Raw genomic sequence first — 57,671 nt, 5'->3', positions numbered from 1 at the left:
CGCCATCAACATGGTTGAAGCAGGCGCAAAGGAAGTTCCTGAAGAAATCATGCTCGAAGCCATTATGTTTGGCCATGAGGAAATTAAGCGGTTAATTGAATTCCAGGAAAAAATCGTGGCGGAAATTGGCAAAGAGAAAATGCAAGTAACTTTATACGAGATCGATCCGGAACTGGAAGCGGAAGTTCGGGCAAGTTGTGAAGCGGATATGATCAAGGCTATACAAGTTCAGGAAAAACATGCCCGCGAAAACGCAATTAATGAAGTGAAAAATCGCATTTTAGAGCAATACAGGGAACCAGAAGCATCTGAAGATGATTTAAAACAAGTAAAACAAATACTGGACAAGCTTGTCAAAGGTGAGGTCCGTCGGTTAATTACGGAAGAGAAAATCCGCCCGGATGGCCGAAAAGTCGATGAAATCCGTCCGTTGTCCTCACAGGTTGGCATCCTGCCAAGAACACACGGATCTGGCTTGTTTACCCGCGGCCAAACACAAGCATTGAGCATTTGTACCCTTGGGGCAATGGGGGACGTGCAAATCCTTGACGGTCTCGGGATCGAAGAAGAGAAACGGTTTATGCACCATTACAACTTCCCGCCTTTTAGCGTAGGTGAAACAGGGCCAATGCGCGGACCAGGACGCCGTGAAATCGGACATGGAGCTTTGGGCGAACGAGCACTTGAACCTGTCATTCCATCCGAAAAGGATTTCCCTTATACGATTCGCTTAGTTTCAGAAGTCCTTGAATCGAACGGATCGACTTCCCAGGCAAGTATTTGCGGAAGCACGCTTGCAATGATGGATGCCGGTGTACCGATCAAAGCCCCTGTAGCGGGCATTGCAATGGGATTGGTTAAATCCGGAGAATATTATACTGTTTTGACAGATATTCAAGGTATGGAGGATCACCTCGGAGACATGGACTTTAAAGTAGCCGGCACTGCAAAAGGGGTAACAGCACTGCAAATGGATATTAAAATTGCCGGCTTATCTCAAGAAATTTTGGAAGAAGCGTTGCAGCAAGCGAAAAAAGGCCGGATGCAAATCCTTGATTCCATGCTTGCAACCATAGCGGAGCCAAGGAAGCAGCTTTCTGTCTATGCTCCAAAAATACTGACGATGGCAATCAATCCGGATAAAATTCGTGATGTAATTGGACCAAGCGGCAAACAAATCAACAAAATTATTGAAGAAACTGGTGTTAAAATTGATATTGAGCAGGATGGCACGATCTTTATTGCCTCCACCAACCAGGAAATGAATGAAAAAGCCAAGAAAATCATCGAAGATCTTGTCCGTGAAGTCGTTGTCGGCCAACTTTACCTTGGAAAAGTAAAAAGAATTGAAAAGTTTGGCGCATTCGTTGAAATTTTCCCAGGAAAAGACGGATTAGTGCACATTTCCGAGCTTGCCGAGGAACGCGTAGGAAAAGTGGAAGATGTTGTTAAGATCGGTGACGAACTTCTTGTCAAAGTTACCGAAATTGATAAGCAGGGACGCGTCAACCTTTCACGAAAAGCTGTTTTAAAAGAACAGCGTGAAAAAGAAGAGGGTAGCCAAAAATAACGATTCAACTAGCCAGGGGAAACCCTGGTTTTTTGTTGCGATTACCTAAAAAAGCTTTCGGATTCTGCTTAGTCCTTAATCGCTTTGTTGTTCTACCTTGTCCCCTTTGAACATATTTTGTATACGAAGGGGGAAAGACAAAATGAGAAAGATCATGGTGTTGGCAATTTTCTTTGGAATGGCCTGGTTTTCCGCTACGTACACGCCTATCAGTTCCTATGTAGTCGCTTTAAAAAATGGATCATTGCCAGCAGCTAAACAGGCAAATCCTCTTTATCAGGAGATTGTAAAAAAAGCTCCTAAATACGAAATTCAGCCCTCCGATGCAAAAATCGATACCGTATGGAAAGCAACGCCAGGCTATAACGGCTTAAAAGTCAATATAGAGGCATCCTATAACAAAATGAAAAAAGACGGTAAGTTCAATGAGGAGAAACTTGTATTTGAACAAGTAGCGCCGAAAACGCATTTAAATGATTTACCTCCTTCACCGATTTACCGTGGACATCCTAATAAACCCATGGTCAGTTTTTTAATCAATGTCGCATGGGGAAATGAGTATCTTCCATCTATGTTAGCCACATTAAAAAAGGACAATGTTTCAGCTAGCTTTTTTTTAGAAGGCAATTGGGTGAAAAAAAATCCTGATTTAGCCAAAATGATTGTCGATGCAGGACATGAAGTCGGCAACCATTCCTATTCACATCCTGATATGAAGCTGCTTTCGGCAACGAGAATCCGTGATGAATTAAATAAGACAAATGAGGTAATCAAAGCAACCACTGGGGTAAAGAGTAAATGGTTTGCACCTCCAAGCGGCAGTTATCGGGATGAGACGGTAAAAATCGCAGCTGAATTTAACATGAAAACGGTTATGTGGACAGTTGATACAATCGATTGGCAAAAACCTTCCCCTGATGTACTTATTCAACGAGTAATGAGCAAAATCGGCAATGGATCCATTATCCTCATGCATCCGACTGAAGCAACCGCAAAATCGATGGATCGGCTGATCAAACTAATTCAGCAAAAAGGGCTTGAGATTGGGACAGTTTCCAGTCTAATGGATGAAGAGCGGATAAAGTGAAATAGCAACCGGTGAAATTCTTCAATTTAGTCGGGAGGATAATAAATTGGAGGACAATTTCGCACAATAAGAGGAAATACTAACGGTATCAGGTGAATCTAGTATAAAATGAATAATTGACGCAGCAGTTGTAGATGAACAGGAGGATTTCAATGATCAAGAAGTATACTTGCCAGAATGGGGTTCGAATTGTCCTTGAAAGAATTCCAACGGTTCGTTCCGTGGCAATCGGGGTGTGGATTGGGACAGGGTCAAGAGATGAAAATCAAGAGAACAATGGAATATCCCATTTTTTAGAACACATGTTCTTCAAAGGAACAACTACCCGTACTGCAAAGGAAATTGCTGAATCCTTTGACAGTATCGGCGGCCAGGTAAATGCTTTTACATCAAAAGAATACACATGCTATTATGCAAAGGTGCTTGATACACATGCGAAATATGCTCTGGATGTATTAGCGGATATGTTTTTTAATTCAACTTTTGTTGAAGAAGAACTGAACAAAGAAAGAAATGTGGTTCTTGAGGAAATTAAAATGTATGAAGACACCCCGGATGATATTGTCCATGATTTACTGAGCAAGGCTGTTTATGAAAATCATCCGCTCGGCTATCCAATTTTAGGGACAGAAGAAACATTAAACACGTTTACTGGAGAGAAGCTCAAAGAATATATTTACGAACGGTACACGCCGGAAAATGTCGTCATTTCAATCGCAGGAAATGTCCCAGACACCTTTATTCACGAAGTGGAAAATTATTTTGGATCCTATCAGGGCGGAAGCAGTACAAAATCGGAATTTCCCCCATCGTTTCATGCAAACCGGATTGCGAGGAAAAAAGAGACAGAACAAGCCCATTTATGCATAGGCTTTAACGGTTTAAATGTCGGTCATGAAGAGATCTACAGTTTGATCGTGTTGAACAATATTCTTGGTGGAAGCATGAGCAGCAGGCTGTTTCAGGAAGTACGCGAGCAAAGAGGGCTTGCATACTCTGTTTTCTCTTACCATTCAGCGTATCAGGACAGTGGAATTGTCACGATTTATGGCGGTACGGGTGCGAAACAGCTGGATGTTTTGTTTGAAACGATCGATGAGACGCTTCAAAGATTAAAGCAGGAAGGAATCACTGAAAAAGAGCTGACCAATAGCAAAGAACAGTTGAAAGGCAATCTCATGCTTAGTTTGGAAAGCACAAACAGCCGAATGAGCAGAAATGGAAAAAATGAACTTCTCCTTAAGCGGCACCGCTCGCTCGATGAAATCATTGAGCAAATTGATCATGTGACAAAAGTCGGAGTCGATCAAATGGCCAATCGCATTTTTACGGATCATTACTCGGTTTCTCTAATCAGTCCCGAAGGCGGAATGCCGAACTCGATTCGTTAGGTGATACTGCTTCCGTTCGTTCCAATGTCTTTTTTTCCGTAGTCTAATTTCGCCCCATTGTCGATAAACTAGTACAAAGGAAATTGAAGGGGGCTATATTTGTGAGACTAAGTGAGTTAAGCGGAAAAGAAATTGTTGATGTCAAAAGAGCCGAACGGCTAGGCGTTCTCGGTCAGACCGATCTCGAAATAAATGAAACAACTGGACAAATTCAAGCGCTGTTAATTCCGAGCGTAAAATGGTTTGGCCTAAGGAAACAAGGCCAGGAAATCCGAGTGCCATGGCAGCATATTAAGAAAATCGGTACAGATATGATCATCATTGATGTTGCCGATGAAATTGAATAAATTCCAAAATATGAAAAAAAGCCCAAGCAGCTTTCGGTTGCTTGGGCTTTTTTTCATGCAATGGAGTGGAAAACTCACCGATTTGGTCATTGTGACATAAGATGTTGAAGTGATGTTGGTAAGGATTTTTAAAAAAAGAAGGTGAATGTTTTCATGCTGACAGGAATGCAGATTGCCGTAATTGGCGGAGATGCTAGACAGCTGGAAATTATCCGCAAGCTGACAGAGTTGGATGCCAGGCTTTCGTTAATTGGTTTCGAACAGCTGGATCACGCTTTTACAGGGGCGGTAAAGGAAAAAATCAATGAGATCGATTTTTCAACAATAGATGCGTTTATTTTACCAGTTGCCGGAACGAATTTACAGGGCCAGGTGGAGACAATTTTTTCAAACGAAAAAGTGGTGTTAACTGAAGACATACTTGCCAGTACACCAAGTCACTGCACGATTTATTCCGGAATAACAAATCCATTCTTGACCGGTTTAACAACAAAAGCAAACAGAAGACTTGTCCAGCTGTTTGCCCGGGATGATGTCGCGATCTACAACTCCATTCCAACGGTTGAAGGAACGATCATGATGGCGATCCAACATACGGACTTTACGATCCATGGTTCAAACGTGGCTGTTCTTGGGCTTGGCAGATGTGGCATGAGTGTAGCTAGAGCGTTTCATGCCTTGGGAGCCAAAGTGAAGGTTGGCGCGCGAAAAAGTGAACATCTTGCAAGAATCACTGAAATGGGCGTAACTCCGTTTCATTTAAATGACCTTGAAACAGAAGTGAGAAACACGGATATCATTATCAACACAATTCCGCATTTAGTACTCAGCGCAGCAGTTTTATCCAAAATACCTGTGCACACACTCATTATTGATATTGCTTCAAAACCAGGCGGTACCGATTTTCGCTATGCCGAAAAACGCGGCATTAAGGCACTGCTCGCTCCAAGTCTGCCGGGTATTGTCGCTCCGAAAACGGCCGGACAGATTTTGGCAGATGTGCTTGCCCAATTGCTCGAAGAAGATTTGAAAAGGCGAAAGGAGAACAAAAAATGAGTTTAAAAGGCAAAAGAATCGGCTTTGGATTAACAGGTTCCCATTGCACCTACGATGCCGTCTTTCCGCAAATTGAAAAACTTGTTCAAGAAGGCGCGGAAGTTCTTCCAGTTGTCACCTTTACAGTGAAAAACACAGAAACAAGATTTGGAAAAGGTGAGGATTGGGTAGCACGAATCGAAGAATTAACCGGAAATAAAGCAATTGATTCGATCGTTAAGGCAGAGCCGCTTGGACCGAAAATTCCTCTTGATTGCATGGTCATTGCCCCATTGACCGGAAATTCAATGAGCAAATTCGCCAATGCGATGACAGACAGTCCGGTTTTAATGGCGGCCAAAGCGACATTGCGAAACGGTAAACCAGTTGTACTTGGCATTTCAACAAATGATGCCCTCGGTTTAAATGGTGTGAATTTAATGAGATTGATGGCAACAAAAAATATATATTTTATCCCCTTTGGCCAAGATGATCCGATAAAAAAACCGAATTCAATGGTGGCGCGGATGGAAATGCTAACAGAAACGATCGAGAGCGCCATCGGCGGCAAACAAATTCAACCTGTAATTATTGAAAAATACCGGGACGGTGTATAAAATTTCCGATCGAAAAAGGAAAAACGTTATTTCTTCACGGTAATATGGTAAAATGAATTATCGCATGATTCATCACTTAATTAATATGAGAAAAGCGATACACAAATCAATTAGGATAAGCCTGCGAGTTGCTGGGAAATACAGAGTAGCCTTTTCAAAAAAGGAAAAGCTAGCGGCCATTTCCCGGTGATGAACGGCTCAATATGGAAAAATACGCAGAATGCATGGAAGGGGTACTAGAGAATGAACCAGACAGATGGGTTGCATGTTGCTGTAGTTGGGGCAACAGGAGCTGTAGGGCAGCAAATGATCCAAACATTAGTAAATAGGAATTTTCCTTTTAAAAAATTAACTTTATTATCTTCTGCCCGGTCTGCAGGAAAAAAAGTTAACGTAAATGGGGAAGAATACACCGTCCAAGAAGCAACGCCTGAAGGTTTTGAAGGCGTGGATATTGCCCTGTTTAGTGCGGGGGGGGGCGTGTCGAAACAACTTGCTCCCGAAGCAGTAAAACGCGGAGCGATAGTTATCGATAACACGAGTGCCTTTCGGATGGATCCGGAAATTCCGTTGGTTGTTCCCGAAGTAAACGAGAGCGATCTTCATCATCATAATGGAATTATTGCGAATCCTAACTGCTCTACCATTCAAATGGTTGTTGCATTAGAGCCGATTCGCCAAAAATATGGTTTAAAGAAAGTGCTTGTTTCAACGTACCAGGCAGTTTCCGGCGCTGGAGCAGTTGCAATCGAAGAATTAAGAGAGCAGACAAATGCCATTATGAACAATGAAAGCTTCGAACCGAAAATATTGCCTGTTCGTTCAGATGAGAAGCATTATCAAATTGCCTTTAATGCGATTCCGCAAATTGATAAATTCCAAGAGAACGGTTTTACGTTTGAGGAAATGAAAATGATCAATGAAACGAAAAAAATCATGCATATGCCGGAGCTTCCTGTTGCTGCAACCTGCGTGCGGTTACCGGTTGAAGTCGGCCACTCCGAATCGGTTTACTTTGAGCTTGAAGCAGAAGGCGTTACAGCTGCTGAGATTAAAGCCTTATTAAACAGCTCACCAGGAATTGTTCTTCAAGACGAACCGGACCAGCAGATTTATCCAATGCCTGCAAATTGCGTCGGTAAAAATGATGTATTTGTCGGACGGATTCGAAAAGATTTGGACGAAGAACGCGGATTCCATATGTGGGTTGTCTCCGATAACCTTCTGAAAGGCGCGGCATGGAACTCGGTGCAAATTGCTGAAAGTTTGCTTTCATTAGGTCTTGTAAAAGGTAAATAATTGCAAATGAAAACTCGCCGACTGGCGAGTCCCTATGGACGAAGACAGAGGGATAGTTGAATTTATGCGCTTAGAAATTATGGATATAAATTCTGATTAGCTAAAAAAGGCAGGTTTTAAAGCCGATGAAAATCATTGTGCAAAAATTTGGCGGTACATCAGTGAAGGATGCGGAGAGCCGGAAATTTGCTCTTCGCCATATTCAAAGAGCGCTTTCGGATGGTTACAAAGTGGTGATCGTTGTATCAGCAATGGGGAGAAAAGGCGATCCATATGCGACGGATACCCTTCTATCTTTAGTTGGCGGAAATAGCAGTAAAATTTCCAATCGGGAGCAGGATTTACTGCTATCGTGCGGCGAAACGATTTCAAGTGTGGTTTTTACCGATATGCTCTTGGAAAATAATATCCGTGCTGTCGCCTTAACTGGTGCACAGGCAGGGTTTCGAACCAATCATGACCACACAAATGCCAAAATCATCGAAATGAAATGCGATCGTCTTCTTCGTGAATTCGAAAATGCGGATGCAGTTGTTGTCGCCGGTTTCCAAGGAGCCGCGAAAAACGGCGATGTTACAACAATCGGCCGCGGCGGCAGTGATACGTCCGCGGCTGCGCTCGGTGCAGCGCTAAATGCTGAATGGATTGATATTTTTACAGATGTGGAAGGGGTAATGACAGCCGATCCGCGCATTGCCGAAAACGCCAGACCGCTTTCGGTTGTGACCTATACGGAAGTGTGCAATATGGCGTATCAAGGTGCAAAGGTCATCCATCCGAGAGCAGTGGAGATTGCGATGCAGGCGAAAGTTCCAATCCGGATCCGTTCGACGTATTCCGATAATCCCGGCACACTTGTGACAGCCTTGAATAAGGAAAACCGGGGCAGTGACATCAAAGAGCGATTGGTGACTGGAATCGCGCATGTTTCCAATGTCACGCAAATTAAGGTTTACGCTAAAAAAGATCAATACAATTTGCAGGCAGAAGTATTTAAAGCGATGGCAAATGAGAATATAAGTGTGGATTTTATCAATATCTCGCCAAATGCTGTCATTTACACGGTAACGGAAGAAATGACAGATAGGGCACTAAACGTGCTTAAGCAACTTGGCCATGAGCCGGGTGTTGAACGAAATTGCGCAAAAGTATCTGTTGTGGGAGCAGGGATTGCAGGTGTTCCAGGAGTAACAGCAAATATTGTTACTGCCTTATCCGAACAAGGAATTCGAATCCTTCAATCTGCTGACAGCCACACAACGATTTGGGTGCTTGTCAAACAAGAAGAGCTAATAAAATCAGTGAACGCGCTGCACGATGCCTTTCAGCTCGAAGAAGAGACCGCCCAGTACAATCAGCCCGATTTTTACTAATTTTTCTACAACTTATAAAGCCATGGCTAGGATAAGGAAGGAGTAAACAGAATCATGGTTCTTTTTGGACGTGTATCAACGGCAATGGTGACCCCGTTTGATCATAAAGGGCATATCGATTTTGCCAGAACAACAAAACTTGTCAATCATTTAATTGAAAATGGAACCGACTCTCTCGTAGTTGCAGGAACAACAGGGGAATCACCAACGCTTTCAAAAGAAGAAAAACTGGCACTATTTGAGCATATTGTGAAAGTTGTGGATAAGAGGATCCCTGTTATTGCCGGAACCGGCAGCAATAACACGTATGCATCAATTGAATTAACGAAAAAAGCAGAACAACTTGGTGTCGACGCAATTATGGTTGTTGCACCCTATTATAATAAACCGAACCAGGAAGGGCTTTACCAGCATTTCAAAGCAGTTGCAGAAGCAACATCGCTGCCGGTTATGGTTTACAATATTCCGGGAAGATCGGTAGTCAATATTCTTCCTGAAACAATCATTCGCCTTTCGAAAATTCCAAATATCGCTGCCGTAAAAGAAGCAAGCGGTGATTTAAATGCGATGACGAAAATTATTGCAAACACAGATGAGGACTTCCTGTTGTACAGTGGTGATGATTCCTTAACACTTCCAGTTCTCTCGATTGGCGGTGCCGGAATTATTTCCGTAGCGTCCCATGTGATTGGCAATGAGTTACAAGAAATGGTTCAGGCGTTTTTGGGAGGCGAAACGGCAAAAGCGGCAAAACTTCATCAGCGTTTATTGCCATTGATGCAAGGATTGTTTGCAGCGCCTAGCCCAGCCCCAGTCAAAACCGCCCTTCAGTTAAAAGGGCTTGATGTCGGATCCGTCCGACTGCCGCTCGTACCCCTTTCCGAACAAGAAAGAGTGACCCTGAGCAAATTGCTAAATGAAATGTAAAAAACCAATCATCTGATTGGTTTTTTTATTATGGTAAGGTTTGATTGAAAGTGTTGTAATGATTTTCTGATTTCAAGTATAATAAGCGTAACTGATCTATGGTCGGCTTAACATCAACTTAGGAGGGTTACGTAAAATTGACAAAGAGAAAAAATAATTCCATCAAGCTTACGGCATTGGGCGGAGTCGGAGAAATCGGGAAAAACATGTATTTGGTCGAAGTGGACAAAGACCTTTTTATTATTGATGCCGGTTTAATGTTCCCCGAGGATGAAATGCTGGGCATTGATATAGTGATCCCGGATTTGACGTATTTAATTGAAAATAAGGAAAGAGTAAAGGCCATTTTTTTAACGCATGGGCATGAAGACCATATAGGCGCGCTGTCCTATGTACTTCGCCAAGTCAATGTACCGGTATATGGAACCCGATTAACCTTGGCGCTTGCCGGTGCAAAATTAAAAGAGCAGGAATTCACCAGCCCGGTTGATTTTATTGAAATTGATTCGGATACGGTTGTTGATTTGGGATCGGTAGAAGTCAATTTTTTCCGGACAAACCATAGCATTCCGGATTCTGTCGGTATATGTGTTCAAACTTCCGAAGGTGCAATCGTTTATACGGGTGATTTTAAATTTGATCAGGGAGCTACAGCTTTATACCAAGCGGAAATCGGAAAAATGGCGAGAATTGGTGAGCAGGGGGTATTATGTCTTCTTTCGGACAGCACGGAAGCGGAAAAACCGGGTTATACGACTTCTGAAGCAATCGTCGCAAGAGAAATGTCCAATGCCTTCTATAATGCTCCAGGGAGAATCATTGCCGCCTGCTTTGCTTCTGATATCAGCCGAATTCAGCATATTTTCGATTCCGCACAAGAAACACAGCGGAAAGTAGCTGTTGTCGGCAAAAGCCTTGAAACGATTTATCATATTGCGCTTGATCTTGGTTATTTAAATGTTGCTGATGACGTAATCATTCCGATTTCGGAAATCAGCCAATTCCCGGATGATGAAATTGTTGTTCTGATGACAGGGAATCAAGGAGAACCAATTGAAGCATTGCAAAAAATGGCGAAACAATCGCATAAACAAGTCAATATCCAGCGAGGGGATACGGTGATGATCGCAGCTTCTCCATTAAGGGGAAGTGAAATTTTCTTGTTTAAAACGATTGATATCCTGTTCCGTGCCGGAGCGAACGTGATCTCAGACAGACGTACCCTTCATGTTTCCAGTCATGGAAGCCAGGAAGAATTAAAATTTATGATCAATTTAATGAAACCAAAGTTTTTTATTCCTGTCCATGGGGAATACCGCATGCTGAAGGCTCATAAGAAATTAGCCGAGGAGTGCGGCCTTGGCAATGATCAAATTGTGATTATCGATCGAGGCGACGTAGTGGAATTTAAAGATGGCAAAGCAATTGATGGCGGGAAAGTTCCTTCCGGCAACACCCTGATCGATGGAATTGGTGTTGGTGACGTTGGCAACATTGTTTTGCGCGATCGAAAACTGCTGTCACAAGATGGAATCTTAATTGTTGTCGTAACATTAACAAAGCAGGAAAAGAAAATCATTTCCGGTCCGGAAATCATCTCGCGCGGTTTCGTGTATGTCCGCGAATCGGAAAAGCTGTTAGAGGAATCAACAAAGCTTGTACGCGATATAGTAGAAAGAAACACGGCGAAAAATTCCTTCGATTGGACAACGTTAAAACAAGATGTTCGCGATGAATTAAACCGTTATTTATATGAAAAAACAAAACGCAGACCGATGATTTTGCCAATCATCATGGAAGTATAGATTTAGTTCATAAGGTCAGCAAGTTAAACGAACGAAAAAAGCAAAAGCATCGATAATCGATGCTTTTTTGCGTTTCGGGAAATACCTTCAGTTAAACTATACAGCTGCAGCACATGACAAAGGGACTTTGCTTTTTTATTCTTTTGGGATGAAATTGTTCTGCTGACAAATACTAACCATATCATGCTTGAAGGGAGTAAATGTGATGGAAAATGAACCAAAACAAAATCAGGAAGAACAAGAGCCGCAAAATGAGGAAAAGCAGCCATCTTCGTTAATTGATAAAATTCAGCAGCTCGGTCAGACAAACGTACCGCAGCTTTCAGCAGATTCACGAATCCATTGTTTAACCATTGTTGGACAAATTGAGGGCCATCTCGCGCTGCCGCCGCAAAACAAAACAACGAAATACGAACACTTGATTCCGCAATTGGTTGCAATCGAGCAAAATCCGAAAATTGAAGGCGTGCTCGTCATTTTGAACACGGTCGGCGGGGATGTCGAAGCCGGTCTTGCGATTTCTGAAATGCTTGCGACCTTGTCGAAACCAACCGTTTCGATTGTGCTCGGTGGAGGCCACTCGATTGGTGTTCCGATTGCTGTCTCATGTGATTATTCGTTTATAGCTGAAACAGCGACAATGACCATTCATCCAATTCGCTTGACTGGGCTCGTTATTGGTGTTCCGCAAACTTTCGAATATTTGGATAAAATGCAGGAGCGGGTTGTAAGTTTCGTCACAAAGCATTCCCATATAAGTGAAGAAACGTTTAAGGACCTAATGTTTGCCAAAGGAAACTTAACGAGAGATATTGGAACAAATGTGATCGGTGCCGATGCTGTTCAATCCGGTTTAATTGATGAAGTTGGCGGGATTGGTCAGGCGATGGAAAAACTGAATGAACTCATTGAGCTACACCGCAAGAAAAGCGAGGCGATTGTTCAATGATCTTATATACAATGATGCCACAAGAATTAATTTTTCCAAGCGAATCGGATGCCCAACATCAATGTACCATTATTCAGGATGGTGTTGAGCTGTTAGTGGAAACAACTTCTGGCGATACTGGCCGAATTGTTCGCATTCTCAGTACAGATCCGCAGCATTATCTTGATGCACGTTTCACCCCCGGTACAAAAATTTCTTTGCTAGAACAGGGAGGTTTGTCCTCTTTTTGATATAGAGTATGGTATAATAAGGACAAATAGACAAGAGCAGCCATCATGGCTGCTTTATTCCTTTCGGTAGAATGCTGCTATGGGAGACTCCTTTTGGTTTTTAGAGAAGGAATAATGATAGAGTTAGGTGATAGCATTGGTAAAAAAAAAGCGAAGACAAAAAAGAAAAAGAGAGATGAAACTGAAGAGAACGATTCAATTTGAACTGGCAGCCCTCGTACTGTTATCGTTATCGGTTATTTCCATGGCGAAATTGGGAGCAGTTGGCCAAGCGGTTGTATTGTTTTTTCGCTTTTGGTTTGGCGAATGGTATATGATCGGGTTGATCGGTCTTTTTGCCCTTAGTATTTATATAATGTGGAAACGAACGGTGCCGTTTCTTTTCGATACTAAATTAATGGGCAGTTATTTTTTGATTGGATCGATCTTGCTTTATAATCATATTTTTTTATTCCAGGCATTATCCAAAAATGGTCAATTTGAATCAGCCAGTGTGATAAAAAAAACGTTTGGCTTGTTTCAAGATGAATTGTTTCATAGAACAAGTACAATAGATCTTGGCGGGGGCATGATTGGTGCTGTCCTATACGCTGCCTCCTATTTTTTATTCTCCGATTCCGGTGCAAAAATCATCGCCTTTCTCTTTATCATCATCGGCTTTATGTTAATTACGGGCAAATCGATTGGTGATTTTATCGGCAATATCATTTTGACGATATTTAGCTTTTCACAAGATCAATGGAATGCTTTTAAAAACGATATGGCGGATTGGAAACAAAAACAGCAGGAACGACGTGAGGAAAGACGGGCGAATCGACGGGGGCAGCCAGAAAACGGACAGCAGCAAAACTTGTCTGTTTACCCTCCTTCGCCGATTGAAGAACCTTCAGTGATTGAACCGATTATTTCGAGTTTCACTGACAGAGCATTAATTGATGAAAATGGACAAGAACATCAATCCGAACAACAGCCTGAGCAGGAAATTCAAGATTCAGCTGCTGAGGAGGATTTATCGACCCCGCTTTCATTTACAGAAATAGAGAATGCCGCCTATGAGCTCCCATCTTTAAAGCTTTTAAAGATGCCTAAAAAAGCCGATCAAAGCGGAGAATATGAAATGATCCATGCCAACGCAGCAAAACTGGAGCGAACGTTTCAAAGTTTTGGTGTCAAGGCAAGGGTAACACAAGTACATCTCGGGCCAGCTGTAACGAAATATGAAGTGCACCCGGATGTAGGTGTAAAGGTAAGCAAGATTGTCAGTTTAAGTGACGATTTAGCGTTGGCGCTAGCGGCCAAAGATATCCGCATGGAAGCACCAATTCCGGGAAAATCAGCAATCGGGATTGAAGTGCCAAATTCGGAAGTTGCCATGGTTTCGTTAAGGGAAGTATTGGAAGTAACTCAGAATGACAAACCGGAAGCTAAACTATTAATCGGTCTTGGTCGCGACATTACAGGCGAAGCCGTTCTTGCAGAGTTGAACAAAATGCCGCACTTACTTGTAGCCGGTGCGACAGGAAGCGGCAAAAGCGTCTGCATTAATGGTATTATTACAAGCTTGTTAATGCGGGCAAAGCCGCATGAAGTCAAGCTGATGATGATTGATCCGAAAATGGTTGAGCTCAATGTTTACAATGGCATTCCCCATTTGCTGGCACCGGTGGTAACCGATGCGAAAAAAGCTTCCCAGGCGCTAAAAAAAGTAGTCAATGAAATGGAACGGCGCTATGAGTTGTTTTCTTATACAGGGACGCGAAATATTGAAGGGTATAACGAATACATTCGCCGGCATAATGCTGAAGAGGATGACAAGCAGCCGCTACTGCCGTTTATCGTTGTGATCGTCGATGAGCTTGCAGACTTAATGATGGTTGCTTCATCTGACGTGGAAGATTCCATCACAAGACTTGCGCAAATGGCGCGGGCAGCCGGTATTCACCTGATCATCGCAACGCAGCGTCCGTCTGTTGATGTCATAACAGGTGTAATCAAAGCCAATATCCCATCCCGGATTGCTTTTGCCGTATCAAGCCAAACGGATTCCCGGACGATTCTCGATATGGGCGGGGCGGAAAAGTTGCTGGGGCGAGGCGATATGCTGTTTTTGCCAGTAGGAGCCTCTAAACCTGTACGCGTGCAAGGAGCATTTTTATCCGATGATGAAGTTGAAGAAGTCGTCAATTATGTAATTTCTCAGCAAAAGGCTCAATACCAGGAAGAAATGATTCCCGATGATATCCCTGAGGCAAAAGGAGCAGTTGATGACAATCTATATGAGGAAGCGGTTAGTCTAATCGTCGAGATGCAAACGGCCTCTGTTTCGATGCTTCAGCGCCGCTTTCGTATTGGCTATACGAGAGCAGCGAGGTTAATTGATGAAATGGAGGCACGCGGTATTGTAGGACCGTATGAAGGCAGTAAACCCCGTGCTGTGCTCATGACAAAACCGAAAGAAGAAGCCAGTTCTCAATAATTTCCAAACCGGCTGATTTCGCTGGTTTGGAAAATCATAAAAAAGGAAATAATAAAAGTGCTATACGATTGAAACCGTTTTCTGTTCTTTGGGAAACGGATTTTTTCTATTAAATTTACTTTCCTGCATTCTTTATCATAATAATGAAAAAACGCTTCTACTGCTTGTTTTTTGCAGTTCTTCAAATGAATGCTATGTTTATATTTGACAATTTTCTTACTTTGCTTTTTTTCAAACAATCAGCCAATTGACTATTTATTTATTCGACAAAAAGTGATATAGTATTTCCGATTAGTAGGAATGATAATACATCAGAGGTCTGATGTCCTAGGAAAAGGCTGGAGGAAGTTGCATGTCCATTAAGTCAGATAACCGGCATTTGTACTTGCAAGTGATCGACCGTCTCAAACAAGACATTGAAAAGGGAATTTATAAAGAAAAAGAGAAACTGCCGTCAGAATTTGATCTTGCCAAACATTTAGGAGTGAGCAGAGCGACGCTGAGGGAGGCACTGCGTGTTCTTGAAGAAGAAAACGTAATCGTTCGTCGTCATGGTGTTGGAACATTTGTAAATGCTAAACCGCTATTCACATCAGGGATCGAACAGCTAAGCAGTGTCACTGACATGATTAAAGAAGCAGGTTTAAAACCCGGAACTATTTTTCTTCGTTCTTCATCCCAACAGCCATGTGAAGAAGATATACGAAAATTTTATTGTGCACCTGATGAGAATCTATTTGTCATTGAAAGAGTCAGGACAGCCAATGGAGATCCTGTTGTCTATTGCATCGACAAAATTCCTGAAAGAATTTTTCCAGAAGAATTCTCCTATGTCGAAGGATCGATTTTTCATACTTTAGAAGAAAAGGCAAGCCGGAGAATTACATACGCAATTGCACATATTGAGCCTATTGGCTATCACGAAAAAATTTCGCCTATTCTAGAATGTGAACCGGAAACGGCCCTGCTTGTATTAAAACAAATGCATTATGACGAAAACGATGAGCCCATTCTTTACTCACTGAATTATTTTAAAGCAGACAAGTTTAGTTTTCGGGTATTGCGAAAAAGAGTTTAATGAATCATTTTAAGTGGGATTACAAAAAATAAATCCTGTCTTACCTTAGCATTTCTACTAAATCATGAACAGTTTAGGGGGTCTTTTATTTTGAAAAAGCGCAAACTTGGAATTGCCTTGTCGCTTGTGCTTGCTGCCGGGACGCTTTTGGGAGCTTGTGGAAAAAGTAATAACAATGCAGCGAACAGCGGTAAGGGAAAAGCATTTACAGTCGGTATGGTCACGGATATTGGCGGGATTGACGATAAATCTTTTAACCAATCTGCCTGGAAAGGTCTTCAAGATTACGGAAAAGAAAACAATCTGCAAAAAGGCAAAAATGGGTATGACTATCTTCAATCCAAGTCCGATGCTGATTATGCAACAAATTTGAATACACTGTCCCGCCAAGGTTTTGATCTTGTTTACGGGATTGGGTTTTTGATGCAGAAAGATGTTGAAAAAATTGCTTCACAGCGGCCTAAATCCAATTTCGCGATTGTCGATAGTGTCGTCAACAAACCGAATGTTGCCAGCATCCTGTTTAAAGAAAATGAATCGTCTTTTCTGGCGGGAGTTGTTGCCGGTATGACAACAAAAACAAATAAAATCGGCTTTATCGGCGGGATGAAGAGTGAAGTAATCGACCGTTTTGAAGCTGGCTTCTTAGCAGGAGTTAAAACAGCAAATCCAAATGCAACAGTTGACGTGCAATATGCAGCAAGCTTCCAGGATGCAGCAAAAGGACAAGCAATTGCTTCGAAAATGTATTCTTCAGACGAAGATGTGATTTTCCATGCTGCCGGTGCAACAGGAAACGGTTTGTTTAAAGAAGCACGCGACCGTTTAAGCAAAGATCCTTCAAAAGTCATTTGGGCTATCGGTGTTGACTCTGATCAATCGAAAGAAGGGGTTGTATCCGTTAACGGAAAACAGCAAAATGTTGTCCTTACTTCAGCATTGAAGCGTGTAGACATTGCGGTAAAAGACTTGACCACAAAGGCGAAAAACGGCAATTTCCCAGGCGGAAAAACGATTACGTACGGACTGTCTGAAGATGGGGTAGGACTTGCGCCAATTAACGATGCTGTTCCAAATAAAGCGGATATTGAAAAAGCAGTGGCGAACTGGACGGACAAAATAAAATCCGGATCTTTAAAGATTCCGACGAAACCGGAAGAAGTAAAAGATTTTACGGCAAAATAAATGGAACATAAGCAGGAGCAGGCTTTTATGCCTGCTTCTGCTAACATACATAAAATCTTAATTGAAGCGTAGAAAGCAATTCTACCTTTCACTTAAGACTTTAATAGGGGAGTAGTCCCTGTTTTTTGCTGAGTAATAAGGTCTGACATCTTACTACTTATCGTTTATAGTAATTCCTTACCTAAAGCAAGGAGTGAGACAATTGGATTATGTAATCGAGATGCTTAACATTCGGAAAGAATTTAATGGCTTTGTTGCGAACGATAATATTACCCTTCAGTTGAAAAAAGGAGAAATTCATGCATTACTTGGTGAAAATGGAGCAGGCAAATCTACGTTAATGAACGTGCTGTTTGGTTTGTATCAGCCGGAAGCAGGTGAAGTTCGCGTAAAGGGAAAACCTGTTAACATTACCAATCCGAATGTGGCAAACGATCTCGGAATTGGAATGGTGCACCAGCATTTTATGCTAGTTGACGTCTTCACGGTTACAGAAAATATTATTCTCGGAAAAGAGACAACAAAAGCCGGGCGGCTTGATTTGAAAAGAGCTGAAAAAGAAGTGCGGGAAATTTCTGAACGGTACGGCCTGGCTGTTGATCCAAGGGCAAAAATCGCTGACATTTCAGTCGGAATGCAGCAGCGTGTGGAAATTTTAAAAACCTTATACCGCGGTGCAGAAATCTTGATTTTTGACGAGCCAACAGCAGTGTTAACCCCGCAGGAAATCAAGGAATTGATTCAGATAATGAAAACGCTTATAAAAGAAGGAAAATCAATTCTGTTGATTACCCATAAATTAAAAGAAATTATGGAAGTCTGCGACCGGGTCACGGTTATTCGGAAAGGGAAAGGAATCGGTACGGTTCATGTCAATGAGACAAATGCCAACGAATTGGCGCATTTGATGGTTGGCCGTGAAGTAGTTTTCAAAACTGAAAAAGCACCGGCGCAGCCAAAACAAGAAGTCCTTCAAATCAATCATCTTGTTGTAAAGGATGCGCGGGGTGTATCCGCCGTAAATGGTTTAAATTTATCCGTTCGTGCTGGTGAAATCGTTGGGATTGCCGGGATTGATGGAAACGGACAAACCGAATTGATTGAGGCGATCACCGGACTGAGAAAGTCTGAAAGCGGCAATATTTTACTAAATGGCAAAGAATTAATCCATTCGACTCCAAGGAAAATCACGGAGACAGGTGTTGGACATATCCCGCAAGACAGACATAAACACGGACTAGTACTAAATTATCCAATTGGAGAAAATATGGTGCTGCAAACGTATTATCAGAAACCTTTTTCAAAAAATGGCATTTTAAATTTCAAAGAAATCTATAATAAAGCCCGGACGTTAATTAAAGAATTTGATGTGCGAACACCGAGCGAATACACCCTTGCTCGCGCTTTGTCAGGAGGAAACCAGCAAAAAGCGATTATCGGCCGCGAAATCGACCGCGACCCTGACTTGCTGATCGCAGCCCAACCGACACGGGGATTGGATGTCGGAGCAATTGAATTTATCCATAAACGATTGATCGAACAGCGGGATCATGGAAAAGCGGTATTGCTTGTTTCATTTGAATTGGATGAAATCCTTAATGTCAGCGATCGGATTGCCGTTATTTTTGAAGGGAAAATTGTCGCCATTGTGGATCCGAAAGATACAACAGAACAAGAATTGGGGCTGTTAATGGCAGGATCGAATCGAAAAGAAGCGGGGGAAGGAACACATGTCTAAACGCTTGCGGAATCTTTTAACGCCACTTATCGCTTTATTACTGGGGATACTTGTAGGGACGATTATTATGGTGGCAAGCGGCTATGATCCAGTAGCTGCCTTTACAGCGCTATGGAATGGCGCATTTGGCGGTACATACTATGTAGGGGAAGTGATCAGGCAAGTAACCCCCTATATTTTATCGGGACTGGCAGTTGCCTTTGCGTTTCGTGTCGGTTTGTTTAACATTGGCGTCGAAGGCCAGTTTATTGTCGGCTGGTTTGCCTCAGTATGGGTCGGTATTTCTTTTGATCTTCCAAAAGCAGTTTTACTGCCGCTAGCCATTTTAGCATCAATGGCCGCAGGCGCACTATGGGCATTTATCCCGGGATTGTTAAAAGCGCGCTTCCGGGTTCATGAAGTCATTGTCACCATTATGATGAACTATATCGCATTGCATGTAACGAACTATTTTATTCGTTCAGTCGTCACAAACAATAAAGATCGTACCCCGAATATTCCGGATGCGGCTTCGCTCAGATCGCCATGGCTCGAAAGTATTACCGATTATTCTCGTTTGCACTGGGGCATTGTGCTTGCTCTTATTTGTTTAGTGATTATGTGGTTTTTCCTTGAAAAAACGACCCGTGGTTTTGAACTGCGTGCGGTTGGTTTTAACCAGCATGCCGCTCATTATGCGGGAATGAGCGTCAACAAGAACATTATCCTTTCCATGGTGATCTCCGGTATTTTTGCCGGATTGGCCGGGGCAATGGAAGGTCTTGGAACGTTTGGCTATGTAGCTGTTAAAGGCGGGTTTACCGGCGTTGGCTTTGATGGCATTGCTGTTGCGCTGCTTGGCGGCAATACAGCGCTTGGTGTTTTCTTTGCTGCCCTTCTTTTTGGGGTATTAAAAGTGGGGGCGCTCAATATGCCGCTTGAAGCAGGTGTCCCGAATGAACTCGTTGATATTATCATTGCGCTTATTGTGTTTTTCGTTGCTTCAAGCTACATCATTCGTTGGGCACTTGACCGATTGAATAAAAAGGGGGTGAAGTAAGTGAGCTTCATGGAAATTTTAGCAATCATTATTCCATCAACCTTATTATGGGCGGCACCACTTGTCTTCACTGCATTAGGCGGAGTGTTTTCCGAGCGTTCCGGAGTTGTCAACATTGGACTGGAAGGATTGATGTGGATCGGTGCCTTTACAGCGATTGTCTTTAACCTAACTTTTGCCGGTACATTTGGTAACTGGACCCCGTGGATTTCGTTAATTGCAGCGATGATTGCTGGAGGCTTGTTCTCCATTCTACATGCTGTTGCATCGATCACCTTTCGTGCGGATCATACGGTATCCGGTGTGGCGATCAACCTGTTAGCATCCGGCCTAACCCTATTTTTGGTAAAACTGATTTATGGCAAGGGAGAAACGGACATTATTCAAAATGGCTTTAGCAAAATTGATGTTCCTGTATTGAAAGACATACCAATTATCGGGAAATTATTTTTCCAAGATACGTATTGGACATCCTTTGTAGCCATTATTGTTGCCGTGATCGCTTGGTACATTATTTACAAGACGCCGTTCGGTTTGCGGCTTCGCTCGGTTGGCGAACATCCAATGGCTGCCGATACAATGGGTATCAACGTATCGAAAATGCGCTACTTCGGCGTCATGATTTCGGGGGCGCTTGGTGGAATTGGAGGAGGTGTGTATGCCGAGTCGATTTCATCCAATTTTAGCCATGCAACCATTAGCGGACAGGGATTCATGGCGCTGGCAGCGATGATTTTTGGCAAGTGGCACCCGCTGGGAGCGATGGGGGCTGCTATCTTCTTTGGTTTTGCTCAAAGTCTAAGCATCATTGGCTCAAGTTTGCCGTTCTTAAAATCAATTCCAAGTGTGTACTTATTAATTGCTCCATATGTTTTGACGATTCTCGCTTTAACCGGGTTTATCGGCCGGGCAGAAGCACCGAAAGCAGATGGTGTTCATTATATTAAAGGCAGCCGGTAATTCTTTTTGCCCTCAGCAATCATTTGCTGAGGGTTTTAACTTGTAGGAAGAGAACCAAACAGCTTATAGTGAGAATACAGTTTATTTTAATTGGAAAAAATAAATCTGTTCATGTGCATACATATAGTTATGATAAGCCTTTTAAAAGGTAAAGGAGGACTGGTTTAATGACGACTGCATTGACGGAAAAAATAACGGATATGCAAGGATTCAAGCTTCATTTAGTAGAAACTGAACAGTATAAAACGACAACAATTGTTTGGAAAATGAAAGCCCCGCTGATGAAAGAAGATGTGACGAAACGCGCTCTCCTTCCGCAAGTGCTGCAGTCAAGTTCGGCCAAATATCCATCGACCACCCAATTGCGATCGTATTTGGACGAACTTTACGGAGCCACTTTTTATGTAGATCTGGCCAAAAAAGGCGAGTACCATGTGATGAGTTTTTCACTAGAAATCGCCAATGAAAAATTTTTAAGCGATCCTAGTCCGCTTTTGAAAAAAGGGTTTGAATTTTTAGCCGAAATTTTAACGCGCCCACATACTAACGGCAATGCGTTTGAAAATGATACGGTTGAAAAAGAAAAGCGGACATTAAAGCAGCGGATTCAGTCTGTGTATGATGATAAAATGCGGTATTCAAACGTGCGGTTGATTGAGGAAATGTGCAAAGGAGAACCGTATGCTCTACAAGTCAACGGCGAAAAAGACGATGTCGACGTGATAACGGCGGAAAGCTTATACGAATACTATCAAAAAGCATTCCAAGAAGATGAATTGGATCTGTTTGTAATTGGGGATGTAAAGGAAGCGGATGTAAACCAAATTGTATCAGGACTTTTGCAGTTTGAGAAACGCACCCCGAAAAAAATTGAAAATGTCAGGGCAGCGAAAAAAGAAACGGTTCAGGAGATCAAAGAACAACAAGATGTTAAACAAGGGAAACTAAATATGGGCTACCGGACAAATATCCGCTATGGCGACCCTGATTATTTTGCATTGCAGGTTTTTAACGGCATATTCGGCGGCTTTTCTCATTCGAAATTGTTTATCAATGTTCGCGAAAAAGCAAGTCTTGCCTATTATGCAGCAAGCCGGCTTGAAAGCCACAAAGGGCTTTTAATGGTCATGTCAGGGATTGATTTAAAAAACTATGACAAGGCTGTAGGGATTATCCATGAACAAATGGAGGCAATGAAAAAAGGCGATTTTACGGATACAGAACTTGAACAAACAAAAGCAGTTATCCAAAATCAAATGCTTGAAACGATCGATACAACTCGAGGATTGATTGAAGTGCTCTACCATAACGTTGTCGCCAAAACAACCATTGACCTTGAACAATGGCTAAGCGAAATGCAAAAGGTGTCAAAAGAAGAAATTGTGGCGGCCGCAACTAAAATTGAATTGGATACGATTTACTTTTTAACGGGAATGGAGGCGGGCAACTAATGGAGAAAATTGTGTTTGACCAGCTTCAAGAAGAATTATTTTATGAGAAACTTGCAAATGGTTTAAATGTGTATATATTGCCGAAAAAAGGCTTCAATAAAACGTATGCCACGTTTACAACAAAGTATGGTTCAGTTGATAATCACTTTGTTCCACTTGGAAAAGAGGAGTTTACAAAAGTTCCGGATGGGATCGCGCATTTTCTCGAGCATAAGCTGTTTGAAAAAGAAGACGGTGATGTGTTCCAACAATTTAGCCGTCAAGGTGCTTCTGCCAATGCATTTACGTCCTTTACGCGCACAGCCTATTTATTCTCGAGTACTTCAAATGTGGAGAAAAATTTGGAGACGTTGATTGACTTTGTCCAAGATCCTTATTTTTCTGAAAAAACTGTTGAAAAAGAAAAAGGAATTATTGGCCAAGAAATAACGATGTATGATGATAATCCCGATTGGCGCCTTTATTTCGGGCTTATCCAAAATTTATACAAAAACCACCCTGTGAAAATTGATATTGCCGGGACGGTCGAATCGATTTCGCATATTACAAAAGACTTGCTTTATGAGTGCTACAACACATTTTATCATCCCAGCAATATGCTGCTGTTTGTTGTCGGGCCGGTTGACCCGGAAGCGATTATGAATCAAGTTAGAGAAAACCAGTCGAAAAAGGATTACAAGGACATGCCGGAGATTAAACGGCAATTTGAAGAAGAACCATCAGAGGCTGCCGAAAAGAAGCAAGTTCTTGAAATGAATGTACAGACTGCCAAATGCCTTGTTGGTATTAAAGCGCTTCACGTTGACCAAAGCGGTGCGGAAATGCTGTCAAATGAGTTAACGATGAACGTGCTGCTCGATTTATTGTTTGGCAAAAGTTCGGAAAACTATAATCAGCTATATAATGAAGGCTTGATTGACGAGTCTTTCGCATTCGATTATACACTAGAGCAAGGCTTTGGCTTTGCGATGGTAGGCGGCGATACAAGCGACCCGGATCGCTTGGCTGAAGCACTGGAAAAAATGCTGAAATCCGTCAAAAATGGCAGCCTGTTTAGTAATGAACAGCTCGATCGGGCGAAAAAGAAGAAAATTGGTGCATTCCTTCGGGCGATTAATTCACCTGAATACATTGCCAACCAGTTTACTCGCTATGCTTTCAATGATATGAACTTGTTCGATGTAGTGCCAACCCTTGAAAAAATGACGTTAACAGATGTTGAAAAATTGGCAGCCGAAGTGATTGCAGAAGAGCGCTTTTCAGTATGCCAAGTTATACCAAAAAAAGCTTAACAGAAGAAAGCGCCTAGTTTGGCGCTTTTGTTCTGAGTGAAGAGAAACCGGAAAGAGTGGAACGATTGTGAAAAAATTTGTATTGATTACTGGCGCCAGCGGCGGAATCGGACAGGCGACGGCATTAAAGCTGGCAGCAAAAGGTTACAACCTATATTTGCATTACAATCAAAATGAAGAAGCCATAAAAACAGTAATGGAGAAGCTTCGCGAGTTTGGCGGTGAGTTTATTCCGCTAAAAGGCGATCTGGCTGAAGAAGACGGCTACAAAACAATCGCTACGCAAATTTTTTCGCTGCATGCAATTGTCCATTGCAGCGGCAACAGTCACTACGGCTTGTTCGTGGATTTGGATCAGAAAACGCTGGAACGTTTGATGCGCATTCATGTATCCGGACCTATGCTATTAATAAAGGAATTGCTCCCCAAACTGCTGTCCCGCCGCTCGGGAAGCATTGTGCTTATTTCCTCCATATGGGGGCAAACGGGAGCGGCATGTGAGGTAGCATATTCCGCAGCGAAGGGAGCACAACTCTCTTTTGTAAAGGCATTAAGCAAAGAAGTAGCATCGTCCGGAATCCGCGTGAATGCTATCGCGCCTGGAGCAGTTAACACAGCGATGCTTGATCAATTCACAAGTGGAGAAATAAATCAGCTTCACCAGGAAATTCCGCTCGGCAGGCTGGGCTTCCCGGAAGAAATCGCTGACAGTGTCTTTTTTTTAGTCTCAGAAGAATCCTCCTACATCACAGGCCAAGTACTTGCGGTAAACGGCGGTTGGTATATTTAAAAACGTGGGTCGCAAGAAGTGCAAGTGAAATTTTCAAAAAAAGAAGTGCATATTTTCAGCCGCTCTTCGCAAAATATCCTTGTACTACTTTTTAAAAGGACTGTTATAGAAAACTGGAAACAATGGGAAGATTTCCTTGCTGATCGCTTGCACCATGCTCAAAACGCCGGAATGAACAAAGAAGCAATTGGTGATCTTGCATTTCAAATCGGCGGCTACTTTCAAAACAATGTAGACCCTAAAAATGAGCAACAAAGAGTTTTGTCCGATCTTTGGTCTGTTGCAGACGAAAATGAGCGGCATGCGATTGCGAATATGATGGTTAAATTGATTCAAAATAACGGAAATCACTAACATAAACCAAAAGAGGAAAGAACTTCACTCGAAGTGTTCTTTCCTTTTTTTGTCTTCTTGGGTAAAAGTTTTCTATGTTACGTTCCAGTTCTCCTTGTTTTTCCTTTCATCTTTGCTCAAAATCATTTATTATAAGGGTTAGATAATGAAACGGAAGAAATTTGTCGTTTCTTGTTTTTAAAACCGGTGCTGGCGGAGGCTTTTTTATGAAAAAAAAAGAATGGTATTTAGAATATGAGATTCAGAAAAACCGCCCTGGGTTGTTAGGTGATATCTCTTCACTGCTCGGAATGCTGTCGATTAATATTGTGACGATTAATGGCGTTGATGAAGGAAGGCGTGGTTTGTTAATTCTTGTAAAAGACGACGATCAAATCATCCGGCTCGAGTCAATATTGCGTACAATGGATACAATAAAACTAATCAAGCTTCGTGAGCCAAAACTTCGCGACCGGCTTGCCGTCAGACATGGACGCTACATCCAACGGGATGCTGACGACAAAAAGACGTTTCGCTTTGTCCGCGATGACCTAGGCGTTCTGGTTGATTTTATGGCAGAATTGTTTAAAAAAGATGGCCATAAACTGATTGGTATTCGCGGCATGCCGCGGGTTGGCAAGACCGAATCTATTGTGGCTGCGAGCGTTTGTGCAAATAAACGCTGGCTGTTCGTTTCTTCGACTCTTTTAAAACAAACAATTCGCAATCAATTGATTGAAGACGAGTACGATGCCAACAATTTATTTATTTTTGACGGCATTGTTTCGACGAAAAGAGGCAATGAACGTCATCAGCAGCTAATGAGGGAGATTATGTGTTTGCCGGCAATTAAAGTGATCGAACATCCGGATATTTTTGTAAAAAACACGGAATATACCCTTGATGATTTTGACTATATTATTGAGTTGCGCAATGATGCCGAAGAGGAAATTACCTATGACCTTGTTGAAAATAACCATTTGTTCTCCGGATCGGATTTTGGCGATTTTGATTTTTGAAATGTTGGAAGGTGTTAGAAGTTGACTGAATTGGGAAACCGCCTAAAAGAAGCCCGATTAGCCAAAGGGATCAGTTTAGACGATTTGCAATTAATGACAAAAATACAGAAACGGTACTTGGTTGGGATTGAAGAAGGGGATTATTCTGCGATGCCGGGGAACTTTTACGTCCGGGCGTTTATTAAACAATATGCCGAGGCCGTAGAGCTTGATGCGGACGAAATTTTTGAAACGTATAAAGGAGAAATTCCGGCAACAAATCACGAGGATTTGCCCGAACAGCTCTCAAGGGTAAAGACACGAAGAACCATTTCAGAAAACCAATCGAAACTATTGAATGCACTTCCTAAAGTAGTGATCGCAGTTGTGGTAATTGGCGTGGCAATGTTGCTTTATTATATTCTGCAACAGCGTGCAGGGAGCAGCTCAAAAGAGTCCAGTAACAACCAAGCTGAACCGAAAATTGTTAAATCGGAAAATCTCAATAAATCCGCAAGTGCTGGCAATACGGCAAAAAAGAACGGCACAGACGCAACCAAACAAAAGGACAACAGCACAACCAGTACTCCCGTAACACCGGAAGCTCCAAAGCAAGAAATCAATGTTGTCCAAAGCGCCGGCTTTAAAACAACGTACGAACTAAAAAATGCGGATAAATTTGTTGTAAAAGTGCTCTCCAAAGGCCAATCTTGGGTAGAAATTAAGAATGGCAAAGGGAATTCAGTCTTTCGGGGAATGTTAAACTCCGGAGCTTCGAATGTTCAGGATTTAACGGGTGAACCCGAGGCTGTCATTGTGGTCGGCAGAACCCTTGACGCTGAAGTTTATGTAAATGATCAAAAAATTGATTATGCTATACCGCCCAATCAGGAAGTACGGCAAGACATTACGATTCGATTTGTTCCAAAGGGGAAATAGTCATCGAAGGATGGCTATTTTTCTCATGCGTGTTCTGAGGAACTTGAGCAAGAATTTTAATTAAACCCGCATACATAGAAAAACTTAATTTGTGCAGTTCTTTAGTTGGAGGAAAGATCGATGAATTTACCAAATAAAATAACCGTATCAAGAATTTTATTAATCCCCTTGTTTTTAATCATTATGCTTGTTCCATTCGATTGGGGAGAGGTGTATCTCCTCGGAACCGATCTCCCGGTAACCCACTTAGTTGGAGCGCTTATTTTTATTTTCGCTTCGGCAACGGATTGGATTGACGGCCATTACGCCCGAAAATACAATTTAGTTACGAATATGGGAAAGTTTTTAGACCCGCTGGCGGACAAACTTCTTGTTTCCGCTGCATTAATTGTTTTAGTTGAGCTGGGCTATGCACCTTCATGGATTGTCATTATCATCATTAGCCGCGAGTTTGCTGTCACCGGTTTACGATTGCTTTTGGCAGGTGAAGGGGAGGTGGTCGCCGCCAATATGCTTGGAAAAATCAAAACATGGACCCAAATAGTCGCCATCTCCGCACTGCTTTTGCATAATATTGTTTTCCAGGCCGTTGCATTTCCATTTGCTACAGTGGCGCTATGGGTAGCATTACTATTTACTATTTGGTCCGGCTGGGATTATTTCGCCAAAAATGCTCATGTGTTTAAAAATTCAAAATAAAGGGAGTTGGGTTTGTGGCTGCTGAAATTATTGCTGTTGGCTCAGAATTGCTTTTAGGGCAAATTGTGAATACAAATGCCCGGTTTTTATCGCAGCACTTGGCAAGCCTTGGAGTGGATGTATTTTATCATACGGTTGTTGGAGATAACTCCAGCCGCCTTCAATCCGCCATTGAAATGGCAGAAAAACGCTCGGATCTCATTCTTTTTACCGGCGGGCTTGGACCGACAAAAGACGATTTGACAAAAGAAACAATTGCCCGCCATCTTCACAAAGAGCTTGTGATGGATGAAGAGGCAATGCGTTCGATTGAAGCATATTTTAAAAAAACCAACCGTCCGATGACCGAAAATAACCGCAAACAGGCACTTGTCCTTGCAGACTCCCAAGTTTTGCCGAATGATCATGGGATGGCGCCTGGAATGATGCTTTCCGTCAAGGAGCATACGTACATGCTTCTTCCCGGCCCGCCAAAAGAAATGCAGCCGATGTTTTTACACTACGGAATGGCTGCACTTTCTCAAGAGCTAAATTTGCATGAAAAAATCGTTTCAAGGGTGCTGCGCTTTTTTGGCATTGGCGAATCGGCACTTGAAACGGAGATTGAAGATTTGATTGACAAGCAAACCAATCCAACTATTGCTCCGCTTGCGGCCGACGGTGAAGTAACCTTAAGACTGACGGCAAAGCATCAAGATGAAAATCTTGCCAAGCAGATGCTTGATGAAACGGAACAGGAGATTCGCTCCCGTGTGGGCCAATATCTTTACGGCTATGATCACACCTCGCTGATCCGCGAATTGGTTCGGATGTTAAAAGAGCAGAACTATACCATTGCCGCGGCGGAAAGTTTAACAGGCGGATTGTTTCAAGCGGAAATGACATCAATTCCTGGAACAAGCGTGTTTTTAAAAGGCGGGGTCGTCTGCTACACAAACGAATCAAAGCGAAAGCTGTTAAATGTAAAAGAAGAAACATTAGAGGCTTTTGGTGCGGTGAGCGAGCAGTGTGCGAGCGAACTGGCGGAGAATGTTGCAACGCTCTTAAATGCTGATATCGGGATTAGCTTTACCGGTGTAGCCGGCCCTACTGAAGCCGAGGGAAAGCCTGTCGGCACAGTTTATATTGGAATCTCGTTCAGAGGTAAACCGGCGGTGGTAGAAAAATTAGCATTGGCCGGCACACGTGACGCCAACCGTATTCGTTCCGTCAAATATGGATGTTATTCTTTACTAACTCTTTTAAAAAAATCACAGGCCGGTATTTAAGGTCTGTGATTTTTTTGGCTAATCAGAATTTATATGAATAAATTCTGTACGCATAAATTTAACCACGCCTCTGTCTTTGTCCAAAGGACTCGCCAGTCGGCGAGTTTTCATTTCTAGCCTCGCGTCCGTCCATCATATACTCTTCATCGTCCAATTCTAGCTAAAGCCTAAGGAATTTTTAAATTGTTAGAAAATGAGAGAAATCAAGTTATTTGCTGGAAATAGCTCTTAAAAAAATCTCTTTTCCAACCGGATTGACTCGTTTTCGGCTAAAAATTCCCCGCAAAACACTCGAATGAGTGTTCGTCTTTTTGCTCGACAAAAAGCGGAAAAGCAGTTATAGTATTAGTAGGATTTTAGGATTGCTAGAATTCCTGGCAAAAGATTTTTTACTACTTTTTAAGGAGGAACAAATGAATGAATGATCGCCAGGCAGCATTAGAAATGGCGCTAAAGCAGATAGAAAAGCAATTTGGAAAAGGCTCAATCATGAAGATGGGTGAGCAGACAGAAACAAGGGTTTCGACCGTTCCCAGTGGATCATTAGCACTTGATGCTGCTCTCGGAGTAGGAGGATACCCGCGCGGTCGGATTATCGAAATCTATGGTCCTGAAAGTTCAGGTAAAACAACCGTAGCCCTTCACGCAATTGCTGAAGTACAGGCAACCGGCGGACAAGCGGCCTTTATCGACGCAGAGCATGGCGTGTCTTGTTTCTAATCCAAGTATGGTAGAAATACTGTATGAAAGATTAGAGGGACAGAGACTACGAAGGATGACAAATCCTTCATAAAGACTGGTAGTGTATGTCCTAACTTCATTACTGAATTGAACGGTGAGGTTCCGTTTCAAGAACTTTGGTTGGGTTCTTGCTCTAATACCCCGACGTGCGGTGGTATAGCACTATATCACGGTGCGAAGCTCGGAGAGGTCGGCGAAAATCAGACTTGTGAAGTGGTTAGAGAAGTAGTCGGGAGTCCATAAAGTTTCTATGACTAAAGAATGCCTTAGCATTGGAATGAACCTGCGGAAGTACGGCTCGTAATGCGTGGGTAATCGAATCAAGAAGATTGCCACCTCCAAGTGAGGTTCAGTCTCGGATACAGTATTCGTGTTTGCTGTTTTCTGAACTTATCCGCTTTAAGGATAAGAGTTCTTAGCCGACCAACCATTTGGCGAAAGAATGGCTGACGGGTCAGAGTAGGGGTCTAAGGAAACTATGATAAGGATAGGTAATGAGGAACAAGAGAACCCCATTAGTGAATGTTAAAGCGAGTGCAAGCTGATGTCACTAAACAGTAGGAAATGCCTGTTGAAAATGGGGGGCTTCAGCCCGTAGTAGTGTTGAAGCAGGGTAATTCCTGTGGAGCGAAGGGGCATAGTCAAGATAAGTTTATCGGAAATAAACTAATTCATTACAAATTAACGAGTTTATGGAAGCCGTGAGAAAGGCGTAAAAGCCTTTGGTGAGCCTAACTGACTAAAGACATATTGCCCTTAATGCTAATAAGAAACATCTTTTAGGAATAGGGTGAAACATTTGTCTCAAAAACTAAACACTCCCGCAGACGAAACCGAATTAAGGTTTATCCTTGACAAACTCTACCAAAATACTCTGAAATCTATTGAGAATGACGAGTTACCGAGTTTTAAAGGACTTTTGGAAGTGGCAGTTAGTAGGACAGTCATAATATCGGCAATTCATAAAATTAGAGCCAATAAGGGTAGTAAAACGGCTGGTACGGATAACGTCATAATGCAAGATATACTATCCAAACAATTTGACGAAGTTATAGAATTAGTCCAAAAAACAATGAAAGATTATAAACCCAAAGCAGTAAGAAGGGTTCATATTCCAAAGCCAGGAAAGAAAGAAAAACGACCTTTAGGGATACCAACTCTGATTGATAGGATAATACAGGAATGTATTAGAATGACAATAGAACCTATCCTTGAAGCACAGTTTTTCAAACACTCATACGGTTTTAGACCTATGAGAGACGCTAAACAAGCAGTAGAACGGGCAATCTTCATTGGGACTAAGATTAAATATAACTGGGCAGTTGAAGGAGACATTAAAGGTTTCTTTGACAACGTAAACCATAACATCCTAATTAAGCAACTCTGGCATATGGGCATCCATGATAGACGAGTCCTTATGATAATCAAAGAAATGCTCAAAGCAGGTGTTATGAATGAAACAAAGAGGAACGAATTAGGAACTCCGCAAGGAGGAATAATTTCCCCACTCTTAGCGAATGTCTACCTCCATAAACTTGACGAATGGGTTTCAAGAGAATGGGAAGACAAAGAACTAAGAAATGGAACCAAATCAAGGATTGCGAAACTAAGTTCCTTACGGAACTACTCTTCCATTACAAGACCTGAATTCTTCCTTCGATATGCAGATGATTGGGTTCTCTTCACGAATAGTAAAGAAAACGCCGAAAAGTGGAAATACAGAATTAAAGAATTCTTAAATGATAAACTGCAACTTGAACTCTCTGACGAGAAAACCTTTGTCACAGATATGAAAAAGAAACCTATCAAATTCATTGGCTTTAGAATTAAAATGATTCGAAAAGGAAATGGATTTGTTGGTTATTCATATCCAGATAAAGACAAACTCGAAAAGAAATTCAAGGAAATCAGTAAAGATTTAAGGAGACTAAAGTTCTGTTCTGACGAAGAATGGCTAATAAACGATATAGACCTAATAAACAGTAAGTTTCGAGGCATTATCAACTATTACAATTCTTCCCCAGGCATAAACTTGACTATGAGAGATTTTAGAGAAAACCTAAAATACACTGCATACAAAAGTTTAAAGAAATCTGGTGGCGAATGGATTCCAGCAAACCAATGTCAAAACCTTAAAACATTCTACCCCGAAAGGACTGAACAAGTCCCTGCCGTCAAATACAAAAATCAATGGATAGGAATCATATCATTAGGTTTTGCAACTTGGGTTAAATATCCAAACAAAAACCAAGACGAAACTCCATATACGGTGGAAGGTAGAGAGTTATACTTCAAAAGGTCTAAAAACAGACCGCTCTTAGTGAGAACAGAAGCACTCTTGAACTCCAAACACCTTGCATTAATCCTTGCAGGTAATAAGCGTAAACTCTACACTTATGAATACTTTATGAATAGATGTTATGCATTTAATAGGGATAAGGGAAAATGCTCAATATGTAGAGACACCCTAACGGGGTCTGGGGACACACAAACCCACCACATTGACAGCAAACTACCCTTCGACCAAGTAAATAAAGTCCCTAACCTTACCACGACCTGCAATAAATGCCATCAGCTAATACACGCAAAGGAAGTAACCGACAAGGAAACATTCCACTTGAAGAAGAATTCAATTCTTAAACTTCAAAAATACCGTGAGTTGGCATTAAGGGAGTAAAGCAATCACTGTAATGAATATATCTTGATGGAACGCCGTATGCGGGGAAACTCGCACGTACGGTGTGAAGCGGGGGAAAACAGCTCCTACAAGTAATGTTGAGGATGACTGTTACCTATCGCTAACCCTGGATCCAGCTTATGCCCAAAAATTGGGAGTTAATATTGATGAGTTGCTGCTTTCCCAGCCGGATACTGGAGAGCAGGCGCTTGAAATTGCTGAGGCTCTTGTGCGCAGCGGTGCCGTTGATATCATTGTTATCGACTCAGTTGCTGCCCTTGTACCGAAAGCGGAAATTGAAGGGGAAATGGGAGATTCCCATGTTGGCTTACAAGCCCGCCTAATGTCCCAAGCCCTTCGAAAGCTTTCAGGCGCAATTAACAAATCAAAAACAATCGCAGTATTCATTAACCAGATTAGGGAAAAAGTGGGAGTTATGTTTGGAAATCAACTCGTAGTTGCTTAATCTGAATCTTCACCTTTTATCTTTTTAAGAGGATTTCTATTCAGAAAAGAAACACTGCATAGATGTTCATGGAGAATGGCCTCACAAGATACAAAAAGTAAAGTCACGAGACGAGAGAAAGCAAATATATATGACAGAAAACGGTTATAGGTATTTGGTTATCCATGAAAAAGAGCTTGATAATATAAAAGGTGTTAGGAAAAAGATTAAGGAGTTTACACTGGGTTTCCCTTGCTAGTGATAGCAAGTAAAATAACCTTGTGAACCCGATTGCCTAGGGGTGTGGTGGAAACACTGCTAACGGTGAAGCCCTCCTTAAATGGGTAATACCGTGCCAAGCCTTTAGAAGGATAAGGAAGGTGTAGAGACTACCGAAATGAGCTTTTTAGCTAACAAAGTAGGGTACGGCAGGAGATAGGCTGCTGCCGGAAGTGCAAGGCTCTCTATTTAGAGATGAAGAGATAGTCCGTGCTATAGAAATGGTAAATCTATAGTTTAAGCCAGAAACCACTCCAGGCGGGCGTGCGCTTAAGTTCTATTCGACTATCAGACTTGAAGTCCGCCGCGCTGAAACGTTAAAGCAAGGCAACGACATGGTGGGGAACAAAACGAAAATTAAAGTTGTCAAAAACAAAGTTGCTCCGCCTTTCCGCACAGCTGAAGTGGACATTATGTACGGTGAAGGTATTTCCAAAGAAGGCGAGATTATTGACCTTGGCGCCGAGCTTGATATTATTCAAAAGAGCGGTTCATGGTATTCTTACAATGATGAGCGCCTTGGCCAAGGACGTGAGAACGCAAAGATCTACCTAAAGGAAAATCCGGAAATCCGTCAAGAGATCCATCAAAAAATCCGCGACCATTATGGACTTGACGGCGAAAAAACGGTTGTTGAGGCAGAAGAGGAACAGCCTGAACTATTTGAATAAAAAAAGGGGCAAAGCCTACTTGGGAAAGGGGCTTTGCCCTTTTTGAATTTATAAAATTAAAACAAATTGTATATTTATACAAAAATACACCTTGGAAAATAGGCTTTGCTGGACATTTCCTAGATATTTCAAATTGGAGCAAGGACTAACCCTTGACAATAAATATACACACCGATAAAATAAATATGTATATTTTACATTTTTGGTAATATTACATTCAAGAGTAAACTCGCCGTTGGCGGGCCTTGGCAAAGAAAGAGGGCGCTGCCTTCATGCGTTCAGATTTTATTCCCATAAGATCTGATTAGCTGAAAAAGCCTTGGTGCATGCAGTATGTTGAGTAAAGCAATGTACATGCCGACACTTAAAAAACGTAACAAAAGTTCATAGCAAGAGGAGGTGTAAGGATGGAACCAATTACGATCATCTCCATTTTGCTTGGTCTATTCGTCGGTGCCGTTGTTGGCTATTTTATTCGTAAGTCCATTGCTGAAGCAAAAATAGCAGGAGCAAAGAGTGCTGCAGAGCAAATTTTAGAGGATGCAAAGCGTGAAGCCGATTCTCTGAAAAAAGAAGCTCTGTTAGAGGCAAAGGATGAAATTCACAAGCTTCGAACCGAAGCGGAACGTGAGGTTCGTGAACGAAGAAATGAACTGCAAAAACAAGAAAACCGTTTACTGCAAAGAGAAGAGAATTTAGATCGAAAAGATGAAACGTTAAATAAGCGTGAAGCTCTTTTAGAAAAGAAGGATGATTCTCTAACCAAAAGACAACAGCATATTGAAGAGATGGAAAGCAAAGTGGACGAGTTGGTACAGACACAACAAGCTGAACTTGAACGAATTTCAAGTCTAACGCGTGAGGAAGCAAAGGCAATTATACTCGATCGTACCGAAAAAGAGCTTGCCTACGACCTTGCTGTTATGATTAAGGAAAATGAAATTCGGATCAAAGAAGAAGCAGACAAGAAAGCAAAAGAAATTTTATCGCTTGCAATCCAGCGATGCGCCGCTGACCACGTCGCAGAAACAACCGTTTCTGTCGTAAATCTTCCGAACGATGAAATGAAGGGTCGGATTATCGGCCGTGAAGGTCGGAACATCCGGACACTTGAAACCTTGACTGGCATCGATTTGATTATTGATGACACACCGGAAGCCGTCATTCTTTCCGGTTTCGACCCAATCCGGCGTGAAACTGCCCGCTTGGCTTTGGAAAAACTTGTCCAGGATGGCCGCATTCATCCGGCGCGCATTGAAGAGATGGTTGAGAAATCGCGCCGTGAAGTAGATGAGTATATTCGCGAAGTGGGAGAGCAGACAACTTTTGAAGTAGGTGTTCATGGCCTTCATCCCGATCTCATCAAAATTCTAGGACGTTTAAAATTCCGCACAAGTTACGGACAAAATGTATTAAAACATTCGATTGAAGTAGCACAGCTATCGGGTCTGCTTGCAGCCGAGCTTGGGGAAGATGAAACGCTCGCACGACGTGCCGGTTTGCTTCATGATATTGGCAAAGCGATCGACCACGAAGTCGAAGGAAGCCATGTTGAGATAGGCGTTGAACTTGCCACCAAATATAAAGAACATCCTGTTGTCATTAACAGCATTGCTTCTCACCATGGTGACACGGAAGCAACGTCGGTTATTGCAGTGCTCGTAGCCGCTGCAGACGCATTGTCTGCCGCTAGACCTGGAGCACGCAGTGAAACATTGGAAAACTATATTCGCCGCCTTGAAAAATTGGAGGAAATTTCAGAATCCTATGAGGGTGTCGACAAGTCATTTGCGATCCAAGCTGGCCGGGAAATAAGGATCATTGTCCGACCGGAGACGATTGATGATCTTGCTGCACATCGATTGGCCAGGGATATACGCAAACGTATTGAAGAAGAACTTGATTATCCGGGGCATATAAAAGTAACAGTCATCCGTGAAACGCGAGCTGTAGAATATGCAAAATAAAGCGGTGCAATCTGCATCGCTTTATTTTTTTCTCAACCTGAGAGGTTGTATAAAAAATATGGTACAATACAGACAAATAAGTATCGATTTGGAAAGGATTTCTATATGAATTTATTGTTTATTGGAGATGTTGTTGGCTCGCTTGGACGTGAGATGGTGACACAGTATTTACCAAAATTAAAAGAAAAATACCGGCCCCATTTAACGGTCATAAACGGAGAAAATGCGGCGAGCGGAAAAGGGATAACTGAAAAAATCTATCGGCAATTTTTGGATGCAGGTGCTCAAGTGGTTACGCTTGGAAATCATGCTTGGGATAATCGCGAGATCTTTGAATTTATAAATGACGCAAAGTACTTGATTCGGCCGGCAAATTTCCCGGAAGGAACACCTGGAAAGGGCATTGCTTTTGTAAAAATCAATGACTTGGAGGTAGCAATCATTAACTTGCAAGGACGGACATTTATGAGTCCAATTGATTGTCCTTTTAAAAAGGCTGATGAGTTAATTGAGCTTGCCAGAAAAAGAACCCCCTTCATTTTTATCGATTTTCATGCAGAAGTAACGAGTGAAAAACAGGCTATGGGCTGGTATGTAGATGGCAGAGTATCAGCAGTGATCGGCACACACACCCATGTTCAAACAGCAGATAACCGCATTTTGCCTGAGGGGACAGGGTATTTAACAGACGTCGGAATGACAGGGCCGTATGATGGGATTTTGGGGGTTGAAAAAGAGGCGGTATTAAAAAGGTTTTTAACCAGTATGCCGGTTCGCTTTGATATTCCAAAGAGCGGGAGAGGGCAGTTGAGTGCTGTGTTTCTCGAACTCGATCGCAAAACGGGACTGACGAAAAAAATCGAGCGGATCTTCATTAACGATGACCACCCGTTTTATTCTTAAGAAAATGGGTGATTGATCATTTAATTATGGTACTTTTTTGTCCAAGCCGGAATAAGTCTTTTAGCAGCTGAATATAGTAGCAGTGGAATCATATACACCTGATTGGTTCATGATACTGCTCATGCGGGATCGGGATTTTACAAGGAGGAGCTAGGAATGGAAATATTAAAAGTTTCAGCAAAATCTAATCCTAATTCTGTAGCTGGTGCGCTTGCCGGAGTTCTGCGGGAAAGAGGGGCTGCCGAAATACAGGCAATCGGTGCGGGTGCATTAAACCAAGCCGTTAAGGCAGTAGCCATTGCAAGAGGATTTGTCGCACCTAGCGGAGTCGATTTGATTTGCATCCCGGCATTTACCGATATTCAGATTGACGGAGAAGAACGGACAGCGATAAAACTCATCGTGGAGCCGCGATAAGAAAACAAATAGGAACTCGCCACCTTCACTTAGGGCGGGTTCTTTTTTTTGACCTGGTCAAGGATTTCTATTAAAAGTCTAATACAGAATGGAGACAGGCTAATTCCACTCTGTTTCACCCGCAAAAAAACTGCTTCATACCCTTAAAATACTATTCTGCAATATAATAAATGAAATACTTATATAAATTTTTAAAAATTGAATTTCCCTTTCTAAAAGGAAAATATCCGCATATTTACTGTTTTTTTAGAAGAAATAAACAGCTGGGAAAATCTTCAAAGAGAGTGTTTTATTAATAATAAAAAAATATTCATATTTTAGACAATATTTTGCTTTAAAGGGTTGCAATTTTCAGTTTAGAGGTCTAGAATTGTAAGCGTTTAGTACATATCCAATAATCTACTTCTGGAAATCTATTAAATGGTTATGGATCAAAATGGTAGAATTTTGTTGGAAAAGTGCTATACTTTAAATGAATTGTTTTCCAAACTTTTTACATATCCAAAGGGGTGTAAGTCATGATCAATCAACTTTCATGGAAAGTTGGCGGGCAGCAAGGGGAAGGTATTGAAAGTACAGGAGAAATTTTTGCAATTGCATTGAATCGCCTTGGCTATTACCTGTACGGTTATCGCCACTTTTCATCTCGTATTAAAGGCGGCCACACAAACAATAAAATTCGGGTCAGCACAACGCAAGTACGTTCAATTTCTGATGATCTTGATATTCTCGTTGCGTTCGATCAGGAAACGATTGATGTTAATTACCATGAATTGACGAGCGATGGCGTTATTCTTGCCGATTCCAAGTTCGATCCAAAGAAGCCAGAAGATACGGAAGCTGCTTTGTATGCGGTTCCATTCACGGAAATTGCTACAGAGTTGGGAACATCCTTGATGAAAAACATGGTGGCAATTGGAGCTACATCAGCTGTTTTGGATCTGGACATTCAAGTATTTAAAGAAGTAGTTCAGGAAATTTTCGGCAAAAAAGGCGCACAGGTTGTTGCGAAAAATATGGAAGCCATTAATGCAGGCTATAATCATATGAAAGCAAAGCTTGCCGACAGAATACCAACTATGCATCTGGAAAAAGCTGACGGTGTCAAGCGCATGTTTATGATTGGGAACGACGCCATCGCTCTTGGTGCAATCGCCGGCGGATGCCGATTCATGGCAGCTTACCCAATTACACCAGCATCAGAAATTATGGAGTACTTAATTAAAAAACTCCCTGCACTAGGCGGAACTGTTATCCAAACGGAAGACGAGATTGCTGCATGTACAATGGCGATCGGTGCTAATTATGGTGGCGTACGTGCCTTGACTGCATCTGCGGGTCCTGGGTTATCTTTGAAAATGGAAGCGATTGGCCTGGCCGGCATGACGGAAACCCCGCTTGTTATTGTTGATACACAACGTGGAGGCCCATCAACTGGATTACCAACGAAGCAAGAACAATCAGATTTGATGGCAATGATCTATGGAACACATGGCGAGATTCCAAAAATCGTATTGGCGCCAAGTACAGTACAAGAAGCATTCTATGATACGGCAGAAGCATTTAACTTGGCAGAAGAATATCAATGCCCGGTAATCGTGTTATCAGACTTGCAGCTTTCTTTAGGCAAGCAGACGGTTGAACCGCTTGACTTCAGTCAAATCGAAATCAGACGCGGAAAGCTTTTGACCGAAGATCTTCCACCAAATGAAAATAACGGCTACTTTAAGCGTTATGAAGTAACGGAAGATGGAGTATCGCCAAGGGTTATTCCTGGTGTGAAAAACGGAATTCACCATGTCACAGGGGTAGAGCATGCTGAAACCGGAAAACCTTCTGAGTCAGCAGCAAACCGGATGGCTCAAATGGATAAGCGTTTCCGTAAAATGGATAACATTCGTTTTAACACTCCGGTTTACAAAAATGCACCGCATGAGGATGCAGATTTATTGATTGTTGGATTTATTTCTACACGCGGGGCGATTGAAGAAGCAATGGGGCGTCTTGAACAAGATGGTTTGAAAGTAAACCATGCTCATATTCGATTGATTCATCCGTTCCCGACTGACGAGATTTTACCACTTGTGCAATCAGCGAAAAAAGTCATTGTAGTGGAAAATAATGCCACTGGCCAACTGGCAAATATCCTTAAAATGAATGTTGGTCATGCCGAGAAAATTCACAAACTTGTTAAATATGATGGAAACCCGTTCCTTCCGCATGAAGTACACACAAAATGTAAGGAGTTGTTCTAAATGGCCACTTTTAAAGACTTTCGAAACGATGTGAAACCTAACTGGTGTCCTGGCTGTGGCGACTTCTCTGTACAGGCGGCCATTCAACGGGCAGCTGCAAATGTTGGATTGCAACCAGAACAATTAGCGGTTATTTCCGGGATTGGCTGTTCAGGCCGTATCTCTGGATACATTAACTCATATGGCGTCCATGGAATTCACGGCCGTGCATTGCCGATTGCTCAAGGTGTGAAAATGGCAAACCGCGACCTGACTGTCATTGCAGCTGGTGGTGATGGTGATGGCTTTGCAATTGGGATGGGGCATACGATTCATGCAATCCGCCGCAATATCAATATTACTTACATCGTAATGGATAACCAAATTTACGGTTTAACAAAAGGGCAGACTTCACCTCGTTCAGCTGCTGGTTTTAAAACAAAATCAACACCAGAAGGATCAATTGAACAGGCGATTTCACCAATGGAAACGGCATTAACTGTCGGTGCAACTTTTGTTGCCCAAAGTTTCTCAACGGATTTGAAGGAATTAACTTCGATCATTGAAGCTGGTATCAAGCATGACGGATTCTCTTTCATTAATGTATTCAGCCCCTGTGTGACGTACAACAAAGTAAACACATATGACTGGTTTAAAGAGAATCTGACAAAGCTGTCAAGCATCGAAGGCTATGATCCTTCCAGCCGAGAAATGGCAATGCAAACGTTAATGGAACATAATGGCTTAGTAACCGGTCTTATCTACCAAAACACGGAACGCCCATCTTATCAGGAACTGGTTCCAGGATATTCGAAGCAGCCTCTAACCCAAGCTGATTTAAACCTTGATAAAGGGTATTTTGATAAATTAGTTACCGAGTTTATGTAAAAAAATCCTGCAGGAGACGCTCCTGCAGGATTTTTTTGGCTTTTGCTGAAAAAGTATTCAACATCTCGATAGTAACTGTCCCCTGGAATTTCTATTGTTTTCATTTCTTTTAACCTTTATACTATAATAATGTGCAGATATACCCACTCGTTATACAATCTGTAAGAAAGACCCTACACGAATTGAAATAAATTATGAGGAAGTTGATTTTATGAAAGGGGAACAATTGAAAAATGAATGAACAGCAAAGAATTGAAAATCAGCAAGTGAACGCTGCTAATTCTTCGGACAAAAAATCCGCCAAGGATTACAGCAAATATTTTGAAAGAGTTATTACCGCACCTTCATTAAAAGATGCAAAAAAGCGCGGAAAAGAAGAAGTAAACTATCAAAATGATTTTAAAATTCCTGAGGAATTCCAGGGTATGGGAAATGGGCGTAAATTCTATATCCGGACGTATGGCTGCCAAATGAATGAACATGACACGGAAGTAATGGCCGGAATCTTCATGGCACTTGGATATGAGCCAACCGAAACGGTTGAGGATGCCAATGTGATTCTTTTAAATACATGTGCCATTCGTGAAAATGCCGAAAACAAAGTATTTGGGGAAATCGGTCATTTAAAATCGCTCAAAATGGAGAAGCCGGACCTGTTGCTTGGTGTGTGCGGATGTATGTCACAGGAAGAATCAGTTGTCAACAAAATTTTAAGAACATATCAATACGTCGATATGATATTTGGCACTCATAATATCCATCGTTTGCCAAATATTTTGCATGAAGCGTATTTGTCAAAAGAAATGGTTGTCGAAGTTTGGTCAAAAGAAGGGGATGTCATTGAAAACCTTCCGAAAGTCCGACGCGGCAACATTAAAGCGTGGGTCAATATTATGTACGGCTGCGATAAATTCTGCACATACTGTATCGTACCGTTCACACGCGGGAAAGAGCGAAGCCGCCGGCCTGAAGAAATTATTCAAGAAGTGCGCCAATTGGCTGCCCATGGCTATCAGGAAATTACGTTACTTGGCCAAAATGTCAATGCCTATGGAAAAGATTTTACGGATATTCAATATGGACTAGGCGATCTAATGGACGAACTTCGCAAAATTGACATTCCGCGCATTCGCTTTACAACAAGCCATCCGCGTGATTTTGATGATCATTTGATTGAAGTCCTTGCAAAAGGCGGAAATTTAATGAATCACATTCACCTCCCAGTTCAATCAGGTTCGACAGACGTATTAAAAATCATGGCCCGGAAGTATTCACGCGAACAATATTTAGAATTGGTTCGTAAAATCAAGGCTGCTATCCCGGATGTGGCCTTAACGACAGATATTATTGTCGGCTATCCGAATGAAACAGAAGAGCAATTTGAAGAAACGCTATCCCTTTATCGTGAAGTAGGCTATGAATCTGCGTATACCTTCATATATTCGCCAAGAGAAGGAACACCTGCTGCCCAAATGAAGGATAATGTTCCAATGGAAGTAAAGAAAGAAAGGCTGCAGCGCTTAAACAATCTTGTTAATGAGCTGTCGGCCGAAGCGATGAAAAAATATCAAGGCCAAGTGGTTGAAGTGTTGGTCGAGGGCGAAAGCAAAAACAATCCGGATGTATTGGCCGGCTACACAAGCAAAAACAAGCTTGTTAATTTTACTGGTCCGAAAACAGCAATTGGAAAAATTGTGAAAGTGAAAATTACCGAAGCGAAAACATGGTCTTTAAATGGGGAAATGGTAGAAGAACTTAAACCATTAGAGGTGAAATAAGGTGGCGAAATACACAAAAGATGAAATCGTCGTCCGTGCGGAGGAACTGGCGCGGATGGTAGCGGAAACGGAAGAAGTAGATTTTTTCAAACGGGCGGAAGCTCAAATTCATGAAAATAAAAAAGTTCGAACAATGATTGATGAAATAAAGGGACTGCAAAAGCAGGCAGTTAATTTGCAACACTACGGTAAGCCGGAAGCTTTGAAAAAAGTGGAAGAAAAAATTGCACATATTGAACAAGAATTGGATGAAATCCCAGTCGTGCGGGAATTTAAACAATCACAGTTGGATGTCAATGAATTGCTCCAGATTATAGCCTCGACCATATCGAACACTGTAACCGATGAAATTATCCAATCAACAAGCGGCGATGTGCTGCGTGGTGAAACAGGCGCAAGTTTGAAACATGCAGAAGCTTGCGACTGCGATCCCGATCATGAATAAATAAAAACAGGCTAAAATTTGGCCTGTTTTTTTTGTTCTAGAAAATGCTAAATAATGTTGACCAGATTTTAACTAGAAGATCCTCGGAACCACTTGAGCAAGACCCACATAAAATGAACCATGACTAAACTTTTATCCCCTATTGCGAAAAATATATCGCACACTAGTCTAAAAATGAGCATAGGATGAAATGAAACTGAATGAGGAGGGTTCGCTCGAAATGGGAGAATACAGAGAGATAATTACAAAAGCCGTCGTTGCGAAAGGACGAAAATTCACCCAGTCCAATCATACGATTTGCCCGGCGCATAATCCAACAAGTATTCTTGGCTGTTGGATTATCAACCATAAATACGAAGCGAAAAAAGTAGGGAAAACGGTTGAGATACATGGCACATATGACATCAACGCTTGGTACTCCTTTAATGACAATACAAAAACAGAGGTAGTAACTGAACGTGTGCCCTACACGGATGTCATTAAGCTGAAGTATCGCGATCATGATTGCCTCGATGATGATGAAATCATCGCAAAAGTGCTTCAGCAGCCTAATTGTGTTGAAGCCGTTATTTCTCCGAACGGCAACAAAATCATTGTTCATGTCGAAAGGGAGTTCCTTGTTGAGGTGATTGGCGAAACAAAAGTTTGTGTCGCGATCAATCCAGAAGGCTGCTCGCATGATGACGACGATGAATGGGGATTGGAAGTTGATGACGAAGAATTCGAGGAATTAAATCCTGATTTCTTAGTCGGATCCGAAGAGGAGTAAACAAAACTAGGAAGATTTTGCTTCCTAGTTTTCTTTTTTTGCATATGATAGCATTTTAAACAGAAAAGTAGGCAAAAAATAACGAAAACGCTAGAATATAAGTACAGATTTACTGAAACAAATAGGGGCGAGGGATGTCAAATGGAGCTGAACGAATATCTACACGAAGTTGAAACGGAGTTATTAATGCAAATTGATCTTTATTCCGAAAACCCGTTTGACCCCATTGTTGTACGGAATCACTCCACAAAGTGGAAGACAATAGGAAATGGTAATTATGCTGCTGTATTTGTTCACGAAGCCAAACCAGAGTGGGTTGTAAAGGTTTATGGGCGAAACCCGGAAGAACTACAGAAGGAAGTCTCGGTTTATGAAAAATTAGGAAACCATAAATCATTTTCGAGGCTTTATGCATACGGCGAACGTTATCTTATCTTAAAAAGGCTGGAAGGGATTACGTTATTCAATGCACTGATACGAGGAGTGAAAATTCCCGAGAGCGTGATTCGTGATGTCGACCATGGATTAGCTTATGCCCGTTCTGTTGGCTTAAATCCATATGACATCCATGGTAAAAATGTCGTGATGAACAATGGAAGAGGCTATATTGTTGATGTCTCTGATTTTTATAAGAGTGGTTATGACAGCAAATGGAATGATTTGAAGAAAGCTTACTACCGGATCTATAAGCCTTTCATCCGCAAATGGCATCCGCCAATTCCGTTTGTGGTAGTTGATGGGATTCGCAGAGGTTACCGTTTTTATAAAAGAGCGAAGCGAAAATGGAAACGTTAAAGGGATATCGGCCGCGTAACAATCCCCTGATTTTTAACTAACTTATCGGTTGACAAGTTTTTGGTACGTAATTGTATATATCAATTTCCAGAGCACTTTTTTCTCGGAAATATTTTTTTGAATGTTCATTTTTATCTTAATAATATAAAATAAGAAAAAATAGACGTGTTTTTTCAGAACAGAATGGAGTAATGAAAATGAAAAAAACAATTACGGTAAGAGGGATCACAATTGGAGAAGGCATGCCCAAAATTTGTGTTCCTTTGACAGGCAGTACGTTGTCAGAGTTACTGGAAGAAACTGAATGTTTACGGTCGCTTGATTTTGATGTTGCAGAATGGAGAGCGGATTTTTTTGAACATGCCGAAGAACTAGAAAAAGTTTTGGCGGCATTGAAAGTTCTCCGGTCGAGCTTGCGAGATGATATACCACTTCTTTTTACCTTCCGTTCAGAAAATGAAGGCGGCCAAAAAGGAATCAGTCTTGAAAATTACGTTGAACTAAATAAAGCCATTATTGAATCAGGACAAGTCGAGCTAATCGATGTGGAGCTTTTTTGCGGTGACGAAATTGTCAAACAGCTTGTAGCGATTGCGCATGCGAAAAACGTTTTTGTTATTGTTTCAAATCATGATTTTACGAAAACGCCATCAAAAGAAGAGATCATTTCAAGACTTTGCAAAGCGCAGGAGTTGGGAGGGGATTTGCCGAAAATTGCTGTTATGCCAAAAGATGCTGCTGATGTTTTAACCTTGCTCGATGCTAGCAACACAATGATTGAAAAATTTGCGGATCGGCCGATTATCACGATGTCAATGGCGCAAAAAGGAATGATCAGCCGCCTTGCCGGAGAAGTATTTGGATCTGTTTTAACTTTTGGAGCTGCAAAGAAAGCTTCAGCACCTGGGCAAATTTCTGCAACAGTGCTTCGGGATATCTTGGCATTGCTCCACGAAAAAAAGTAATGTCCAGATCGTCAATCTTGAAAAAAGACCCTGAATATTCCGTCAATAAAAACGTTTTTTTTGCAGAGAGATATCGTTGGATTGTTAAAAATTTTTAAAATCAGTCTATTATCCTATTTTTTCCCATTCGAAGTTTTGTATAATATATATATAGACCTATAAGGTATATACATGTTCATGATCGTATGGCAATTTATTGCAGAAAAGGAGAAAAAGTGGTGAATGACATTGAAGTAACGGATAAGGAATTTCTGCGAAAGATGGAGGAGTCTTGCCCCTTTTTAAGACTGTCCAGCGATTTATTCTCCGTCCATTCCCTTGACAGTCGTTTTGTTTACGCTTCCCAATCAGCGAAGGAACTGCTCGGCTATATGTCGGATGAGCTGGTTTCAATCCCCCTTGCTGATTTATGCCACCCAAATGACCGTCACACGATTCAGTATTTCTTGCGGCACTATGAAGATTTTGAAAAATATCGGGTCATTTATCGGATTCGCAGAAAAACCGGTGAATATATTTGGCTCGAATCGCTTTTTATGCTCGATAAACAAGCAAATTTACTTTTTTGTACTTCACGGGATTTTACCGAGTACAAAACGACTGAAGAAGAATTGGAAGCGAATCGGACAAAATACCAGGCTCTCGTTGAGAGTTTTCAAGATACGGTAGGCATTATAACCGTTGACGGATATTGGGTTTACATGAACGCGGCGGGTAAAAAACTTTTTGGGATTACCAGTACAAGTGAAATGATCGGAAGGTCGGTTTTCGAACATGTACCCCAAGAGGAACATCGAAAAATTCGCGAACATATTGGTTCGCAACAAGAAAAAGAGCCTTTTGAGCTAACGATTTTGCGAACGGATCGGCAAATTCGGCATGCGGAAGCAAAAGTGATCCCAACCATCTATAGAGAGCGAAATACCTGTCAAATTGTCATCCGCGATTTGACAGAAAGAAAGAAAACGGAAGATATGATGCAACAGACGGAAAAACTGTCGGTTGTCGGCCATTTAGCGGCCGGTATTGCCCATGAAATCCGCAATCCGCTAACAGCCATCAAAGGGTTTACCCAGCTGATGAAACAAGAAGTGCCAAATTCGTATTTGGACGTGGTTTTAACGGAATTGGAAAGGGTTGAAAATATCGTAAGTGATCTGCTGATCCTTGCCAAACCGCAGGCTTCCGTTTTTGAAAAAGTCAATATGGAAAAGCTTTTGAACGATACGATTTTTCTGTTTCTATCAGAAGCCCATTTACATAACATTGAATTTTTCAGTGATTTTCAATTATCCGACCCTTTTATTGAAGGAGAAGGCGATAAACTGAAACAGGTCTATATTAATTTGCTAAAAAATGCAATTGAAGCCATGCCAGACGGCGGGCATATTTCGATAAAAGCGTATGAGAGAAACGAGAATTATTTAGTCACTCAAATCATCGATGAAGGCATTGGGATCCCGCCAGAACGGATCACAAGGCTGGGCGAACCTTTTTATAGCACAAAAGAAAAAGGGACTGGTCTCGGCTTAATGATCTGCAATCGAATTATAAAAAATCATAATGGTTCACTGAAAATTGACAGTTGTGAAAAAAATGGCACAACTGTGACGATCAAACTTCCGCGAAGGTGCAGCTAATTACATTCCAATGTAAGGGATGCTCATCTATTGTTTTGGATGAATAGTGAGAAGCTCCACCCTTCATAAGCAAAACGTCATTTGTCCATTTCTGGATATTGAAGACAATTTAATTAAAAGGCCAAACCATCTCCAAATTGATAAAGTCCTTTAATGCTCACGGGAAGTTTTCCTTCCGGCTTGCTGCCAAATAGGACATCCACTGCAGCATTCCAAGAGGAGGGAACGGGCGAGCCCCATCGGTCAATCGCGTAAGATGCTATATAGGCTCCAATTGCAGGAAAATGTTTTATATCATATGGAAGTCCCAAGGATAGAACAACGAGCGGTTTTCCGCTTGACTCCAAGGCTTTTACTAAGCGGATCTGTCCTTGTGAGAGGGTGCTTGCCGAATAAGTAGCAACAATTAGCCTATCTGCCTGGTTTGCCAAATTGGTTGCATTTTGAATCTCAGCGGCAGTTGGATCTGCTGAAGTAATGGTATGGGTTACCTTTCCGAATGTTTTGTGCCTAACGGATTGAATGATTGCTTCCATTTGCTTCCTTGATTCGAAAATTTCAGGGCCGACCACAAAGATCGTTGCATGCTTGTCGTTTGCCTTAAAGGGCAATACATTTTCATTTTTCAATACTGTAATTGATTTTTTGGCTGCTTTTGCAGCTATTTTTTTATGTTCCGGGTTGTTAACCACTTTTTTCGCATGAACAGGGTCTACATAACGATGATTAAATAGATCATATTTAACTTTTGCTGACAGAATTCGTTTTACGGAGTCGTTAACCCTTTTTTCCGTCAGTTCACCTGATTTAAAGGCATGGTATAAAGCATGATACGTTTCAAGCTGGTGTTTGTAAGACCCGGTTGCCATGACGATATCGGCGCCGGCATTGATGGCCATAACCGCTGCCTGCCCGGTTCCCCAATGGTGATCGATTGCATCCATACTCATCGAATCCGTTACGATAATTCCATTAAACCTCATTTGGTTTCTAAGAAGGCCTGTTACTACTTTTTTTGATAATGTGGCTGGAAGTTCCGCGTCAATCGAATCAATAATGACATGAGCAGTCATAATGGCATCGACGCCTGCCGCAATCGCTTCCTTAAACGGCGGAAGATGTATTTCCTCCAAGGTTTTTCGATCATAATTTACTGCTGCTAGATGCAAATGGGAATCGGCATTTGTATCTCCGTGTCCTGGAAAATGTTTCGCGGTCGCTACAACACCATTTTCCTGGTAACCTTTGATTTGGGCAACGGCCATTTGTGAAACAAGGTCTGTTTTTTCACCGAATGACCGGACACCGATCACTGGATTGGCAGGATTTGTGTTTACATCCGTGAGCGGTGAATAGTTCCAGTTGAAGCCCATTGCTTTAAGTTCAATTGCCGTTATTTTGGCAATCTGTTCGGCAGTTTTCCGATCTCTTGTTGCCCCGATTGCCATTTGCCGCGGGAAATCTGTTCCGTCCGTCACATGCTGATAGGGCCCATACTCCAGATCGCCGGAGATAAACAGCGGAATTTGCAGGCGGGTTTCAGAGGCCCATTTTTGCAGTTGGTTTGTAAATTTAGCGATTTTTTCCGCATTTGCCTTCCCATAATAAATGACTGATCCACTGCCATACGTCTTGATTAAGTGTTGAATGTGCTGATCCGAAGCTTGTCCATCTCGTACTGAAGGCATTACCAGCTGTCCGATTTTTTCTTTATCCGTCATGGTTAAAAGAATTTTGTGAACAAAATTGCTTGTGACCGGACCAGAAAGTGCGGCTGCAGTCGATTGTTCAACGGAAGCTTGGATACTCGTTTCTTGAGAAAGAATTGCTGAAACGAGAACAAAAATTATGAAACGCTTCCAACTATAATTTTTTCTTCGAGTGTTCGTTTTTAATAATGATTTCAAATTCTGCACCGCCCCAACTCTTTAATTCCCATATGATTCTCTATTATCATCCTTCCTTCTCCGGTCCACTATACTTGAAAAGGAGCAGGTAAATAAAAAACTGGGAAACAGAAATTTGTTTCCCAGTTTTTAATCAGTAAGTATTGATTTCAAAAAGATAGGCTAAAAGTGCAACATAGATGCAGCAGTGGATGATCGTCGTTAGCAAAAAACGTCCATTGTTAGTTTTATAGATGAATTGCCGGTTTGCAAGGCTTACGAAAAAGAGAATGGCGACAGGAATAAAATATCTTCCTTGTATACCGTAAACAATTGAATATCCTACAGGAGTATATCCGACATACAAGGCAGTATAAATAAGCAAAACAACTGCCGCCATACTAAACAGCATGATAAATTTGTCTGTTTTTCTCGAACTATGCTCAAGATCCGTCTCGTCATTCACAAGGCCAAATAACAACATTAAAAACAAATATGTGTAAATCACGATGTTTGGCGTTGAATAGTGATAAATGGTTACGACAATTCCAAGCATTCCTAAAAACTTGGATTCTCCCAATCTGATAAATGAATCAAGCAGGACCTTCCCGTACTGAATAGGGTGCGAAAGGATATATAAAATTTGTTCTTTCGGCGATACTCCTGAATGGGTTCTGACATCAGGAATCGATAAATTGGCAAGGTTTAACCAGTTCCATAGAAGATATGGGAGCACAAAACCTGCCAAAACGAACCCAGCTTTTTTGACAAAATCCTTCTTATCGACAAATTTCCATCGTGGAATAATGAAAAAAAGAAGGAATAACGGGAAGTAAACGATTTTCGAAACAACGATAAAAATTCCGATTCCGATGGTTGTCAACACATGTTTTCGCTTAATTTGCCCGACATTGCCATATGCTAAATAAAAAATATAAGAAACAAAAAGGAACGCGGATGAGATGATCATCGAATCGCCGGATAGTGTTGCTGCCTGATTTATCGACATTGGCAAAAGAGCAACAATGTAAAAGAGATTCTTTTTCACCGGAACGATTTTTAAGGCAGTATATACAATCGCCAAGTAGGCAAACAGGTTAAAGATTCTGCCAAGATACATCATCATCAGCGGTGATTGAAAGAAAATTCTGCCGATCGTTAGCCCGATTGCCTGCGGAATATAAATGGTCGGCGGATAGGATGAAGCATAATTGCGAATAAATATTCTTTTTTCAGGATTTAACGGCGTACGAAAGGCTTCTTTTACAATTTCGTATTGATAGCCTTTTCCGCTAATAAATTGTGTTTGGTGAATCGTATCCACAATGCTGATGGGGATTTCGTTTCCGAGCCCTTGCTTGGTGACTTGGTTAACAAACATTCCTTCGGATACTTCAAATGATCGTAAAAAATGATCAAATTCATCCAATTGATCAAACGGAGGAACGACCATCGTCAATACAAGTCCAACCGGTAGGGCGGTTACTAAAAATGCTTTGTGCAACTCCGTTTTATATTTCCTTAAACCAAAGACTGATAGGAAAAACAGGAACAGGAACAAGGCTCCAGCAAAAAGATAGCCGGATTGACTGATCAACGTTTTCTTCTTCAGCTCAAAAATGGAGAAGCGAAGATCCCCTTTTAACGTTCTGCCGTTCATGGTCAGCAGACCTTGCTGGTAATGATCACTCGCACTTTTCAATAAGCTGATCGATTGTCCCTTTCGAAGATTCTTCCCTGTAATCAGTAATTCGTATTTTTTTCCTTGTGCTCCGTAGATTTTTAGGAAGTCAAAATTTGTAAGTTTTTTGTCCTTTATTGTTTTCAAGTTAATGGTTTGGTTAGCCAGAATTTTTCCGCTTTCGCTTTCTATCAAGGCAAGATTCAAGGTTCCCTTTGTTTTTGAACTTGTCCGAAATAGCAGTTGAACGCGTGAAAAAGAGTCCCTTTTTGAAACAAAGGTTTGTGAAATGGTTAGATCCCCCGTAAGTTCGCCAAGGGTAGCGTCACTATAATTCTGTCCGGCGGCTGTAGATTCCAATTCTTTTGGTGCTGTGAATGATCCGCTGTTCTCGAAAATGACAAGCCCGAAAAGCAGAAGAACAACAATGGCAATTGTCCAAACAAACCAGTCATTCTTGAATTCGGTTTGAACAGGCCGTTTTACTTGTGTAAGCAAGATATTTCCTCCTTCACTCCGCTGATGCAGCTATTATCTGACAACTAAGTAAACACCGAGTAAAATGATCCCGGTACCGACCCATCTTGTTATCGGAATTTGTTCTTTAAACAGAAAAAGACCGACAAAAAGCGCCAGAACATATGCAATACTTTGCAATGGATATAAAAAGCTCAGCGGGAGTTTTGAAAGCAAATACATCCAAATGACCGTAGCCAGTATGTAAAGGACAAACCCTAAAAAAATAAAAGGGGAGAAGACAAACTGGAAGAATTTTTGGATCAGGCTGCCATGAAGCTGCAATTTTTCCAACCCAATTTTCCAGCTTGTTTGTCCCAAAACAAGAAAAAGAATATTTGTTAAAAGCAAAACATATTTCACCATAAAGCTGCTACCTCTCTGAACTCTTCATGTTGTGGAGATTCTCCACTTCTTTTTTTAATAAACCAACTTCCTGAACAAGCTGGGTAAATTTATTTGAAATTCGTGAAACCGTTAGGGTAAGGCTAAATATAAGAAAAAATTGAAAAATAAATGATAATAGAAATATAGCATTAACAGGTTGCTGGATACTTAATAACTGGGCAATTGTTTTGGCAATGTCCGAAAAAGCTGCCAAAAAAATATTCCCTACACTAAAAAACAGCCAAAGCAAAGAATACTTAAGCTCAAGACTGTACTTTCGAATCATATTGATAATCATGAGGAAGGTAACGATCGAAGCAATGAACAAGATGATTTGCAATTGAGCCGTAATCATTGGAATCTCCTTTCGAGCAAATGAGCGTAGCTTACGTCCATCCAATTTTCCGCAAGTTATCGATGAATATAGCCAGTGACACTTTAATCATATAATAGATCGATTTGAAGGAGGTAATGCTGGAACGCCCTCCAAACCTTTCATTCATCATCACCGGCACTTCCGAAATTTGAAAATGTTTTCTCAATAAGAAAGCGATCGACTCTGGTTCAGGATAATCGTGCGGATAGCGGTGGCTGAATTGTTCAATGACCTTGCGGTTACATGCGCGAAAACCAGAAGTCGGGTCTGTTATTCTTTTTTTCTCTAAAAGCTGAATTAAAAAGCTAAAATAAGTAATTCCCATTCTTCTGATAAAAGAAGATTGAAACCCTTCCTTTTTCAAATAACGCGAGCCAATGACCATATCCGCTTTTCCTTCTTTAATCGGTGCGATCAGATCGTTTATATAACCTGGATTATGCTGGCCGTCGCCATCTACTTGGATCGCGATATCATAACCGTGTTCCCATGCATATTTATAGCCCGTTTGCACAGCACCGCCGATTCCAAGATTGCATGGAAGGTCAATAACCTGAAAACCTAGCTTTCTACCAATCTCAGATGTGTGATCATTCGAACAATCATTGACAACGAGAATGTCAACAAAATCTATCTTTTGAAATTGAGCTGCAACTTTTTTTAAGCCCTCTTCTTCATTAAAAGCAGGGACAATTGCAAGTATTTTCATTGTTTTCTTCTCCTACCTTCGAGGATCCAAAATGATGAATTCGGTTCAATCATTGTGAGAAAAAATTTTTTTGCTATCATTAGAGGAAAACAAGAATTCAGTACGCCTCATTTTACACCATGTTTATTAAAAAACTTTTAAATTCATATTAATATTTACACATTTGTTTGAAACGAAACATGGAAAATACAGTATCGAGTGTAAATACAAAACAGATTATTGTTTTTAAGTGGAAAGTGTTTCTGAATGGGAACAGGAGCCGCATGAATAATCGAATTTTTTCTCTTTTATTAGGATGACATTTGCTGGCCGCCATTAACATGGAGCGTTTGGCCTGTTACAAATCGCGAGTCGTCAGAGGCGAGGTATACATACGTAGGGGCGAGTTCAAACGGTTGGCCCTGTCGATCCATTGGGTTGCCGGCTAAAGGAATTTGATCGGCAGAAAAGCTGGATGGAATCAGCGGAGTCCAGACGCGGCCGGGTGCTACCGCATTTACCCGAATCCCTTTTTTGACTAAATTGTTGGCCAATGCCCGTGTAAAACCAACAATTGCTGCTTTTGTCATTGTGTAATCAATCAATTGTTCATGCCCGATATAAGCAACAACCGATGCTGTGTTAATAATCGAACTCCCAGCTTTTAAGTGAGGCAATGCCGCCCTCGTTGTGTAAAAATGGGAATAAATATTTACTTTAAAGGTTTCATCAAATTGTTCATCAGAAATATCAAGCAGGCTTAATTGTTGAAATTGGATGCCGACATGGTTGCACAGGATATCCAGTTGTCCAAACGTTTCAATTGTTTTTTCGATAATCTCAATACACTGCTGTTTTTCCCTTACATCCCCTGGCAAAAGCAAACATCGCTGACCAAGCTCTTCGATTCTCGTTTTCGTCCGATTGGCATCTTCGTGTTCATCCAAGTATGATATCGCCACATTTGCCCCTTCTTTTGCAAAAGCAATGGCAGCTGCTGCGCCAATTCCGCTGTCCCCACCTGTAATTAAGGCAACCTTTCCCACTAATTTCTCACTGCCTTTGTAGTAAGGATTCTCGATAATGGGCCTTGGAACCATTAAACTTTCAAGGCCGGGCTGGTGAACCTGGCGCTGTTCAGGCACAGTGAGGGCAACATCTTCGTAACGGGTAATTTTCCCGTAGTTTGGATACATCGGGTAGGTTTGATTTGCCGGATGGACTCTATTTTCTTTTGACATGAAAATCCTCCTCAAAAGGTTCAATTCGAAATTAAAATATGTAATAAATGTAATTTGAGTGCCTGAAGAAATGGATTTTTGCAATTTTCAAGAAAGTCATCCATACGGTTTCGTTTTCCTTGCTGATCGAATAAATTGAGGTAAAGAAGGAGGGGAGTTTATGCATACCTATTATTATAACCCGGAAGTAACATGGTTAGTAGTGAACCATTCTGAAGAAAAAGAAGAGATTTTCTATAATACCAATCCCTTTTCGGTGAAAATTTCAAAAATTGGACCGAGACCGCCGTATTACTGCTATCCTAGATATGAACAATATTATCCAGTTATTTAGATCATTTAGTGTTGCAAATCATTCCCATTACAATTGTTTCGCAACAATGTCGAAGCTTACAATCTATTTAAAAACGTCAATTCAGCTATTTTTTCATAGGAAATACAACAGGCAATGTAGAAATAGTCGAAGTTTGCCATTTTCATTTAAATCGTGTGTTGCGAAAATCAGGGGGATGATGATGATAGAAGTCGAAAAATTGATCGATCAGTTCGCCTCAATCAAGGTAATTGGCGTTGGCGGGGGCGGCAATAATGCTGTAAACCGCATGATCGAGGATGGAGTCCAAAGGGTTCAATTTAATGGACGTGAAAACGGTCATGTCCCATAAAGGAACCGCCTTGATGGGAATTGGCATTGCAAAAGGGATTATCATGAATATTACTGGAGGCAGGAGTCTAAGTCTGTTTGAAGTTCAAGAGGCAGCTGATATCGTTGCATCTGCTTCGGATGATTTTTTTCGAAGACGGAAAAAACGAACACGGCCAACAAGATAATGATGAAAAAAGGCACCGAACCAATTATTCTATTTGGTCGGTGTCTTTTTTTGTTGTTTGATTACGTTTTATTAGTAAAATTATGTAAGTTACTAAAAGGAAAACAATTGCTGCAGAAATTATTTAAAAAATAACAGTGTTGAAGTCCTGCAGCCACCATTTATTTTACAAGAGATTTCTAAATATTAGTATAAATATAAGTTGACAATTGCAGAATTATAGGTATACTTAATTTATAAGGTAACTTAGTATACAAGTAGACAACATTAAAGATTAATTCGTTTTTCTGGTAGTGGTTTTTATTACTCAATGAGGTGATTGTATGAAAGACATTGGTGTTGAAGAACTTAAACAAAAAGCGATTGAACTTCGAAAAACAGCTCTGATAATGATTCACGAAGCACAGTCTGGGCATCCCGGCGGTTCTCTTTCTGCTGCCGATGTAGTAGCTGCCCTTTACTTTAAGGAAATGAATATTGATCCGACAAATCCTCAATGGGAAGATCGGGATCGGTTTGTGTTATCAAAAGGGCATGTTTGCCCGATCCAATACTCAGCATTAGCATTATTGGGTTATGTACCGTATGAAACGATCTATACATTAAGAAAGTATGGTTCTCCATTTCAAGGTCATCCGGACATGAAAAAGTGTCCTGGTATCGATATCTCAACCGGATCATTGGGTCAAGGACTTTCTTGTGCAGTTGGAATGGCACTAGGGGGAAAAAGGGATCTAAAAGATTATCGCGTATTCGCTATGTTAGGAGATGGGGAGTGTCAAGAAGGTCAGATTTGGGAAGCTGCCCAAAGTGCAGTAAAGTATCAGTTAGACAATTTAGTAGTTTTTGTTGATGATAATGGATTGCAAATTGATGGAACAACCGAAGAGGTTATGCCAAATCAAGATTTGGAAAAGAAATTTCAAGCTTTTGGATTTGAAACTAGAAGAATCAATGGACATTCAATGGAAGAGATCGTTGAAACTTTAAATTCTATTAGGGGAGTAACCAATGGAAAACCAAAATGTATTGTACTTAATACGGTAAAAGGTAAGGGGGTTTCGTTTATGGAGCATTCTGTTGGCTGGCATGGTGTTGCACCAAATGATGAAGAGTATCTTCAGGCAATCGAGGAGATAGCAGGGGGGTTAAAATAATGAGCATAATGGAAAAAAATACTTTAATTAAAAAAGCCACCAGAGAAGCTTTTGGAGATGAGATTGTGGAGTTGGGGAAAAAGAATAAAAATATTTATGTGGTGGATATTGATATTGGCAAGTCATGTAAGACAACACAATTTGCAAAACAATTACCAAATCAGCATGTAAATGTTGGTATAGCAGAGCAAAATGGCGCCGGTTTAGCAGCTGGACTTGCGACAACAGGCAAGATTCCTTTTGTAAGCACTTACGCCGTATTTGGTTCATTAAGGATGGCGGAACAGATTCGACAAGAAATTTGCTATCCTAATTTAAATGTAAAAATTGCCTGTTCACATGGTGGACTTACTCCTGCTAACGATGGAGCAAGCCATCAAAGTATCGAGGATATGGGAGTACTAAGAACAATTCCCAACATGACAGTGGTAATGGGTGCAGATTATTATTCTACTCGTAAATTAGTTGAACAGGCAGCAGTAACATATCAGCAGGTGTACCTTCGCTTTACTAGAGATGCAGTTCCAGTCATATATGGGGAAAATGAAGAATTTACGATTGGTAAAGCTAAGCAAATTAAGGATGGTACCGATATCGCCATTGTTGCTAACGGTGATACCGTATATCTTGCATTGGAAGCAACAAAGCAATTAGAAAAAGAAGGAATATCTGTAAAGCTACTAGACATGCATACTATTAAACCGCTTGACCGCGAAGCAATCGTTGAGTGCTTAAAAATTGGCAAAATTATTACAGTTGAGGATCATAATATTTTAAATGGCCTTGGAAGTGCGGTCTGTGAAGTAGTGGCTGAAGAAGGCAAGGGGATCGTGAAAAGAATGGGTGTTCAAGATCAATTCGGACAGTCCGCACCTTATGAAAAATTGTTAGAGATAAATGGAATTACAATAGAAAATATTGTAAAAACAGCGAAAGAAATGCTTCAGTAGGTGAATATATCAGAAGGGGAGAAAAAATATGTTTGAATTAAATGATAGAGTAGCGATCGTTACTGGCAGTGGTTCTAAGAAAGGAATTGGACGAACGATTGCTCTCACCCTAGCAAAACAAGGTGCAGCAGTGGTTGTTGCTGATATTAACATGGATGGAGTTCAGGAAACCGTTAATGAGATTAAGGAATCCGGTGGAAAAGCTTTAGGTGTGGAACTAAATGTAACCAGCAAAGAATCGAATGATTTAATGGTAGAAAAGGTTTTACAAACATTCGGCAGGATTGATATTTTGGTGAATAATGCAGGAATTTCACAAAAAGTAACGGTCGAAGAGATGACACTTGAAGACATAACGAGAATTTTTAATGTTAATATGTTTGGATTATTTTTGTGCACCCAAGCCGTATTAAAAACGATGAAGCAACAAAAATACGGCCGGATCGTTAACCTTTCCTCTGTATCAGCTAAACGAGGGGGTGGAGTATTTGGGGGGCCACACTATTCGGCTTCTAAAGCTGCCGTTTTAGGATTCTCAAAAAACCTTGCTCGAGAAGTTGCCCTCGATGGGATTACAGTTAACTGTGTTGCTCCGGGACTTGTAAATACGGATATTTGGAAATCCCTACCCGGAGACCAGGCACAAAAGGTAATAGACGGAATACCGATGGGAAGGCCAGGTGAAACAGAAGAAGTTGCTGCAACGATTGCTTTCTTAGTTTCAGAAGAAGCATCCTATATCACTGGAGAAGAAATCGATATTAATGGCGGTTCACACATGGATTAATAGATAGATTCTTATAGTAACAGGCATTTTATACAGAATGCCTGTTTTTCTATATGAAAACGGAAAAAATTTCTTAACAAATATTGGGTCAATTTTGATTAAGTTCAAAATTTTTCAAATTTATCTAAAGATTATTGCCCTATTAAAAAAATATCTTTATAATTATACATGTCTAATTACTAACTAAGAATACAATAAGTCAAACATAGAAAGGGGTGTTTTTTATCAATTTCAATCCAGTTTCCAGTAAAAAATTGTATATGCAGATTTATAATCAAATTCTTTCAGAAATCCAATCAGGCTCTTTTAAAATTGGTGATAAGCTACCGGCAGAAAGAGAGCTTTGCGAACAGTTTGGTGTAAGTCGTGCACCTATTCGCCAGGCTCTTAGCGCTTTGGAGTTGAATGGTCTAATCTATTCCCGCCAGGGAGAAGGTGTTTATGTAAAAAGCAATCAGATAGCGCCTGAGAGGTCAGAATCCGCTATTTTTTTTGATTCAATATCCCCGGAGGATATCGTTGAAGCAAGGATGTATATCGAGCCGCTTATTGTGAAATTTGCAGCACAAAGAGCTACTGATGAGGATATTGAGGATCTTCGTTCGACCATTCAAAAGATGGAGAAAGAGACAAATAATGGCGTATATGTGCCAGAAACAGATGAAAAATTACATTCTGGGGT

Annotated in this window: 50 protein-coding genes and 4 pseudogenes (1 of these 54 running past the window's edge); 48 read left to right on the top strand and 6 right to left on the bottom strand. The window is 41.3% G+C overall.

Going from position 1 to position 57,671, the window contains the following annotated elements:
• The 41 genes and pseudogenes from pnp to ACQYAD_RS05145 form a co-directional block, all read left to right on the top strand.
• Positions 1–1,570: the 3' portion of a polyribonucleotide nucleotidyltransferase gene (gene pnp / locus ACQYAD_RS05345; protein ID WP_430236174.1), read on the top strand. The gene continues 551 nt to the left of window position 1, outside the view; only the last 1,570 of its 2,121 coding nucleotides appear in the window; the start codon falls outside the window, past its left edge; its stop codon occupies positions 1,568–1,570.
• A 142-nt stretch (positions 1,571–1,712) separates the two neighbouring features.
• A complete protein-coding gene (locus tag ACQYAD_RS05340; RefSeq protein ID WP_430236173.1) occupies positions 1,713–2,657 on the top strand; it encodes a polysaccharide deacetylase family protein in 945 nt (314 codons plus the stop codon).
• Positions 2,658–2,809: 152 nt separating this feature from the next.
• A complete protein-coding gene (locus ACQYAD_RS05335) occupies positions 2,810–4,048 on the top strand; it encodes a M16 family metallopeptidase (protein WP_430236172.1) in 1,239 nt (412 codons plus the stop codon).
• Between the two features lie 101 nt (positions 4,049–4,149).
• Complete coding sequence (locus tag ACQYAD_RS05330) at positions 4,150–4,395, top strand: YlmC/YmxH family sporulation protein (protein ID WP_430236170.1); 246 nt, start codon at positions 4,150–4,152, stop codon at positions 4,393–4,395.
• 153 nt (positions 4,396–4,548) lie between these two features.
• Positions 4,549–5,451, top strand: a complete 903-nt coding sequence (gene dpaA, locus ACQYAD_RS05325) for a dipicolinic acid synthetase subunit A (RefSeq protein WP_430236169.1) — start codon at positions 4,549–4,551, stop codon at positions 5,449–5,451.
• A complete protein-coding gene (dpaB, locus tag ACQYAD_RS05320) occupies positions 5,448–6,047 on the top strand; it encodes a dipicolinate synthase subunit B (RefSeq protein WP_430236167.1) in 600 nt (199 codons plus the stop codon). Before dpaA ends, dpaB begins: the two co-directional genes overlap by 4 nt.
• A gap of 243 nt (positions 6,048–6,290) precedes the next feature.
• Positions 6,291–7,346, top strand: coding sequence for an aspartate-semialdehyde dehydrogenase (gene asd, locus ACQYAD_RS05315; RefSeq protein WP_430236166.1), 1,056 nt, complete (start codon positions 6,291–6,293; stop codon positions 7,344–7,346).
• A gap of 125 nt (positions 7,347–7,471) precedes the next feature.
• Complete coding sequence (gene dapG, locus ACQYAD_RS05310) at positions 7,472–8,719, top strand: aspartate kinase (protein ID WP_430236164.1); 1,248 nt, start codon at positions 7,472–7,474, stop codon at positions 8,717–8,719.
• A gap of 54 nt (positions 8,720–8,773) precedes the next feature.
• Positions 8,774–9,646: a 4-hydroxy-tetrahydrodipicolinate synthase gene (gene dapA / locus ACQYAD_RS05305; protein ID WP_430236163.1), complete on the top strand. Its 873-nt coding sequence runs from the start codon at positions 8,774–8,776 to the stop codon at positions 9,644–9,646.
• Between the two features lie 137 nt (positions 9,647–9,783).
• Positions 9,784–11,451, top strand: a complete 1,668-nt coding sequence (locus ACQYAD_RS05300) for a ribonuclease J (RefSeq protein WP_430236162.1) — start codon at positions 9,784–9,786, stop codon at positions 11,449–11,451.
• 205 nt (positions 11,452–11,656) lie between these two features.
• Positions 11,657–12,400 (top strand): ClpP family protease, encoded by a 744-nt coding sequence (locus tag ACQYAD_RS05295; protein ID WP_430236160.1) that lies wholly within the window; start codon positions 11,657–11,659, stop codon positions 12,398–12,400.
• Positions 12,397–12,630, top strand: coding sequence for a YlzJ-like family protein (locus ACQYAD_RS05290; RefSeq protein WP_430236159.1), 234 nt, complete (start codon positions 12,397–12,399; stop codon positions 12,628–12,630). The genes ACQYAD_RS05295 and ACQYAD_RS05290 overlap by 4 nt, the downstream gene beginning before the upstream one ends.
• 175 nt (positions 12,631–12,805) lie before the next feature.
• Positions 12,806–15,106 (top strand): DNA translocase FtsK, encoded by a 2,301-nt coding sequence (locus ACQYAD_RS05285; protein WP_430236158.1) that lies wholly within the window; start codon positions 12,806–12,808, stop codon positions 15,104–15,106.
• A 352-nt stretch (positions 15,107–15,458) separates the two neighbouring features.
• A complete protein-coding gene (locus ACQYAD_RS05280) occupies positions 15,459–16,184 on the top strand; it encodes a GntR family transcriptional regulator (RefSeq protein ID WP_430236157.1) in 726 nt (241 codons plus the stop codon).
• 90 nt (positions 16,185–16,274) lie between these two features.
• Complete coding sequence (locus tag ACQYAD_RS05275; RefSeq protein ID WP_430236155.1) at positions 16,275–17,369, top strand: BMP family lipoprotein; 1,095 nt, start codon at positions 16,275–16,277, stop codon at positions 17,367–17,369.
• Positions 17,370–17,571: 202 nt separating this feature from the next.
• Complete coding sequence (locus tag ACQYAD_RS05270; protein ID WP_430236154.1) at positions 17,572–19,107, top strand: ABC transporter ATP-binding protein; 1,536 nt, start codon at positions 17,572–17,574, stop codon at positions 19,105–19,107.
• Complete coding sequence (locus ACQYAD_RS05265; RefSeq protein WP_430236152.1) at positions 19,100–20,146, top strand: ABC transporter permease; 1,047 nt, start codon at positions 19,100–19,102, stop codon at positions 20,144–20,146. Before ACQYAD_RS05270 ends, ACQYAD_RS05265 begins: the two co-directional genes overlap by 8 nt.
• Positions 20,147–20,155: 9 nt before the next feature.
• Positions 20,156–21,106: an ABC transporter permease gene (locus ACQYAD_RS05260; RefSeq protein WP_430237196.1), complete on the top strand. Its 951-nt coding sequence runs from the start codon at positions 20,156–20,158 to the stop codon at positions 21,104–21,106.
• Between the two features lie 167 nt (positions 21,107–21,273).
• The gene (gene yfmF, locus ACQYAD_RS05255; protein WP_430236150.1) at positions 21,274–22,557 is read left to right on the top strand and encodes an EF-P 5-aminopentanol modification-associated protein YfmF; all 1,284 of its coding nucleotides are present in this window, start codon (positions 21,274–21,276) and stop codon (positions 22,555–22,557) included.
• Entirely contained in the window at positions 22,557–23,849 is a 1,293-nt protein-coding gene (gene yfmH, locus ACQYAD_RS05250; RefSeq protein ID WP_430236149.1) for an EF-P 5-aminopentanol modification-associated protein YfmH, read from the top strand. The genes yfmF and yfmH overlap by 1 nt, the downstream gene beginning before the upstream one ends.
• Before the next feature lie 67 nt (positions 23,850–23,916).
• Entirely contained in the window at positions 23,917–24,639 is a 723-nt protein-coding gene (gene ymfI / locus ACQYAD_RS05245; RefSeq protein WP_430236147.1) for an elongation factor P 5-aminopentanone reductase, read from the top strand.
• Between the two features lie 75 nt (positions 24,640–24,714).
• Positions 24,715–24,993, top strand: a complete 279-nt coding sequence (locus ACQYAD_RS05240; RefSeq protein WP_430237194.1) for a DUF3243 domain-containing protein — start codon at positions 24,715–24,717, stop codon at positions 24,991–24,993.
• A 206-nt stretch (positions 24,994–25,199) separates the two neighbouring features.
• Positions 25,200–25,991 carry a DUF3388 domain-containing protein gene (locus ACQYAD_RS05235; RefSeq protein ID WP_430236146.1) on the top strand — a complete coding sequence of 264 codons (792 nt, stop codon included), beginning with the start codon at positions 25,200–25,202 and terminating at the stop codon, positions 25,989–25,991.
• A 21-nt stretch (positions 25,992–26,012) separates the two neighbouring features.
• Positions 26,013–26,909, top strand: coding sequence for a helix-turn-helix domain-containing protein (locus ACQYAD_RS05230; protein WP_430236145.1), 897 nt, complete (start codon positions 26,013–26,015; stop codon positions 26,907–26,909).
• Between the two features lie 120 nt (positions 26,910–27,029).
• Entirely contained in the window at positions 27,030–27,608 is a 579-nt protein-coding gene (pgsA, locus tag ACQYAD_RS05225; RefSeq protein ID WP_430236144.1) for a CDP-diacylglycerol--glycerol-3-phosphate 3-phosphatidyltransferase, read from the top strand.
• 14 nt (positions 27,609–27,622) lie between these two features.
• The gene (locus tag ACQYAD_RS05220; RefSeq protein WP_430236143.1) at positions 27,623–28,876 is read left to right on the top strand and encodes a competence/damage-inducible protein A; all 1,254 of its coding nucleotides are present in this window, start codon (positions 27,623–27,625) and stop codon (positions 28,874–28,876) included.
• 417 nt (positions 28,877–29,293) lie between these two features.
• A pseudogene (locus ACQYAD_RS05215) lies at positions 29,294–29,584 on the top strand (recombinase RecA); the annotation flags it as partial.
• 832 nt (positions 29,585–30,416) lie between these two features.
• Positions 30,417–32,294, top strand: a complete 1,878-nt coding sequence (ltrA, locus tag ACQYAD_RS05210) for a group II intron reverse transcriptase/maturase (RefSeq protein WP_430236142.1) — start codon at positions 30,417–30,419, stop codon at positions 32,292–32,294.
• 64 nt (positions 32,295–32,358) lie between these two features.
• A pseudogene (locus ACQYAD_RS05205) lies at positions 32,359–32,742 on the top strand (recombinase RecA); the annotation flags it as partial.
• Between the two features lie 518 nt (positions 32,743–33,260).
• Positions 33,261–33,689 (top strand): annotated as a pseudogene (locus ACQYAD_RS05200) (recombinase RecA); the annotation flags it as partial.
• A 407-nt stretch (positions 33,690–34,096) separates the two neighbouring features.
• A complete protein-coding gene (gene rny, locus ACQYAD_RS05195; RefSeq protein WP_430236141.1) occupies positions 34,097–35,656 on the top strand; it encodes a ribonuclease Y in 1,560 nt (519 codons plus the stop codon).
• A gap of 105 nt (positions 35,657–35,761) precedes the next feature.
• Positions 35,762–36,559 carry a TIGR00282 family metallophosphoesterase gene (locus ACQYAD_RS05190; protein ID WP_430236140.1) on the top strand — a complete coding sequence of 266 codons (798 nt, stop codon included), beginning with the start codon at positions 35,762–35,764 and terminating at the stop codon, positions 36,557–36,559.
• Between the two features lie 156 nt (positions 36,560–36,715).
• Positions 36,716–36,976, top strand: coding sequence for a stage V sporulation protein SpoVS (gene spoVS, locus ACQYAD_RS05185; RefSeq protein WP_003181955.1), 261 nt, complete (start codon positions 36,716–36,718; stop codon positions 36,974–36,976).
• Positions 36,977–37,494: 518 nt separating this feature from the next.
• Positions 37,495–39,231 carry a 2-oxoacid:acceptor oxidoreductase subunit alpha gene (locus tag ACQYAD_RS05180; protein WP_430236139.1) on the top strand — a complete coding sequence of 579 codons (1,737 nt, stop codon included), beginning with the start codon at positions 37,495–37,497 and terminating at the stop codon, positions 39,229–39,231.
• Positions 39,232–40,098 (top strand): 2-oxoacid:ferredoxin oxidoreductase subunit beta, encoded by an 867-nt coding sequence (locus ACQYAD_RS05175; protein ID WP_430236138.1) that lies wholly within the window; start codon positions 39,232–39,234, stop codon positions 40,096–40,098.
• A gap of 233 nt (positions 40,099–40,331) precedes the next feature.
• Complete coding sequence (gene miaB / locus ACQYAD_RS05170) at positions 40,332–41,876, top strand: tRNA (N6-isopentenyl adenosine(37)-C2)-methylthiotransferase MiaB (RefSeq protein ID WP_430236137.1); 1,545 nt, start codon at positions 40,332–40,334, stop codon at positions 41,874–41,876.
• A 1-nt stretch (position 41,877) separates the two neighbouring features.
• A complete protein-coding gene (locus tag ACQYAD_RS05165) occupies positions 41,878–42,321 on the top strand; it encodes a RicAFT regulatory complex protein RicA family protein (RefSeq protein WP_430236136.1) in 444 nt (147 codons plus the stop codon).
• A 220-nt stretch (positions 42,322–42,541) separates the two neighbouring features.
• Complete coding sequence (locus ACQYAD_RS05160) at positions 42,542–43,090, top strand: outer spore coat protein CotE (protein WP_430236135.1); 549 nt, start codon at positions 42,542–42,544, stop codon at positions 43,088–43,090.
• 141 nt (positions 43,091–43,231) lie between these two features.
• On the top strand, positions 43,232–43,885 hold the full coding sequence (locus ACQYAD_RS05155) for a serine/threonine protein kinase (protein WP_430236133.1): 654 nt from the start codon (positions 43,232–43,234) through the stop codon (positions 43,883–43,885).
• Between the two features lie 197 nt (positions 43,886–44,082).
• Entirely contained in the window at positions 44,083–44,850 is a 768-nt protein-coding gene (gene aroD, locus ACQYAD_RS05150; RefSeq protein WP_430236131.1) for a type I 3-dehydroquinate dehydratase, read from the top strand.
• Positions 44,851–45,068: 218 nt separating this feature from the next.
• Positions 45,069–46,490 carry a PAS domain S-box protein gene (locus ACQYAD_RS05145; RefSeq protein ID WP_430236130.1) on the top strand — a complete coding sequence of 474 codons (1,422 nt, stop codon included), beginning with the start codon at positions 45,069–45,071 and terminating at the stop codon, positions 46,488–46,490.
• Between the two features lie 113 nt (positions 46,491–46,603).
• Here the strand turns inward: ACQYAD_RS05145 and ACQYAD_RS05140 are convergent, their stop codons facing one another.
• The 6 genes from ACQYAD_RS05140 to ACQYAD_RS05115 form a co-directional block, all read right to left on the bottom strand.
• A complete protein-coding gene (locus ACQYAD_RS05140; RefSeq protein WP_430236129.1) occupies positions 46,604–48,397 on the bottom strand; it encodes a glycoside hydrolase family 3 protein in 1,794 nt (597 codons plus the stop codon).
• Between the two features lie 133 nt (positions 48,398–48,530).
• A complete protein-coding gene (locus tag ACQYAD_RS05135; RefSeq protein ID WP_430236127.1) occupies positions 48,531–50,555 on the bottom strand; it encodes a DUF2142 domain-containing protein in 2,025 nt (674 codons plus the stop codon).
• Between the two features lie 33 nt (positions 50,556–50,588).
• On the bottom strand, positions 50,589–50,939 hold the full coding sequence (locus ACQYAD_RS05130) for an EamA family transporter (protein ID WP_430236126.1): 351 nt from the start codon (positions 50,937–50,939) through the stop codon (positions 50,589–50,591).
• Between the two features lie 7 nt (positions 50,940–50,946).
• The gene (locus tag ACQYAD_RS05125) at positions 50,947–51,315 is read right to left on the bottom strand and encodes a DUF2304 domain-containing protein (RefSeq protein ID WP_430236125.1); all 369 of its coding nucleotides are present in this window, start codon (positions 51,313–51,315) and stop codon (positions 50,947–50,949) included.
• Between the two features lie 31 nt (positions 51,316–51,346).
• Positions 51,347–52,045, bottom strand: coding sequence for a glycosyltransferase family 2 protein (locus ACQYAD_RS05120; protein ID WP_430236124.1), 699 nt, complete (start codon positions 52,043–52,045; stop codon positions 51,347–51,349).
• Positions 52,046–52,335: 290 nt separating this feature from the next.
• Positions 52,336–53,265, bottom strand: a complete 930-nt coding sequence (locus ACQYAD_RS05115) for an SDR family oxidoreductase (RefSeq protein ID WP_430236123.1) — start codon at positions 53,263–53,265, stop codon at positions 52,336–52,338.
• Positions 53,266–53,425: 160 nt separating this feature from the next.
• Between ACQYAD_RS05115 and ACQYAD_RS05110 the strand changes: the two genes are divergently transcribed.
• The 7 genes and pseudogenes from ACQYAD_RS05110 to ACQYAD_RS05080 form a co-directional block, all read left to right on the top strand.
• Positions 53,426–53,599 carry a hypothetical protein gene (locus ACQYAD_RS05110; protein WP_430236121.1) on the top strand — a complete coding sequence of 58 codons (174 nt, stop codon included), beginning with the start codon at positions 53,426–53,428 and terminating at the stop codon, positions 53,597–53,599.
• 181 nt (positions 53,600–53,780) lie between these two features.
• A complete protein-coding gene (locus ACQYAD_RS05105) occupies positions 53,781–53,930 on the top strand; it encodes a hypothetical protein (RefSeq protein WP_430236120.1) in 150 nt (49 codons plus the stop codon).
• Positions 53,905–54,051: pseudogene (locus ACQYAD_RS05100) on the top strand (cell division protein FtsZ); the annotation flags it as partial. The gene ACQYAD_RS05105 and the pseudogene ACQYAD_RS05100, both read left to right, overlap by 26 nt.
• Positions 54,052–54,418: 367 nt before the next feature.
• Complete coding sequence (locus ACQYAD_RS05095) at positions 54,419–55,252, top strand: transketolase (RefSeq protein WP_430236119.1); 834 nt, start codon at positions 54,419–54,421, stop codon at positions 55,250–55,252.
• Positions 55,252–56,202 carry a transketolase family protein gene (locus ACQYAD_RS05090; RefSeq protein ID WP_430236118.1) on the top strand — a complete coding sequence of 317 codons (951 nt, stop codon included), beginning with the start codon at positions 55,252–55,254 and terminating at the stop codon, positions 56,200–56,202. Before ACQYAD_RS05095 ends, ACQYAD_RS05090 begins: the two co-directional genes overlap by 1 nt.
• A 28-nt stretch (positions 56,203–56,230) precedes the next feature.
• Complete coding sequence (locus ACQYAD_RS05085; RefSeq protein ID WP_430236117.1) at positions 56,231–56,989, top strand: SDR family NAD(P)-dependent oxidoreductase; 759 nt, start codon at positions 56,231–56,233, stop codon at positions 56,987–56,989.
• Positions 56,990–57,204: 215 nt separating this feature from the next.
• The coding region (locus ACQYAD_RS05080; RefSeq protein ID WP_430236116.1) for a FadR/GntR family transcriptional regulator at positions 57,205–57,671 on the top strand (467 nt) is incomplete at its 3' end.

The sequence above is a fragment of the Neobacillus sp. SM06 genome, assembly GCF_050496765.1.
Taxonomy (GTDB): Bacteria; Bacillota; Bacilli; order Bacillales; family Cytobacillaceae; genus JAEVLT01.
This window is presented reverse-complemented; position numbering and strand designations above follow the sequence as displayed.

Excerpts from the sequence above, each read along its gene's own strand:
- ACQYAD_RS05340 (WP_430236173.1), top strand. The coding sequence starts at position 1,713 with ATGAGAAAGATCATGGTGTTGGCAATTTTCTTTGGAATGGCCTGGTTT.
- ACQYAD_RS05335 (WP_430236172.1), top strand. The coding sequence starts at position 2,810 with ATGATCAAGAAGTATACTTGCCAGAATGGGGTTCGAATTGTCCTTGAA.
- dpaA (WP_430236169.1), top strand. The coding sequence starts at position 4,549 with ATGCTGACAGGAATGCAGATTGCCGTAATTGGCGGAGATGCTAGACAG.
- dpaB (WP_430236167.1), top strand. The coding sequence starts at position 5,448 with ATGAGTTTAAAAGGCAAAAGAATCGGCTTTGGATTAACAGGTTCCCAT.
- asd (WP_430236166.1), top strand. The coding sequence starts at position 6,291 with ATGAACCAGACAGATGGGTTGCATGTTGCTGTAGTTGGGGCAACAGGA.
- dapG (WP_430236164.1), top strand. The coding sequence starts at position 7,472 with ATGAAAATCATTGTGCAAAAATTTGGCGGTACATCAGTGAAGGATGCG.
- dapA (WP_430236163.1), top strand. The coding sequence starts at position 8,774 with ATGGTTCTTTTTGGACGTGTATCAACGGCAATGGTGACCCCGTTTGAT.
- ACQYAD_RS05295 (WP_430236160.1), top strand. The coding sequence starts at position 11,657 with ATGGAAAATGAACCAAAACAAAATCAGGAAGAACAAGAGCCGCAAAAT.
- ACQYAD_RS05290 (WP_430236159.1), top strand. The coding sequence starts at position 12,397 with ATGATCTTATATACAATGATGCCACAAGAATTAATTTTTCCAAGCGAA.
- ACQYAD_RS05285 (WP_430236158.1), top strand. The coding sequence starts at position 12,806 with ATGAAACTGAAGAGAACGATTCAATTTGAACTGGCAGCCCTCGTACTG.
- ACQYAD_RS05280 (WP_430236157.1), top strand. The coding sequence starts at position 15,459 with ATGTCCATTAAGTCAGATAACCGGCATTTGTACTTGCAAGTGATCGAC.
- ACQYAD_RS05265 (WP_430236152.1), top strand. The coding sequence starts at position 19,100 with ATGTCTAAACGCTTGCGGAATCTTTTAACGCCACTTATCGCTTTATTA.
- ACQYAD_RS05260 (WP_430237196.1), top strand. The coding sequence starts at position 20,156 with ATGGAAATTTTAGCAATCATTATTCCATCAACCTTATTATGGGCGGCA.
- yfmF (WP_430236150.1), top strand. The coding sequence starts at position 21,274 with ATGACGACTGCATTGACGGAAAAAATAACGGATATGCAAGGATTCAAG.
- yfmH (WP_430236149.1), top strand. The coding sequence starts at position 22,557 with ATGGAGAAAATTGTGTTTGACCAGCTTCAAGAAGAATTATTTTATGAG.
- ACQYAD_RS05235 (WP_430236146.1), top strand. The coding sequence starts at position 25,200 with ATGAAAAAAAAAGAATGGTATTTAGAATATGAGATTCAGAAAAACCGC.
- pgsA (WP_430236144.1), top strand. The coding sequence starts at position 27,030 with ATGAATTTACCAAATAAAATAACCGTATCAAGAATTTTATTAATCCCC.
- rny (WP_430236141.1), top strand. The coding sequence starts at position 34,097 with ATGGAACCAATTACGATCATCTCCATTTTGCTTGGTCTATTCGTCGGT.
- ACQYAD_RS05190 (WP_430236140.1), top strand. The coding sequence starts at position 35,762 with ATGAATTTATTGTTTATTGGAGATGTTGTTGGCTCGCTTGGACGTGAG.
- spoVS (WP_003181955.1), top strand. The coding sequence starts at position 36,716 with ATGGAAATATTAAAAGTTTCAGCAAAATCTAATCCTAATTCTGTAGCT.
- ACQYAD_RS05180 (WP_430236139.1), top strand. The coding sequence starts at position 37,495 with ATGATCAATCAACTTTCATGGAAAGTTGGCGGGCAGCAAGGGGAAGGT.
- ACQYAD_RS05175 (WP_430236138.1), top strand. The coding sequence starts at position 39,232 with ATGGCCACTTTTAAAGACTTTCGAAACGATGTGAAACCTAACTGGTGT.
- miaB (WP_430236137.1), top strand. The coding sequence starts at position 40,332 with ATGAATGAACAGCAAAGAATTGAAAATCAGCAAGTGAACGCTGCTAAT.
- ACQYAD_RS05160 (WP_430236135.1), top strand. The coding sequence starts at position 42,542 with ATGGGAGAATACAGAGAGATAATTACAAAAGCCGTCGTTGCGAAAGGA.
- ACQYAD_RS05155 (WP_430236133.1), top strand. The coding sequence starts at position 43,232 with ATGGAGCTGAACGAATATCTACACGAAGTTGAAACGGAGTTATTAATG.
- aroD (WP_430236131.1), top strand. The coding sequence starts at position 44,083 with ATGAAAAAAACAATTACGGTAAGAGGGATCACAATTGGAGAAGGCATG.
- ACQYAD_RS05130 (WP_430236126.1), bottom strand. The coding sequence starts at position 50,939 with ATGGTGAAATATGTTTTGCTTTTAACAAATATTCTTTTTCTTGTTTTG.
- ACQYAD_RS05125 (WP_430236125.1), bottom strand. The coding sequence starts at position 51,315 with ATGATTACGGCTCAATTGCAAATCATCTTGTTCATTGCTTCGATCGTT.
- ACQYAD_RS05120 (WP_430236124.1), bottom strand. The coding sequence starts at position 52,045 with ATGAAAATACTTGCAATTGTCCCTGCTTTTAATGAAGAAGAGGGCTTA.
- ACQYAD_RS05115 (WP_430236123.1), bottom strand. The coding sequence starts at position 53,265 with ATGTCAAAAGAAAATAGAGTCCATCCGGCAAATCAAACCTACCCGATG.
- ACQYAD_RS05110 (WP_430236121.1), top strand. The coding sequence starts at position 53,426 with ATGCATACCTATTATTATAACCCGGAAGTAACATGGTTAGTAGTGAAC.
- ACQYAD_RS05105 (WP_430236120.1), top strand. The coding sequence starts at position 53,781 with ATGATAGAAGTCGAAAAATTGATCGATCAGTTCGCCTCAATCAAGGTA.
- ACQYAD_RS05095 (WP_430236119.1), top strand. The coding sequence starts at position 54,419 with ATGAAAGACATTGGTGTTGAAGAACTTAAACAAAAAGCGATTGAACTT.
- ACQYAD_RS05090 (WP_430236118.1), top strand. The coding sequence starts at position 55,252 with ATGAGCATAATGGAAAAAAATACTTTAATTAAAAAAGCCACCAGAGAA.
- ACQYAD_RS05085 (WP_430236117.1), top strand. The coding sequence starts at position 56,231 with ATGTTTGAATTAAATGATAGAGTAGCGATCGTTACTGGCAGTGGTTCT.